Below are 56,306 nucleotides of genomic sequence, written 5' to 3'. Positions count from 1 at the left end.
CGACGTCGTCAACACCGTCAGGCTTGCCGACCTTCGGCGCCCGACACCCTGTGCCGCTTGGGATTTGGCCGACCTTCTTGCTCACATGACGGTCCAGCACCGCGGGTTCGCCGCCGCCGCGCGTCGGGGTGGCCAGGACCTCGCGCTATGGAATCCGGCTTCTTGTCGCGACACGCACGACCCGGTAGGCGACTACGCCGCAGCCGCCCATGATGTGGTGGATGCGTTCGCCGCCGCGGACCCCGACAGTCAGTTCGCCCTGCCGGAACTCGGCACGTCGGTACCGGCGGAGATGGGGATCGGCTTCCACCTGATCGATTACGTCGTGCATGGCTGGGACGTCGCCGCCAGTCTGGGCGTCCCCTTCGCGCTGCCCGACGACGTCATTGCCACTGCGCTCCCTCTGGCTCTGGCCGTGCCCGACGGGGACTTCCGCAGCATGCCCGATGCGCCGTTCGGTCCGGCCCAAGCAGGTGACAGCGCAACGGATTTCGACCGGCTGCTGCGTCATCTCGGGCGCGACCCGCAGTGGGGCGATGCGGTCGGCCACGAGCCACTCCGTCCCATCCAGTAACAGATTGGGGACTTCCGGCCCTGTTATCAGTAACTTTCGGCCACTGAGGTCAAGCGTTCCGTCATCGATACCGTCCGTTGTATGACTTACGTAATCGGACGAGAATGCGTTGATGTCACGGACATGTCGTGCGTGCAGGAGTGCCCGGCCGACTGCATCTACCAAGGCGATCGGGCGCTCTACATCAACCCGCGGGAATGTGTGGATTGCGGTGCCTGCAAGCTGGCTTGCCGAGTCGATGCGATCTATTACGACGCCGACCTGCCCGACGACCAGCTCGCGTACCTCGCCGACAATGCCGCATTCTTCGATGAGGTACTCCCCGGACGCGACGCGCCCCTGGGCTCGCCCGGCGGCGCCAGTGCGATCGGTCGTGTCGGAGTGGACACCCCGCTGGTGTCGGCTCTACCCCTTCGGAGCTGAGCCCGCCACACCATCGTCGATATCGCGGTTGCACCCCGATCGGCGTGTCGCCGCTTCCTGGGACGTGTGCGATCTGAACCTGTCAGCATCGGCTGACACAGTCAGCACATGGTGACAATGTCAGCCGAAGCTGACGACTCCGGGCGCGGACTGTTGCAGGAGGCCGGTCACCGAACCGGCCGCAAGATCAGCTGTACTCGACCGTCACCGGCGCGTGGTCCGACCAGCGCAGCGCATACGCCGCGGCCCGTTCCACCCGCGCCGCAACGGCTTTGGGCGCCAGTTTTGCGTTGGCCAGGTGGTAGTCGATGCGCCACCCGGCGTCGTTGTCGAACGCCTTGCCGCGCCATGACCACCAGCTGTACGGCCCGGCGACGTCCGGGTGCAGCTCGCGCACCACGTCCGTCCAGCCGGAGGCCATCAATTCGGCCAGCCACTGCCGCTCACTCGGTAGGAACCCGGACTTCTTGACGTTGGCCTTCCACGCCTTCAGGTCCAGCTCCGTCGCGCAGATGTTCCAGTCGCCGCAGATCACCACATCGCGGCGCTTGCGGGTCAGCTCGGCCATGCGGCCGGCGAGCGCCACCATGAAGCGCTCCTTCTCCACCTGCTTGTCGGTCTCGGCCTCACCGGTGGGCACATACACACTGGCGACCGTCACACCGTCGGTGTCGACCTCCACATACCGCCCGTGCGCGACGAACTCGCAGTCCGGACTCAGCCCCACCCGCACCGCGGTGATCGGCGCCCGCGACAACACCGCCACTCCGTTGCGGCCCTTGGCGGACGGTTCGGCCGACGCCAGCTGCCATCCCGCGTCGAGAGCCGGCGCCAGGGCCTGCGTCAGCTGCGTGTCGTCGGCCCGGGTCTCCTGCAGGCAGATGACGTCGGACTTGGTGTCCTTCAGCCACGGCAGCAGCCCGAGGTTCTCCGCCGAGCGCTCTTTGACCGCGGCGCGGATGCCATTGACGTTGATGGTGGTGACGATCACGAAGCAGAACCTTAACGTCGGGGTACGACAGGCCGGAAACGACGAACGTGAGCTTGGGTGCCAAAAATCGACACCCAAGCTCACGTTCGAGGTGAATTACTCCTGGGCGGAAGCCAGCGCGGCGTTGAAGGTGGCGCTCGGCCGCATCACCGCCGAGGTCTTCTCCGGGTCCGGGTAGTAGTAGCCACCGATGTCGGCCGGGCTGCCCTGTGCCGCAGCCAGTTCCGCGACGATCTTCTCCTCGTTCGCGGCCAGCGTCTTGGCCAGCGGAGCGAACTTGGCGGCCAGCTCGGCGTCCTCGGTCTGCTCGGCCAGGGCCTGCGCCCAGTACATGGCGAGGTAGAACTGGCTGCCGCGGTTGTCCAGCTCACCGGTGCGCCGCGACGGACTCTTGTTCTCGTCCAGCAGCTTTCCGGTGGCGGCATCCAGCGTCTTGGCCAGCAACAGAGCCTTGGCGTCGTCGGTCTTGTTGCCCAGGTCCTCGAGGCTCGCGCCCAGGGCCAGGAACTCACCCAGCGAATCCCAGCGCAGGTGGTTCTCCTCGACCAGCTGCTGCACGTGCTTCGGCGCCGAACCGCCGGCGCCGGTCTCGTACAGGCCGCCGCCGGCCATCAGCGGCACGATCGACAGCATCTTGGCGCTGGTGCCCAGTTCCAGGATCGGGAACAGGTCGGTGAGGTAGTCGCGCAGGATGTTGCCGGTCGCGGCAATGGTGTCCTGACCGCGCATGGCCCGCTCGATGGTGTGCCGCATGGCGCGTTCCTGCGACATCACCTGGATGTCGAGGCCCTCGGTGTCGTGATCCTTGAGGTAGGTCGCGACCTTCTTGCGCAGCTCGGCCTCGTGCGGACGCTCCTGGTCCAGCCAGAACACCACGGGCATGCCGGAGAGCCGGGCGCGGGTGACGGCCAGCTTGACCCAGTCGCGGATCGGCGCGTCCTTCACGACGGGCATGCGCCAGATGTCGCCTTCTTCGACGTTCGTGGTGAACAGCACCTCACCGGTGTCGATGTCGACGATGTTGGCGGCGCCGTCCTCCGGAATTTCGAAGGTCTTGTCGTGGCTGCCGTACTCCTCGGCCTTCTGCGCCATGAGACCGACGTTCGGCACGGTGCCCATGGTCCGCGGGTCGAACTGGCCGTGCGTCTTACAGAAGTTGATGATCTCCTGGTACATCCGGGAGAACGTCGACTCGGGGTTGACGGCCTTGGTGTCCTTGAGCTTTCCGTCGGCGCCGTACATCTTGCCGCCGAGCCGGATCATGGCCGGCATCGAGGCGTCGACGATGACGTCGGACGGCGAGTGGAAGTTCGTGATACCGCGGGCCGAGTCGACCATGGCCAGCTCGGGACGGTGCTCGTGGCACTTGTGCAGGTCGTCGACGATCTCGTCGTGCAGCGACTTGGGCAGCGTCGAAATCTTGTCGTACAGGTCCGAGAGACCGTTGTTGACGTTGACGCCCAGCTCGTCGAAGAGCTTCTGGTGCTTGGCGAATGCGTCCTTGTAAAAGATGCGTACGGCGTGGCCGAACACGATCGGGTGGCTGACCTTCATCATGGTCGCCTTGACGTGCAGGGAGAACATGACGCCCGTCTTGTAGGCGTCCTCCATCTGCTCCTCGTAGAACTGGATGAGCGCCTTCTTGCTCATGTACATCGAGTCGATGATGTCGCCGGCGTCGAGCTTGACCTCGGGCTTGAGCTCAATTGTCTTGCCGGACTTGGTCTTCAGGACCATCTTCACGCGGCGGTCCTTGTCGAGCGTCATGGACTGCTCGCCGTGGTAGAAGTCGCCGGTCTTCATGGTGGCGACGTGCGTGCGGGAGGCCTGCGACCACTCGCCCATGCTGTGCGGGTGCTTGCGGGCGTACTCCTTGACCGCCTTCGGGGCACGACGGTCCGAGTTGCCTTCGCGCAGAACGGGGTTCACCGCGCTGCCGAGACACTTGCCGTAGCGATCCTTGATCGCCTTTTCTTCGTCGGTCTTCGGGTCGCCCGGGTAGTCGGGCAGGTTGTAGCCCTTCTCCTTGAGCTCCTTGATCGCGGCGACGAGCTGCGGCACCGAGGCACTGATGTTGGGCAGCTTGATGATGTTGGTGTCGGGCTCCTGCGTCAGCCGGCCCAGCTCACCCAGGTTGTCGGGGACCTTCTGCTCATCGGTCAGGTAGTCGCTGAACTCGGCGAGGATGCGGGCCGCCACCGAGATGTCACTGGTCTGGACGTCGATACCGGCGGCGCCGGCGAAGGTGCGGACGACCGGCAGGAAGGCGTACGTCGCGAGCAGCGGCGCCTCGTCGGTCAACGTGTAGATGATGGATGGTTTCTCGCCACTCATGGTCACTCTCCCGGCGTCACGGACGGTACGTACGAAAATCTATGTCGAGTCCGGCGTCTGCACATGACTACCCCGTCGCACGACGGTTACGAAACTACCGTGACCGGCGGGGCGAGTTTCCGGTGGTCCGGTCTGTCATGCACAGATCTGGATCGATACCGACAGGCTGCGCGAAGCGGACCGACGACGACACGCCGTGTCCCGCCCACCGGACGGCACCAGCTAGCAGTTGCCCGGCCTCGTGAGTTACCCTCGAGTCCGGTCATGAGTGCCAGCGTCAAGCCCCGGCTTGCTGGCCGGCAACCCTCCATCCGCGGTGGGGTGCCCCGGGAGACGACCAGGTTGAGCAGCCGTACATCGGCTGCGAGGCAAGCGCGGGTCCGCCACCACGGACCCGGATGACTGGGTGAGTGGAGGCTTCCTATGCGTCGCTGTCTGTGATTCGTGCGAGTTCGCGCACCCCTTCGTCGTACCTAAAAACTCACAGGAGACACCCCTAACATGACCACTGAGGCCATCGACCCCACCGCGCGCTGGAGCTTCGAGACGAAGCAGATCCACGCAGGTCAGAGCCCCGATAGCGCGACCAATGCCCGGGCGCTGCCGATCTACCAGACGACGTCGTACACGTTCCGCGACACCGACCACGCCGCCGCCCTGTTCGGGCTGGCCGAGCCGGGCAACATCTACACCCGCATCATGAACCCGACCACCGATGTGGTCGAGCAGCGCGTCGCCGCTCTCGAGGGTGGCGTGGCCGCGCTGTTCCTGTCGTCCGGGCAGGCTGCCGCGACCTTCGCGATCCTCAACATCGCCGGCACCGGCGACCACGTGGTGGCCTCGCCGCGGCTGTACGGCGGCACCTACAACCTGCTGCACTACACGCTGCCCAAGCTCGGCGTCGAGGTCAGCTTCGTGGCGGACCCCGACGACCTCGACTCGTGGCGCGCCGCCGTCCGGCCGAACACCAAGGCGTTCTTCGCGGAGACCATCTCCAACCCGAAGATCGACATCCTGGACATCCCGGGTGTCTCGGGCGTCGCCCACGACAACGGCGTGCCACTGATCGTCGACAACACCGTCGCCACCCCGTACCTGATCCAGCCGCTGGCCCACGGCGCCGACATCGTCGTGCACTCGGCCACCAAGTACCTGGGCGGGCACGGCTCGGCGATCGCCGGCGTCATCGTCGACGGTGGCACCTTCGACTGGACCAACGGCAAGTTCCCCGGGTTCACCGAGCCCGACCCGAGCTACCACGGTGTGGTGTTCGCCGACCTGGGCGCACCGGCCTACGCGCTCAAGGCGCGCGTGCAGTTGCTGCGTGATCTGGGCAGCGCCGCCGCCCCCTTCAACTCCTTCCTCATCGCGCAGGGATTGGAAACGCTGTCTCTGCGCGTTGAACGCCATGTGTCCAACGCGCAGAAGGTCGCCGAGTACCTCGAGGGCCGCCCGGACGTGCTCTCGGTGAACTACGCCGGCCTGCCGTCGTCCCCGTGGTACGAGCTGGGCCGCAAGCTGGCCCCCAAGGGCACCGGTGCGGTGCTGTCGTTCGAACTGACCGGCGGTGTCGAGGCGGGCAAGGCGTTCGTGAACGCGCTGACCCTGCACAGCCACGTCGCCAACATCGGTGATGTCCGCTCGCTGGTGATCCACCCCGCGTCGACCACGCACCAGCAGCTGACCGCCGACGAGCAGCTGGCCTCCGGAGTCACCCCGGGCCTGGTGCGGCTGGCTGTCGGCATCGAGGGCATCGAAGACATCCTCGCCGACCTGGAGCAGGGCTTCGCTGCTGCTGGATCGGTGGGGGGTGCCGACCGAAAGGCGGCCTTGGTGTGACGATTATCGACGTGCCCGTGTCTGACATCTCCGCAGCGCCGCTGCTGCCTGCCGAAGGCGAGACCGGTGTGGTGAACATCGGCTCGCTGACGCTGGAGAGCGGCATCGTGCTGCCCGACGTGTCCATCGCGGTGCAGCGCTGGGGTGAGCTGTCCCCCGCCGCCGACAACGTCGTGATGGTGCTGCACGCGCTGACCGGTGACTCCCACGTCACCGGGCCGGCCGGGCCGGACCATCCGACGGGCGGCTGGTGGGACGGCGTCGCCGGTCCCGGTGCCCCGATCGACACGGACCGCTGGTGCGCCATCGCCACCAACGTGCTCGGCGGCTGCCGCGGCTCGACGGGTCCCAGCTCGCTCGCTCCCGATGGAAAGCCCTGGGGCTCAAGGTTTCCCACCATCACCGTGCGCGACCAGGTGAACGCCGACCTGGCGGCGCTGGCCGCCCTCGGCATCACCCAGGTGGCCGCGGTCGTCGGTGGCTCGATGGGCGGCGCGCGGGCGCTGGAATGGCTTGTGGGACACCCCGACACGGTGCGGGCCGGGCTGGTGCTGGCGGTCGGCGCCCGGGCCACCGCCGACCAGATCGGCACGCAGTGCGCGCAGGTCGCGGCCATCAAGGCCGACCCGAACTGGGCCGGCGGCGACTACTACCTGACGGGACTCACCCCGGACGACGGCATCCAGATCGCCCGCCGGTTCGCGCACCTGACGTACCGCGGCGAGAAGGAACTCGACGACCGGTTCCGCAACACCGCGCAGAACCACGAAAAGAGTTCCAGCGACGGCCTTTACGCGGTCGAGAGCTACCTGGAGTACCAGGGCCGCAAGCTGGCCGCACGGTTCGATGCGGGCACGTATGTGGCACTGACGGATGCGCTGAGCAGTCACGATGTCGGGCGCGGACGCGGCGGGGTCGCGGCGGCCCTGCGGTCCTGTCCGGTGCCGGTGATCGTCGGCGGCATCACGTCCGACCGGCTGTATCCCATTCGGCTGCAGGAGGAACTGGCCACGCTGTTGCCGGGTTGCCCGGGCCTCGAGGTCATCGAGTCCGACTACGGCCACGACGGTTTCCTGGTCGAGACCGACAAGGTGGGCCTGCTGATCCGCCAGACCCTGGACTTGGCGTCCCGGTGACGGGCGAACGCTCGCTGTCCTTCGGGGAGCAGGCCGCCGCGTACGAACGCGGACGGCCGTCCTATCCGCCGGAGTCCATCAATTGGTTGCTGCCCGCGGGGTCCGTCGATGTCCTCGACCTCGGCGCCGGTACCGGCAAGCTGACCGTCCGGCTGGCCGAGCGCGGCCTGGCGGTCACTGCCGTCGACCCGATCCCCGAGATGCTCGAGGTACTCAGCGGGTCGTTGCCGTCGGTGCCGGCGCTGCTCGGCACGGCCGAGGAAATCCCGTTGCCGGACAACAGTGTCGACGCGGTCCTGGTGGCGCAGGCCTGGCACTGGTTCGACCCGGAACGGGCCGCGGCTGAAGTGGCACGGGTGCTGCGACCGGGCGGCCGGCTGGGTCTGGTCTGGAACATCCGCGACGAGCGGCTGGGCTGGGTCAAGGAGTTGAACCGCATCATCGGCTGCGAGCACGACCCGTCTGCCGACTCCCTGTGCGGCGACTTCACCGACATCGAGACCCACCGCTTCGAGTGGACGAGTTACCTTACGCCGCAAGCGCTTCTGGACCTCGTCGCGTCCCGGAGCTACTGCATCACCTCGCCCGCCGACGTACGCCGCAAGGTGCTGGGCGAGGTACGCGAGCTGCTCAGCACGCATCCGGCGCTGGCCAGCAGCACCGGATTGGCGTTGCCGTACGTCACGCACTGCGTGCGGGCGACGCTGGCCTAGGCGCCCGGTTCACCGGGAGCCAGAAAACCTCCGATCACCGCGGTGCCCGGGCCGACGCGCGCACCAGGCCCGGGTACCGCGGTCGTCGACAGCGCCCCGAGTTCCCCGCCGCATTCGGCACAGACGGCCTTTGCCGTTGTGACACAGCCGCATTCATCGTGAACCAGCAGCGCCGGGGGCCCGCCCTCGCCGGCCGTCCACTTGTCACCCCACGCGAGCAGGGTCGCGATCACCGGATAGAGGTCGCGTCCCTTGTCGGTGAGGACGTACTCGAAACGCGGAGGCGCACTTTGGTATTGGCGCCGTGTCACGATCGCGTGGCGCTCCAGGTCCTCCAACCGCGCGGCCAGCACGTTCGATGCGATGCCGAGATCACGACGGATGTCTTCGAACCGGGCCATCCCCGCGAACAGGTCCCGCAGCACCAGGGCCGTCCACCGTGGGCCCACGATGTCGAGCGTCCGCGCGATCGAGCAGGAGATGTCGCCGAAGGACTGTTTGGACACTGCACAAGCGTAGTCCATTGCTTTCTGCAATGGACTCTGAATGAGTGGGTTGCAAATAACAAGTGACGCTCAGGGGGTCCTGATGACGACAAGCACAGATTCCGTCGCGACGTTGTGCGCGGCCACCCGCAGCGGTGACGTCGACCGGTTCATCGCCGCACTCGCACCCGACGCCGAGCTGATCTCCCCGCTGTCCGGGCGCATGGTGTTCCGCGGCCGCGACGACCTCCGGGTGCTCCTGACCGCGGTATATGCCGGGATGCGAAACCTGGAGTGGGAGAACGTCATCGGTGACGGACCCACGCGCGTCGCGGTGAGTCGCGGGCGCATCGCGAGACTGACCATCACCGATGCCCTGGTGTTCGAACTCGACGATGCGGGGTTGATCCGGCGGCTGCGACCGCACCTGCGGCCGTGGCTTGCGGTGACGGTCTTCGCCCTGCTGCTCGGCCCCAGGCTCGCCGCCCACCCCGGCGTCGCACGCCGGGCGCTCAGGCGCTGATCTCGGCCGGACCGAACCAGCGCGCCAGTGCGGCCCGCAGGTGCTCCGCGTCTTCGGCCCCGAAAGTGTCTGCCGCCCAAGCGACATAACCGTCGGGCCGGATCAGCATGGCGGCAGGCCCGTCCGCCATGGCGGCTTCCACCGTGTCGACACGGCGCTCCCACGGTGCGACGACGGCGGCCACCGCACCGCCGGACAGGTCGAGGACCACGCCCCGTCCGCTGTGCAGCAGGTCGGTGAGCCGGCGCCCGTCGTCCAGCGTCTCGTCCGGCACCATGAATCCGGTGAGGCGGTGGGTGGTGCCGCCCATCTCGTAGCGCACGTCGGCCCCCGCCAGTAGTCCGGCCATATGTGCGGTGGCGTCGGGCAGCTGGAAGAGTTCACCGAGAAGCGTGCGCAGGGCGCGCACCTCGGGTCCGGGCGCGGTGAGCGCGATCTGCGCCAGAGAGTGCATCATGACGCGCTCGCCGACCGGATAACGCTCGGACTCATACGTGTCGATCAATTCCTCCGGTGCCCAGCCGTTGATGACGGCAGCCAGCTTCCAGCCCAGATTCAGGGTGTCCTGCAGACCGAGATTGAGCCCCGGACCACCCATCGCCGAATGCACGTGTGCGGCATCACCGATCAGCAGAATGCGGCCGGCCCGGTACGCATCTGCCTGCCGGGTGTTCTGGCCGTCGATGCGGCGCATCGCGAACGGACCCGGCCCGGCCGGCGGTTCGAACGGCACGTCGACCCCGAGTACCCGGTGCAGGCTCTGCCGGAGTTCGTCGTACGTCAACTCCCCCGGTGCGTCATCGGGCAGCGAACCGAACTCGAGGGTGCCCAGCATCGGCGGATCGCCGTGCGCCTCGAAGTACATCACCATGCCGGTGTCGTACCGGTTGTGTCCGAAGGGAATTCGCCCGAATCCGGGAACATCGAATTCGCCGTTCGGAGTACGGAACTCGTCGGCGACGTGCACATGTGCCAACCGGGCCACCGTCGGTGACGTGTGCCCGGGGAACCCGATACCCGACTGCTTGCGGACGACACTCCGGCCGCCGTCGGCTCCCACCAGCCAATCGGCGTGCAGCACATAGGCGCCGTCAGGCCCGGCCACATCAACGGTGACGCCGTCAGGTCCAGCCGACAGCGCCGTCACGGTATGCCCCCACCGCACCTCGACGCCGAGAACCTGGGCCCGCTCATACAGCAGTTGGACCAACCGGGGCTGCTTCATCAGGACTGCGTGCATCGGGTTGTCCTCGACGCCAACGAAGTTCAGCGGCAGGCCGGCGAAAATCCAGCCGTAGGCAGGTCCGGGCGGGTTGGGATCGCCCGTGAAGGCCTGGTAGAGACCGCGCATGTCGAGCTGCCGGATCACTTGCCCGACAAGGCCGTTCGCCTTGGGCTCGTCGCCAGGGCCGGGCAGTGCATCGAGGATGACCGGTTTGATCCCGGCGAGGGCGAGTTCGCAGGCCATCATCAGGCCGTTGGGTCCGGCGCCGGAGATCACGACGTCAGCGGGCATGGTCACTCCTTCGTTCTGTTCGGTTCGGGCAGCCCGGCGATGACCGCATCGAAACCCGCGCGCATCAGGCCGGTGATGGCCACCGGCGGGTCGGCGTTCACGTACGCCTCCATCGCGGTGTCCCCGATGGCGCGCACCACGGCCGCCACCAGTCGCGGGTACATGTCGTCAGGACCGAGGCCGGTCCGCTCGGCGATGGCCGATACCCAGTCTTCGTAGAGATCGTGCGGTACCGCGTTACGAACCTCGGTGCGCATCAGGAGTTTTCGGACCTCGGCGAGCTCGCGGCGGTCGGGGACGACGTCGGCACCGGTGATGTCGGCCATCTCCTGCTCGAGCGTTCCCGTCACCGCCCCGACGATCGATGTCCACAGCGGTTCATCGGCGGGCCGCGATCGGAACACCGCGACGCTGCGTCGCATGCGCTCGGCGATGCGATAGGCCAGCGCCTCGTACTTGCCGGTGAAGTAGTTGTTGAACGTCCGCAACGACACGCCGGCCAGCGCGGCGATCTCCTCACGGGTGACGGCGTCGAGCCCACCACGATCGAACGCCAATTGCAGCGCGGCATCACTCAGCGCCCGGCGGGTGTCGAGCTTCTTGCGTTCGCGCAGACCAGATGCAGCTGATTCGGGCATGCCGCCAACCCTAACGATAATTTTGCACATTGGGCAAGATTGCCTAACGGGCAATTTCCTGTGAATATGACTGACTAACGTCATTGACTCAGGTCAGTAAACCGGGTACAACTTGAGCCACCATGACCCGCGCCACCGCCAAACCGTCGCTGCGAGAAGCCAAACGGCTCGAAACCCGCCAGCGCGTCCTCGATGCCGCGATCACCGAGTTCAAGCGCGCGGGCATGGCCGACGCCGACGTCGGCGCCATCATCCGCGCCGCCGGTGTCGCACACGGCACGTTCTACTTCCACTTCCCCACCAAGGAACACGTGCTGTTCGAGCTCGAGCGCCAGGCCGAGGAATCCGCCGGCCGGGAGCTCGCCAAGTTCCTGCAGAAGCCGCACACGCTCGAAGAGGCCCTGACCGAGGTGGTCCGGGTCATCGTGGCCGTCGAACAGCGGCTCGGCCGGCTGCTCTTCAAAGACGTACTGGCCCTGCACTTCTCCTCGAACCGCCCGCTCGACGACGAATGGACCGACCACCGGGTGATCGTGCTGGTCGTCCAGGAGATCGAACGGGCGCGGCAATCCGGCGAGGCGGACGCCGACGTCGACCCGTTCCACAGCGCGGTCTACTTCCTGCTCAGCCTCTATGCGCTGCTGACCACGAGCCGCGGCGCGGACCAGATCCGCACCGCACTGCTGGACAACTTCGTCAACACCGCGCTGCGGGGTATCGCAGCCCGATAACCGGAGGAGACACCATGTGGCAGGAGATCGCCCGTCTCGCCATCGCATGGGGCGCCATGGCCGCCCTGATCGCGTTCTGGTACTGGATGTTCTCGAACATCGGCACGTTCTGAATCGGCCGATCCGCCTGTGTCCCGATCGATCGCCGCCGCAGAGCTCGAACGCGCCTGCGCGTTGACCGCGGTGGCATTGTCCGGGCGACGACGGACCGGGGTGCGGCTGATCTCCGGCGACCTGCGCCACTTCGGTTTGAGCGCAAGCCGTTCCGTCGTCCACGTCCCCTACCCGGCACCGGCGCCCGACTGGTCGCTGCGGACCTACACATGTGGTGTTGCCCTGCAGTGCGCACCGTCGAAAGACCGCATCGCGCAGTACCCACTGCACCAGTTGTCCGAGCGCGAACTCGCTGCGCTCCGCCTGGTCGAGGGTGCGGTCGCACTGGGTTGGGTGGCCGGGCGTTGGCCCGGCCTACTTCCCGAAGCGCGCCGGGTGCTGCCCGAACTGGAGCCGGCCGATCCGGACCTCTGTGCAACCGAAATCCTCTCCCGCACAGACATCTTGGCGCAGTCCCGGGAACGATTGCCAGATCATCCGCTGCTCGGCGCACCGCCGCTGAGCGCGGCCGCCACCCGCACACTGGCGAGCGCGATCCGGCGCACCCTCGGCCGTATGCCGTGGTCGTCAACCCGCTCGGACACCCAACGGCTGATGTCGATCCCGGTCGGCGGCGAGGGCGGCGTGCGCAACGCCAACCTGCCACCGGCCAGCCGGCCCGAGGACGACGACCTCGACATCCGGCCCGATCAACGCGCGGGAATCCCCTACCCCGAATGGAATTCGTGGCGTGGCCAGTTCCTGCCCGATCACGTCGCGGTCCTGGAACGGCGACAGACCCGGCACGACCGCCGCGGTGGCGCGTCGCCCGGCATCCGGCGCTGGTTCGATGAGCCGACCCACCGCACGATGATCAACCGACTGGAGGACGGCAGCGACCTCGATGTCGACGCCTACGTCGCGGCCTACGCGGACGGGCGCGCCGGGTCCCAGCAGGAGGCGAAGGTGTTCCGCGCCTTACTGCCAAGTGCGCGCGACACCGTCACCGCCGTACTGATGGACGGCAGCTCGTCGCTGGGAATCCATCAGGGCCGGGTGTTCGACCTCGAATTGGCCTGTGCCGACGCGCTTTCCCGCGCCATGACCGTGGCCCGCGAGCGCCACGGCATCTTCGTCTTCAGCGGAAACACCCGCCACCGCGTCGAAGTTCGGTGCCTGAAAGACTTCAGCGACAACCACTTTGCGCTGCCCAGCCGGTCCGGCCTGGTGACCGGTGGATACACCCGACTCGGCGCACCCATCCGGCACGTGACCAGCCGCCTCCTGACCCAGCCCGCGCAGCGCCGGGTTCTCATCGTGATCGGCGACGGGCTCATCTCCGACGAAGGCTACGAAGGCCGGTACGCGTGGGCCGACGTCGCGCACGCCGTCGCCGAAGCCGACGAGGCCGGCGTCGGCGTCTACTACCTGGGCCTGGGACCGGTCCGGGTGGATCCGCTGCCCGAAGTGTTCGGCTCCCGTCGATCCCGGCGGATCCGCCGCATCGAGGAACTCCCCCGTGTTCTGGCGCACGTACACCGAGAGTTGGTATCCGCATGACTGATTCGCCATACCTGCCGGCCGGCGACGAGGTGACCACTTTCGGTCAGGCGTATCAGCGCCGGCTGCCGGTCATGCTCACCGGGCCGACGGGCTGCGGCAAGACGCGCTTCGTCGAGCACATGGGAAACCTGTTGGGGCGCCCCGTGGTCACCATCAGCTGTCATGACGACCTCACCAGTTCGGACCTGGTCGGCCGGTTCGTCGTCGCCGGCGGTGACGTGCTCTGGACCGACGGTCCACTGACCCGCGCCGTCAAAGATGGCGCCATCTGCTATCTCGACGAGGTGGTGGAGGCGCGCCATGACTCGCTGGCGATCCTGCATTCACTGACCGACCACCGCCGCACCCTCTATCTGGACCGCGCCGGCGAAGTGGTGCCGGCACCCGAGTCCTTCCTGCTCGTCTGCTCGTACAACCCGGCGTACCGGCATTCGCTCAAGGACCTCAAACCGTCGTTCCGGCAGCGGTTCGTCACCATCGCGATGACCTACCTGCCACCCGACCGTGAGGCCGAAGTCATCGTCGGCGAAACCGGTATCGAAGTCGGCGCCGCATCACGGCTCGTGCAGTGCGCCAACAGCATTCGCCAGGCCGACGATGCCTTCCATTTCGAGCCGCCGTCGACCCGAGTGCTGGTCTCGGCGGCGCATCTGGTCGCCGCGGGTGCCGACGAGATGTCGGCCGCCGAAGCCGCGGTCCTGGCCCCGCTGAGCAGCGATGGCGCCATCAGCGAAGGCCTGCGGGAGATCGCCGCCGCGTGCCTGCAGCCGGCGGGTATCCGCTGACCACGAATGTCACAGTCAGAAAAGGAGTTTCACGGCCATGAATGAGCAGGACCGCAAACGCAAACGGGCACTGATCGTCTTCCAGCTGTTCGCCTACGGCTGGCTATTGGCGATGTTCCTGATCCAGCTGCACATGTCGATCGTCCGTGGCTGGTGGTCGCTGTGAGTTCGACGACCATCCCCACGGTCGGTTACGACCAGCACCACGACGAATCCCGGCAAGCGCAACGGCAGGCCGACCGCTGGCTGATCACCGGCACGCTGTTGATGGGGTCGATGTTCATCGGGTTCGTCGGGCTGCCGTTCTTCCTGCGCGGCGTCTGGCTGCAGCGGCGCGCACAGAAGGCCGGACTGTCGGTGCGGCCGATCATCGTGACGCTCATCGGCTATCTGGTGATCCTCGACGCCGCGCTCAACAGCATCGGGTGGTCACTGGATCTGCTGGCCAATCACACGCTGCTGAACCGCACCATCATCACGGCGTGGGGCAACATGTTCGACGCCGGATACTTCTGGCACTACAACGAACTGTGGATCGGCGGGGCCGGCGCACCGGGCGAAAAAGCCTGGGAGGTGGCGCTGATCCTGACGGTGTTCACCATGCGCATCGCGGCCGGCATCGCGTTCCTGCAGATGAAGCGGTGGGGGCACCAGTGGCTCATCATCACCTGCTGGTTCGGCATCGTCATCTCGATCGGTTACACGTTCAACATGACGATGTTCGCCGACATCCGTTACGCCGGTGTGGTTTTCCCCGTCGTCGGCTGGTGGTTGTACGACATCTTCTACATCACGCCGTTCCTGGCCATCCCGTATCTGCACACCGTCAATCGCGAAATCTTCAGCGACTAAAGGAATTCCATGACCACCACCGAAGCCGAATCCACGCCGGCCCTCCCCCTCGGCACCACACCCGTCTACGCCAACATGCACAAGTGGCTCAAGCGGGGACTCTTCATCTGCCTGTTCGGCCTCGTGATCGAGGGGTCGTTCACCATGCCGGCACTGGCCGTCTGGTACGGCTGGCCGACGTTGTCGTTCCGAGAGATCTGCAGCGAGCTGATGAAGGTGCGCTACTCCGACGACACCGTGGAATGCAAGTTCCCCTATGACTTTTCAGGTGCGCCGTTCGGCGGACCCGCTGAGGCGACCGGGCAGAAAACCGCCCAGGACACCTGGGGCGTGCAGCCGGTGCCGCACTACCACCGGCTCGGCTTCCGGGAGCTGGTGCAGATCCACGAGGACCGGCTCGCCCGCACCGGCGGCCACTGACAGCGATTTGTGCACGGTTTTCCGCGGCTACCGCGGAAAACCGTGCACAAATCCCAGAGATCAGAAGGCGTAGGCGCCGAACCGGCCCCAGGCGACGAACAGGGCGAGACCCAGCAGCACCACGTTGACCGCCACGTTCGGGTACTCCTTGCGCCGGCCGTGCACGACGATGGCACCGACCATGACCACCGCCAGGCCGAGGGCGGCCAGCGGCGTGAGTACCGGGAGGATGTGCACCAGCGGCGGCACGATCAGGCCGATGGCGCCGGCCACTTCGGCCGCGCCGATACCGCGGATGGCGTTCGGGTCCACGTCGGCGAGTCCGCCGAGGCCTTGCGCGACCAGCTTCTCCTTGGGCAGGACCAGCTTCATGCTGCCGCTTCCGGCGAAGACGAATGCCAGTACGCCGGCGACGATCCACAGTGCCGTGTTCATGTTGAGCTCCTCAGGGCTGAGTTTCACGGTCGGGATGACCCGATCGAATTAAACGGACTTTAGTCCGATTCAATTCCCCGCGCGAGTGCGGGGTGAATGTGTCGCCGCTACAGCGGGGCGATACGGTCCGCCCAGGGCATCGCTTCCTCGAGTTGAGCGGCCAGCTGGATGAGTAGCGATTCACCTCCGAGCGGAGCCACGAACTGGACACCGAGCGGCAGCCCGTCGGCGGTCCAGTGCAACGGCAACGAGATGGCCGGGCGGCCGGTCAGATTCGCCAATTGCGTATACGGAACCCAGCCGAGGTTCTTCTCCACCATGTCGTCGACGATCTTCGTGTATCGCAGGAAGGATGCGGTGCGGGTCTTGAGCAACACGTCGACCGCGGGTCGCAGGGCCGCCGGCAGGTCGAACTCGCCGATCTTCGGGGGCGGCGTCGCCAGCGTCGGCGTCAGTAGCAGGTCGTACGACTCGAAGAACGTGGTGAGCCGGCGGGCATGGTCGTGGCGCCGTTGCACAGCGGCCACGTAGTCGACGCTGCTGGTCGCGCGCCCGAGCGCCGCCATGATCAACGTCTCGCGCTCGAACGCGTCGTCGCCCGCACCCGTCAGCCGCTTGGCATCGGCGACCTCCCAGGCCAGAAACACAAACCAGGTGAGCAGGAAGTCCCGCGCCAACTCACCGTCATCGAACGGCGCCTGCGGCAATTCCTCCACGTGGTGGCCGAGCTCGGTCAGGGTGCGCACCGTCGCCGCCACCGCCGCGAACGCCTCAGGGTGCGGCGCCGGCGTGATCGCTGCGGGCACCCGGACGCCGATCCGCAGTTTCGCCGGGCGCTCACCCACAGCCGACGCGAACGACGTCGTCGGTATCCCCGGAACATAGGGCCCGCTGGGCTCGCCGCCGCTGATGACGTCGAACATCGCGGCGGTGTCGCGCACCGTCCGCGATACCACTCCCTGCACCGCTGCGCCGTGCATCATCTCGCCGCTGCCGGGACCGAAGGGAGTCAGCCCGCGTCCGGGCTTCAACCCGACCAGTCCGCAGCAGGCCGCGGGGATGCGCGTTGATCCGCCACCGTCGTTGGCACCGGCGCAGGGCACGATTCCCGCGGCGACGGCGGCGGCCGAACCGCCCGACGAGCCGCCCGGCGTTCGCGTCAGATCCCATGGATTGCGCGCGGGACCCCACACCTCGGGTTCGGAAATGGCCTTCGCCCCGAACTCCGGCAGGTTGGTCTTGCCGAATATCACCAACCCGGCGTCGAGCCAGCGCTGCACGATCGTCGCGTGTTCCGTGGCCGGCAACGACTTCAGTGAACGGGATCCGTGTGAGCTCGGCAGGCCCGCGTAGTCCTGCCCGAGGTCCTTGATCAGGAACGGCACACCCGCGAAGGGACCACTGAGCTCGTCCGACGGCAACGCGGCGGGCACATCGCGGACGATGGCGTTGATCTTGGGATTCACCGCTGCGGCCCGGTCCCGGGCCAGTGTCAGCAATTCCGCGGGCGACACCTCTTTGTCGGCGACCAGCTTCGCCAGCCCGGTGGCGTCGTATGTGCGGTACTCATCGAAGTTCACCGTGTGATCTTCGGTGCGGCCGGGAAATCGCTCTTGACATATCGAGACACGGATTTCGACACTGACGAACGTGGACGAGTCGATCAGAGCTGGCGTGCTGCAGGACTTCGCCCCGTTCATCCGCGAACTCTCCGGCGACCCCGACCGGTTGTACCGGCAGAGCGGACTGGACCCGGATGCATTGCACGATGCCGAAACGATGGTCCCCCTCGACGCCGTCGCGCTCCTCCTCGAGAACGCCGCCCGGCAGCACCGGCTGCCCACGCTCGGCCTCCGGCTGGGCAGCCGTCAGGACCTGTCGATATTGGGCCTGCTCGCGGTGGTCGTGCAGAACAGCGACACGGTGTACGAGGCGACGGCCAACGCATCGCGGTATCTGTTCTTTCACAGCCCCTGCTACGAGTTGGTCATCGAGGACCCCAGCCCGCACCTGCCCGGCTGCATCACGGTGCGTTTCGACGTCAAACTCGAGCGCGCGGTCCCACAGCGGCAGTTGATCGATGCGTACCTGTCGTCGACATACCGGATGGCACAGAGTCTTTCGCCAATTCCACTGCGCCTGCAGGGCGTATGCCTCCCACACTCGCCGGTCGGAGCGCGCAGCGCCTACCGTTCCCATTTCGATGCACCTGTCGCTTTCGAACAGCCCTACGCGGCAATACATTTGGAGCGCGATCTGCTGCACGCCCGAATCCAGTCCATCAAGCCGCACCTCCGCAGCCAGGCGATCGCGTACATGGCCACCCGTTGTCCCGCAGCCGGACAAAGCCTTTCGGAACGCGTGCAGCGCACACTGAAGAGCACCATCGGAGCCAACCGGGGCACCAAGGCGGAGATCGCCGATCTGCTCAACATGCATCCGCGGACGTTGCAGCGGCGACTGTCAGACGAGCACGCCACGTTCGAGGACATCCGGGCCGACGTCTACCGGTCGGCGACGCGCCGGTTGCTGCTAGAAACCGAGCTGCCCCTGAGCCAGGTCGCGGCCGTCCTCGGCTACTCCGAACAGTCGTCCATGACGAGGTCGGTCAAGCGCTGGTTCGGGGTCACCCCGGCACAGCTACGCAAGGATGGCCCAGTGGCGCTGCTCCCGACGGCGTGAGGCACCGGCCTCGGGCCAAAAGCTAGGCAGTCCCCAACGGATTGATGGTCCACGCCACGTACAGCATGACGGCGCTGACCGACGCTGTTGTCGCGACGTCGATGATCCGGCTGCGCACCACGAGCAGGCCGGCACGGTCATCGGTCAGCAGCAGCCGCATGACCGCCGCGATCCCGACGCCGATCGCCATCACGAGCGCGCCGCGGCGCCAGTAGCCGCCGACCACCAACGCGAACGCCACCACGAAGAACACGCCCACCGACAGGATCGGCCATTGGCCGGCGAATACCTTCCGGGCGAATTCCTTTGCGGTCAAGACAGTTTCGCCTCTTCAGCCTCGACCACGTTGGCCAGCAGGAAGGCCCGGGTCAGCGGTCCGACACCACCGGGGTTGGGCGACACGTGACCGGCGACCTCCCACACGTCGGGGTGGACGTCGCCGGCGAGCTTGCCGTCGACCCGGCTGACCCCCACGTCGACGACGGCCGCGCCCGGCTTGACCATGTCGGCAGTCAACATGTGCGGCACACCGACCGCCGCGATGATGATGTCGGCCTGCCGGGTCAGCGCCGGCAGATCACGAGTTCCGGTGTGGCACAACGTCACTGTCGCGTTCTCCGAACGCCGCGTGAGCAGCAGGCCCATCGGCCGGCCCACGGTGACGCCGCGGCCGATCACCACGACATGTGCACCGGCGATCGGCACCTCGAAACGGCGCAGCAGGTGCACGATGCCGCGCGGCGTGCACGGCAGCGGTGCGGGCTCGTTCAGCACCAACCGACCCAGATTGGTCGGGTGCAGCCCGTCGGCGTCCTTGTCGGGGTCGATGCGCTCCAGCGCGGCGTTCTCGTCGAGGTGCTTGGGCAGCGGCAGCTGCACGATGTAGCCCGTGCACTCAGGGTTGGCGTTCAGCTCATCGATAACGGCGTTCAGCTCGGCCTGGCTGATGTCGGCGGGCAGGTCCCGGCGGATCGAGTTGATGCCGACCTTGGCGCAGTCGGCGTGCTTGCCGCGCACGTAGGCGTGTGAGCCCGGGTCGTCACCGACCAGCACCGTACCCAGACCCGGCGTCCGACCGGCAGCAGTCAAGGCCGCCACCCGCTTGGTCAGGTCAGTGAAGATCTCGTCGCGTGTGGCCTTGCCGTCCAGCGTGATTGCACCCACGACGAACATTGTGTCAGGCCCCCGGGAACCGCCGTTGACACCACCCAGGACGGCGTGGTCAGCTGCGGAAGTGAACACCCAGCCCAATGTGTCCACTGACGTCTTCAGTGCAGCCAAGCTCGGTCCGATCACGTTGCGGAACCGGGTGATCAAGGCGGCGACGTTCGAGGCGGCAACCCCGGATGCGCTGGTCACCGATGATCTGATCCGCTATCACCGGCTGCCGGCCGCCGGTGGGGTGGGGATGACGACGGTCGCCTATTGCGCGGTGTCCCCGGGCGGTCGCACTGATGGGTGGCAGTTGTGGATGCGCCCCGAGGCCGTGCCCGGGCTGCGCAGACTCACCGATGCGGTGCACGGCGAGGGGGCGGCGATCAGCGCGCAGATCGGGCACGCCGGCCCGGTCGCCAACCCCCGCACCAACAAAGCCACAGCGCTGGCCCCGGTGCGGTTCTTCAACCCGCTGTCGATGCGCTTGGCCAAAAAAGCCACCCGCGCCGACATCGACGCGGTGATGGCCGCGCACGCGAACGCCGCCCGGTTGGCGATCGAGGCCGGGTTCGACGCCGTGGAAGTCCACTTGGGACACAACTACTTCGCCTCCTCGTTCCTGTCGCCGTTGATCAACAAGCGCCGCGACGAGTTCGGCGGCTCCCTGTACAACCGGGCCAAGGTGGCCCGCGGCACCGTGGCCGCGGTACGTGAGGCCGTCGGGAATCAGATCGCGGTGATCGCCAAACTCACCATGACCGACGGCGTGCGCGGCGGCATCCCCCTCGACGAGTCGCTGCAGACCGCGAAATGGCTCGAGGAGGACGGCAACCTCGATGCCCTCGAGCTCACCGCGGGCAGCTCGCTCGTGAACCCGATGTACCTGTTCCGCGGCGATGCCCCGGTCAAAGAGTTCGCCGCCAACTTCAAGCCACCGCTGCGGTGGGGCATCCGGATGAGCGGACACAAGTTCTTCCGCGAATACCCGTACCGGGAGGCGTTCCTGCTCGAGCAGGCCCGCCAGTTCCGCGCCGAACTGTCGATGCCGCTGATCCTGCTGGGCGGCATCACCAACCGCGACACCATGGATTTGGCCATGGCCGAAGGGTTCGAATTCGTCGCGATGGGCCGGGCCCTGCTGGCCGAACCGGACCTGCTGAACCGCATCCAAGCCGACAACACCACGAAATCAGGCTGCACACACTGCAATCTGTGCATGCCCACCATCTACACCCGGACCCACTGCGTGGTCACCGGCAAGCCGTACTGACCCGGCTGGTCCCCAGGAAAGTCCCCGGCAACGGATAGAGTTGCCTTCGATGACTGGACCAGCCGCACTGCCAGCGCTAACCGTTCGCCATGACGCCACCACGCGCACGTTCGCCCCGGGAAACGACGTCGTCGTCGGCCGCGATCTGCGCGCCGACTTCCGCGTCGCCCACCCGCTGATCTCGCGCGCACACCTGATGCTGCGTTTCGATCACGGCCGCTGGGTCGCGGTCGACAACGGCAGCCTCAACGGCATGTACGTCAACGGGCAGCGTGTCCCGGCCGCCGATCTGCACAACGGCTCGGCGGTGAACATCGGTAACCCCGACGGACCGCTGCTGACCTTCGAGGTCGGCCAGCACCTGGGCCCGGCCGGCACGCCGCCGACGACGTCCATGCCCGTCGCCCCGACGCCGTCGACCAACCACCGGCCCAGCGCGACCTGGCCCAGCCAGCAGCCGTACACGCCGCCGTCGGCGGCACAGCAGCGCTACCCGAGCGGTCCGCAGACCTTCAGCCCGTCGGGTCCGCAGCCGCAGTATCCGAGTGGCCCGCAGCCGCAGTATGGCCAGCAACAGCCACCGCGCTACCCGACCGGCCCCCAGCAGTACGCGCCGCCGTCGGCGCCGATGTCGCGGCCGGCGCCGGCGCGCGTCGTTCCTGAAGAGTCGAGCTCGCCTGCCACCCAGTTCGGGCCGACCGCCGTCGCGCGGCCCAGCGAGAACAACCTCGGCACGACGATGCTCAAGATCCTGCGGCCCGGCCGCAACGCCGAGGTGCCGGCGGGGGCCATCAAGATCGGTCGCGGCACCGACAACGACATCGTCATCCCCGACGTCCTGGCATCGCGACACCACGCGACCTTGGTTCCGTCTGCGGGCGGCGGCGCCCAGATCATCGACAACCGCAGCATCAACGGCACCTTCGTCAACGGCCAGCGGGTCGAAGAGGCGATGCTCCGCGACGGCGACACCGTCACCATCGGTAACGTCGACCTCGTCTACAGCGGTGGCACCCTGGCCCGCCGCACCGTCACCACCGCGGACACCCGCACCGGTGGGCTCGAGGTCCACGGCCTGACGTGGACCATCGAGGGCAACAAGACCCTGCTGAACAACATCTCGCTGGACGCCCGCCCCGGCACGCTGACCGCGGTGATCGGCCCGTCGGGCGCCGGCAAGTCGACGTTCTCCAAGCAGGTCGCCGGCCTGACGCATCCGACCAGTGGCACCGTCACGTTCGAGGGCCACGACATCCATGCCGAGTACGCCTCGCTGCGGTCCCGAATCGGCATGGTGCCGCAGGACGATGTGGTGCACGGTTCGTTGACCGTCCGGCAGGCCCTGATGTACGCCGCCGAGCTGCGGCTGCCACCGGACACCACGAAGGAAGACCGCGAGCAGGTCGTCATGCAGGTGCTCGAAGAGCTCGAGATGACGAAGCATCTGGACACCCGGGTGGAGAAACTCTCCGGCGGTCAGCGCAAGCGTGCTTCGGTGGCGCTCGAGCTGCTGACCGGGCCGTCGTTGCTGATCCTGGATGAGCCGACGTCCGGTCTGGACCCGGCGCTGGACCGCCAGGTGATGACCATGCTGCGCCAGCTGGCCGATGCCGGTCGTGTGGTTCTGGTGGTCACGCACTCGCTGACCTACCTGGACGTCTGCGATCAGGTGCTGCTGTTGGCACCGGGCGGCATGACGGCCTTCTGCGGCCCGCCGAGCCAGATCGGTCCCGAACTGGGCACCACCAACTGGGCCGACATTTTCTCGTCGGTTGCCGGCGATCCGGAAGCGGCCCACCAACGATTCCTGGAACGCTCCGGCCCGCCGCCGCCGCAGCCACCCGCGGCAACACCGGCAGACCTGGGTGCGCCGGCGAAGACGTCGCTGCTGCGCCAGTTCTCCACCATCGCCCGACGACAGGTGAAGCTGGTCCTGGCCGACCGCGCCTACACCGCGTTCCTGCTGTTCTTGCCGTTCATCATGGGCGTGCTGTCACTGTCGGTGCCCGGCGGCGGCCCGAACAAGTCCAGCGTGGGCTTCGGCAAACCGCTCCCGGCCGGCCCGCCTGATTTCGGCGCCGCGCCGAGCGAGCCGGGCCAGATCCTGGTGATGATGAACGTCGGCGCCATCTTCATGGGCACCGCACTGACCATTCGCGCTCTGATCGGTGAGCGGGCGATCTTCCGGCGGGAACAGGCCGTCGGCCTGTCCACCACCGCGTACCTGGCGGCGAAGGTCGCGGTGTTCACTGCCTTCGCCGTCGTCCAGTCGTCCATCGTCGTGGCCATCACGATCATGGGCAAAGGCTGGGGCGCCGGAGCGGTCACGAACGGTTCGGTGATACCGAGCCGCAGCCTCGAGATGTTCGTCGACATCTCGATGACGTGTGTGGCCGCGGCCATGACGGGTCTGGCGTTGTCCGGTCTGGCCAAATCCGCCGAGCAGATCATGCCGCTGCTCGTGGTGGCCGTCATGAGCCAGTTGGTGTTCTCGGGCGGCTTGATTCCGGTCACCGGCCGCGTGGTGCTCGACCAGTTGTCCTGGCTCACGCCGGCACGGTGGGGTTTCGCATCGTCGGCCTCGACCATCGATCTGACCAGATTGGTCCCCGAGCCGGTGCTGCCCAATGACAAGTTCTGGCACCACACCACCGGCGCGTGGTGGACCGACATCGGTGCCCTGCTGCTGCTGTCGGCCTGCTATCTCGGCTTCGTGCGCTGGCGGATCCGTCTGAAGGCCGACTAGGGGCTAGCTGGACAGGTCCAGGCCGTGGGCGACGGCGTAGGCGATGGCCTGATCGACGTCGATGCGGGCGCCCCGCAACCCGGCGGTGGTCCAGAACGTCGCATCGGTGCGGGCCGCGCGGAGGTCCGCCTGTTCGAACTTCGCGTCCTGCACCCGCGCGCCGCGTAGATCGGCGGCGCGTAGCACGGCCTTGCGCAGGTCGGTGCCGACGAGCGAGGCCTCGGACAGCCGGCAGTCGGTCAGATCCACCGCACGGAGATCGCAACCGGCCAGCACCGCGAGCCGCAGGTCGACCTCGACCATGGTGATGGGCCGCATCGAGCACTCGGTGAACGTCGACCCCAGCAAGGTGCAGTGCCGGAACGTGCTGTGCGCCAGCCTTGTCCGCCGGAAGGTGCAGTTGCGGAACGCCGAGCCCGAATGCTCGGATTCGGTGAGGTCGACGCCGCTGAAGTCGCAGTCGGTGAAGACGACGCGCTCGGTGCGCAGCCGGCTCAGGTCACCGTCGTATTCGTCGCGAAAGACGACTCCGGTGAATTCCGTGTCTTGCCAGTGCTCGTCGGGAACCGTCACGTGTTCGTACGATAGCCCCCATGGCAGACATGGCACGCCCCGCTGACCGCCTGTCGAGACGTGGTTTTCTCACGCTGACCGCAGCCGGACTGGCCGCGTCACTGAGCACCCCGATTGCCTTGGCCGACAACGGCAAACCCGTCGGCTCCGCCGGCAACGGCAAACTGATCGACTTCACACATCTGCAGGTGCCCGTCGACCAGGTGGTCGCCGCCGGCTACACCGGTGTCATCGTCTACGTGTCGGAACTACGGCCGGGCGCCACCTTCGACTTCAAGCCCGTCAGCCGCGGCTACACCGACGCGCTGCGGGCCGCGGGCCTGCAGGTGGTGAGCGTCTACCAGTACGGCAAACCGGGCTGGGTCAACAGCCCGTCGGACTACACCCGCGGCTTCGACGGCGGCGTGGCCGACGCCCGCACCGCGCTGAGCCTGCATGGGGCAGCCGGTGGCCCGGACACCGCGCCGATCTTCTTCAGCGTCGACGAGGACATCTCCGCCGACACGTGGAAAAACGTTGCGCTGCAATGGTTCAAGGGCATCAATTCGGTGCTCGGGGTGCAGCGCACCGGAATCTACGGCGGCGCCCGTCAGGTCACCTGGGCGGCCGACGACGGCGTCATCGGCCGCTCCGCCACGCCCGGACATCGGTGGGCCTGGCAGACACGGGCGTGGTCCGGTGGCGCCCGCGCGCCGATGGCGGTGCTGTATCAGGCGACGGTCGTGACGGCGTCCGATCCGGGCACCATGATCGGCGACATCCACGTCGACGAGGACGACATCCTGGCTGCCGACTATGGTCAGTGGGACCTGGCCCGTTAGGCCGGGGCGCCCAGCCGCGTCAGCGCGTATTCGGTGACGGTGATGAGCGCGTCGCGCGCCGACTGCCGCTGCCGCGCGTCGACGGTGACTACCGGAATGTGGTCGGCCAATGCCAGCGCCTTACGGACCGCATGGCCGGGATGCCTTGGCGCGCCGTCGAATTCGTTGACGGCGATGATGAACGGCAGACCGCGCGCCTCGAAGAAGTCGACGGCGGCGAAGCTGTCCTGCAGCCGGCGGACGTCGACCAGGATGATCGCGCCGATGGCGCCGCGCACCAAGTCGTCCCACATGAACCAGAAGCGGCGCTGCCCCGGTGTGCCGAACAGGTAGAGCACCAGGTCGTCCGCCAGCGTGATGCGGCCGAAGTCCATGGCCACCGTGGTGGTGTTCTTGTCGGGGGTGCCGGCGAGGGCGTCGACGCCGACCGAGGCGTTGGTGACGATGGCCTCGGTGCGCAGCGGCATGATCTCGGAGACCGCGCCGACGAACGTCGTCTTACCGGCACCGAACCCACCCGAGATGACGATCTTCGTCGACGCGGGGGCGTGCCGATCAGAGTGCCCGTAGGCCACGCAGTGTCCTCCCGATCAAGTCACGCCGGTCGTCGATGCTCGCCGTGGTGCCGAGCGTGGCGTGTACTTGAAGATAACCCTGCGTGACGAGGTCGCCGATCAGCACACGCGCAACACCGAGTGGTATTGCTAACTTTGCCGCGACCTCGGCCACCGAGGGCCGGGTGGAACCGAGTTTGAGAATCTCGCCGCGCACGTCGTTGCCGGGCCAGTACGACGCCGGGGCGGCCGCCAGCGGGTAGATCGGCGCTTCCATGGGCAGCTCGATCTCGGTGGTGGTCCGGCCCGCGGTCAGCGTGTAGGGCCGCACCAGGCTGGGCTGCTCCGCGGTGAACGCGGACTCCCAGGCGTCAGATGTCGGCTCCATGGTTGTCCCCTATCGGGTCCTGCGGGCGGATTGCACGACGGTCCCGACGCGTTCGACGAGAATCGCCATCTCGTAGCCGATCTGGCCGATGTCGCACGACCGGGTCGCCAGCGTCGCGAGGTTCGAACCGTCGCCGACGCGCATCAGCAGCAGGTAGCCGTGCTCCATCTCGACCACGGACTGCAGCACGTGCCCGCCGTCGAACAGCTGCGAGGCGCCGGTGGCCAGACTGGCCAGCCCGGAGGCGACGGCGGCCAGCTGGTCGGCCCGCTCGGTGGGCATCCGCGAGCTCGCGGCCATCAGCAGTCCGTCGGCCGACACCAGGATGGCGTGCGCCACGCCGGACACCTCGTCGGCGAATTTCGTGACCAGCCAGTCCAGCGACTCGCGCTGGGTCGTGCGCGTCATCACCGGCCTCCCGTGTCCCGGGACTGCGACCGACCGGCGTGCACGCCGCCGAAGTGTCCGCTGATGCTGGCCCGCACCGCGGCGGGATCCCGCCGCGGTGCGCCCTCGTCGGTGGTTTCGGGGTGGACGCCCTCGTCGGGCGAACCGGGGATCAGCCGGGCACCGGGCTGACGGACCGGCAGGCCCGCCTCGGTGTGCTCGACGACCGCCGCGTCCTGTGCGGCGGCCGCCGCCGACCAACCCTGGTCCCACACCGTCTGCCAGTCGAGGTCGGTGCTGTTCGCCAACTGCGTGGGATCGTCGATCAGCCATTCCGAGAGCATCTTCTGGTAGATGGCGTCCTCACTTCCGGCGGTGGTGCTCGGCTGGGGCGTCGGGGCGGGGCGGACCGGCGGCGCGGGCTGGACAGCGGGGCGGACCGGCTCGCGCGCCGGACGCACCGGCTCGGGCGTCGCGTTCGGAGTCTGGGCCCGGGCCGCGAAGAACGACGACGTGTCGGTCGGCGCTTGTGCGGGTCGCTCGACGGGCGACTCGGTGCGGCCGGCGATGCCGCTGGCTCCGGGATTGCGCTGCGGCAGGTTGACGCCGCTGAGGTCGCCCGCGTCGGCGGGGCCGGCGCCGAACCCGTTACGGGCCGGGGGCGCCACGTACGCCGGCTCGACCGACGGAGCGGGCGGCGCCGGGGGCTGAGCGACGGGCTGGGCCACGGCGCCGAAGGTCGCGAACCCGCCGGTGTCGGGGCCGAGGCCCGGCAGTTCTGTCACGCCTGTCTCGGCGGTCGATGAGCCGTCCCAGTAGGTCCCGAAGTCCGGGATGGCGGGCAGCCCGGCCTGTAGCTCGACGGGAACGTAGATGCCCGCGGTGGTGCCCGAGTCGGGATCCCCTTCGACGGTGTCGCGCAGCCGGACGACCAGGCCGTGCTGAGTGGCCAGCCGGCCGACCACGAACAGGCCCATGTGCCGCGCGGTGTAGGTGTTGACCTCGCCGCCCGAGCGCAGACGGCTGTTGGCCATGCGCAGATCGGCTTCGGTCATGCCCAGGCCGCCGTCGCTGACCTCGATCACCAGGGCACCGTTGGGCGCGTGCACCGCGGAGACCTGCACCTCCGACGTCGGCGGCGAGTACCGCAGCGCGTTGTCGAGCAGCTCGGCCATCATGTGCACCAGATCGCCTGCGACCGAACCGTGGATCTCGGTGTCGGGGGCGGCGACGATGGCCACTCGCTTGTACTCCTCGACCTCGGACGCCGCGGCATTGATCACCGCGGTCACCGGCACCGGCTCGCCCTGTTCGTGCGGCACGTTGGTGCCGGCCAGCACCAGCAGGTTGGCGCCGTTGCGCCGCATCCGCGCGGCCAGATGGTCCAGCCGGAACAGCTTGGCCAGCCGCTGCGGGTCCTGTTCGTCACGCTCCAACTGATCGATGACGGTCAGCTGCTGGTCGATCAACGACCGGCTGCGCCGTGACAGCGTCTCGAACATGTCGCTGACCTGAAGCTGGAGCCGGGCCTGCTCACCGGCGAGCAGCACGGCCTGTTCGTGCAGCTCGTCGACCGCGTGCGCAACCTGCCCGATCTCCTCGGTGCTCTGCACCGGCAGCGGGCGGACGGTGACGTCGGCGCCGGACCGGACCTCGTCGAGCTCACGGACCAGGTCTTCGTGCGCGACCTTGAGGGCGCTGGTACGCAGTCGCCGCAGCGGCCGGATCAGCGTCCGCGCCATGTACAACACGATGAGCAGGGCCAGCACCATCACGGCGCCGACGATGGCCGAATCGCGGATGGCTTCGGTGCGCTTGGCGGTGGCCTGATCGTCGACCGCCGAGACGACGGTCGCGGACACGCTGTCGAGCAACTTGCCGGCGATGCCGCTGGTGGTCTGGATCGACTGGCTCAGGTCGGGATTGTTGACGAGCGGCACATTGGGGTCGGACATCATCGACATCCGCTTGACCATCTCCTGGGCCAGCTTCTGCGCTTCGGGCGAGCCGACACCCAGGACTTCACTCATGCCGAACAACGTCGACGGCTCCGTGCCCGCCAGGGTGGTCATCGAGCTGCGCAGTTCGTTGTCCGGCAGTTCGCCGCCGAGGGTGACGAGCAGCTGCTGCATCATCATCTGACCGCGGGCGCCGACGGCCCGGCTCAGACCCTGCGTCTCGGCGCGGATCTTCTCGTCGTCGATGCGTACCGAACCGGTGATCGTGTCCTCGGCGGTCAGCAGGAGCGGCGCGTACGACGTCACGCGCTCACGCAGTCCGATGCTGTTGGCCGCGACCTTGTTGAGCAGCCCCTGGCCGCCGTCGAGCAGGGTTTTGACGCCGGTACCGACGTCGGTGGCGACATCGGTCTCCGTCAGCCGGTGCTGCAGCCGCCGTTTGCTCTCGTCGTAGGCGCTGAGCGCCTGCTGCGCGTCTCCGCCGGTGGACGTGGCCAGTATCGCGGCGTCGAACGTCGCCATGTAGTTCTCGATGGCAGGCACCATTTCGGCGCGGTCCGCCGCGCGGCGCAAATCCGCGGCGTCCGTCCAGCCCGAATAGATACGCATTCCGCCGAACGTGCCGGCCAGCGCCAAAGGCACAAAGGCGATGGCGAAAACTTTCCAGGCGACCGGCCAATTCGACGGCGCGAAGCGCGACGGGCGTTTTGCAGGCGCGCGGGTGACCTGATCAGCTGCCGAAAACTGTTGCGCAGCAGTCATCGCGGCTCGGCTTTCCCGCCGGCCATCGGTCCGCAAACAGTTACAGGCGCTTGGTTCATATTGGTGTTCCCCGCCGGATTATCAGCCCACTCGGGCACGGGAAATCCGCCTGGCAATCTGTCGCAGTATGACAGCGATGAGCAGCCGTTTCCATGCTTCACATCCAACGAACAGCGTTCGTGACCTATGTGTTGCACAGTTGTGTGGTAAAAGCGCGCGGTATTGGTGATTTAGAGTGCCTAGATGGCACGGAGCCGGCTGACCCCCGAGCAACGTCGGGACCAGATCCTCGATCTCGGGATGGCGGCATTCTCTGTCCTGCCGTTCGAGCAGGTGGCGATGGAGGACATCGCGGCGCAGGCCGGAATCTCGCGGGCTTTGATCTACCACTACTTCCCCAGCAAGAAGGAACTGTTCGCGGCGCTCTGGGCGCGGGCGCACGAGAAGCTGGCTCACGACTCGCACTTCACCGCCGTCGACACCGTGCGGGCCCAGATCCGCAGTGCGCTCGTCGCGCACTTCACGTTCTACGAGCAGAACCTGACGCTGATGATGATCGCCAATCGCAGCGCCATAGCCGCCGATCCCGCGGTGCGCAGCCCGATCACCTTCGAACTCACCCGGCTGCGCGACCACGCACTGGACGCCCTGGACCTCGCGGGGTCCGGTCGCGATCTGGTGTCGGTGGCGCTGTCCGGATGGCTGGCGCTGGTGCGCGAAGTGGCATTGGAATGGCTTGAGCTGCAGAGCTTTTCTCGTGACGCCGCCGTCGACCTGTGCCTGACCGCACTCGACGCCCTGGTGTCACCGCATGCGGATCTGAACCAGGTGCCCCATGGCGCCGCCGATTCAGCGGCAGCACAGTAACCTACTTCGGCCCCACCTAGACCCAGACAGAGAGGCGCCACGGTGGCACTGAAGGTGCTGTTCTACTCACCCCGGATCGCGCCGAACACCGGCAATGCGATCCGGATGGTCGCCGCCACAGGCGCCGAGCTGCATCTGGTCGAGCCGCTCGGCTTCGACCTGTCCGAGCCGAAACTGCGTCGCGCGGGCCTGGACTACCACGATCTGGCATCGGTGACGGTGCACCCCGATCTGCCGACCGCCTGGCAGACACTCCTGCCGGCACGGGTGTTCGCCTTTACCGCGCACGCGAATTCGTCGTTCGCCGACGTGGCCTACCAGGGGAACGACGTGTTGATGTTCGGCCCCGAGCCCACCGGCCTGGACCCCGAGACCCTCGCCGACCCGCACATCACCCAGCAGGTCCGGATCCCGATGATCCCGGGCCGGCGGTCGCTGAACCTGTCCAATGCCGCGGCCGTCGCGGTGTACGAGGCGTGGCGTCAGCTCGGCTTCGCCGAGGGCATCTGACCGAGCCGACGCCTCAGCTCACCAGGTGTCCCAGTGGGCGAGCTGCTCGGCCGGCAGTCGCTGGGCCTTCTTGAAATCGGTGCCCTTGGTGTAGGCGATGGGGAACAGTCCGCCCTGCGTGTAGCGCTCGAACGGGATGCCCAGGAGCTCGGCCGCCTTCCGCTCACCGTCGCCGAGCAGGTGCAGTGTCGTCCACGCGGAGCCCAGTCCGCGCGAGCGCAGCGCGAGCATGAAGCTCCAGACCGCCGGCAGCAGCGAGCCCCAGTACGAGGCCTGCATGCCGGCCTCGGCGCGGTCGGGCCGGCCCTCCAGGCACGGGATCATCAGCACCGGCGCCTTCTCGAAGTTCTCGTTGAGGAACTCCGCCGAGCTCTTCACCGCGCCGGCCCGGTCGTCACGCATGTCGCCGCGCTGCGGTGCGTCCATCGCGAGGTACGGGGTGGCGTTGGTGCGGTAGATGTCGGCCAGCGCCTTCTTCTTGGCCTCGTCCTCGACGAAGACGAACTGCCAGCCCTGGTTGTTGGAGCCGGTCGGCGCCTGCAGCGCCAGATCGAGACACTCCATGATCACCTCGCGCGGCACGGGCTTCTCGAAGTCGAGTCGCTTACGCACCGATCGAGTCGAGGTCAGCACTTCGTCAGCGGTGAGGTTCAGCGTCATAGCCGCACATTACCGCCGGCCCGCCGGCACCCTGGTGGCGGCGGGCTCGGTGCCCGTCAGTGCCGGGGCAGTTTCGTCACTGCGCGCACGATCGGCACCAGCGACTTCTGCCAGAGCGACTTCGACAGGCCGAACGGCGGGTCGAGGTTGAGCACCTTGGACGTCGAAATGGTCTGGGATTCGGTGTATTTCAGCAGACCCTCGGCACCGTGCCGGCGGCCCACACCCGAGATGCCCATGCCGCCCATCGGTGCGCCGAGGCTGCCCCAGGCCAGGGCGTAACCCTCGTCGACGTTGACCGTGCCGGACCGCAGGCGCGACGCGATCTGCTCGCCCTCCTCGATGGAGGCGGCCCACACGCTGGCGTTGAGCCCGTACTCGGTGTCGTTGGCCTTGGCGATGGCCTCATCGACGTCGGCGACCGGGTAGATCGACACCAGCGGGCCGAAGGTCTCGTTGTTGGCGCACTCCATGTCGGAGGTGACGTCGGTGAGGACAGTCGGCTCGTAGAACAGCGGGCCGATGTCCGGGCGGGCGTTGCCACCGGCAATCACCTTGGCGCCCTTGACCTTCGCGTCGTCGACGTGACCGGAGACGGTCTTGAGCTGGCCCTCGGAGATGAGGCTGCCCATGTCCACGCTGAAGTCGTAGGCGGTGCCGAGCTGCATCTTGCGCACCTGGTCACCGAACTTGCGGGTGAACTCGTCGGCGATGTCGCGTTCGACGTAGATGCGCTCGATCGAGATGCAGAGCTGGCCGGCGTTCGAGAAGCAGGCCCGGGTGGCGGCCTTGGCCACCTTGTCGAGGTTGGCGCCCTGGGCGACGATCATCGCGTTCTTGCCGCCGAGTTCGGCGGAGAACCCGATGAGGCGACGACCGGCGTGCTCGGCGAGGTGGCTGCCGGTGGCCGAGGAGCCGGTGAACATCAGGTAGTCGCAGTTGTCGGCGATCGCGGTGCCGACAACCGAGCCCGGTCCGGGGACCACGGCGTAGAGCGCCCGCGGCAGACCGGCGCCGTACAGCAGCTCGGCGCAGGCCAGCGCGCAGTACGGGGTCTGGCTGTCCGGCTTGAGCACCACGGCGTTGCCCGCGAGCAGGGCGGGGACGGCGTCGGAGACCGTCAGCGTCATCGGGTAGTTCCACGGCGAGATGACGCCGACGACACCCTTGGGCTGGTAGGCGACGGTGGTCCGGTTCAGGCCCGGAAGCAGCGGCGCGACGCGGCGCGGCTTGAGCAGCTTGGCCGCGACCTTGGCGTAGTAGTCCGCGTTGGCGAACAGGTCGATGATCTCTTCCTGGGCCGCCCACCGCGCCTTGCCGGCTTCGGCCTGCAGCAGGTCCATGAGGAATTCCCGGTTCTCGAGAACCAGGTCGCGGTAGCGCGCGATCACCGCGGCCCGCTCGGCGACCGGGCGCTTGACCCAATCACGCTGGGCGGCACGCGCTTTGGCGAACGCCTTCTCGGCATCTTCGGCGGTCGCGACCGGGATGGTGGCCAGTGGCTTACCGGTGAAGACCTCGTCGATGGTGCGGGTCGGCCGGGCGTCGATGTTCTCAATGGCGGCCAGTTGACGCAGACGATCGAAAACCTGCGCTGACGGTGCGGGCATACTGGCTCTCCTGAGTCGATCACGGATTCGCGGTCAATTTTGCGGTACCGGCGGTCTCGGTAACACTACTCGACAGCGTGCCGCTGCCATAGATCCAGCTTTTTACAAATCGGGAATTATGTCAATGAAATTGGCAAAATTACCCACTTCGTCTGGTGGTCAGCCCGTCATCAGGGTGATCTCGGTCGGTCGATATGCGGTCGACGCTTGGGATTCCGCGTTGACCTTGCACCTACGGCGCATTAGTTCGAGTGGGATGTGCCCTCAGGTCAGGGTCAGTGGTTCTGAGCGCTGAAATCGAGTTGACCCTGCATCCTGGGCGGAGTTGCACGAGTACCTCTCAGCCAGGACGCACACTCAACCGCCAAAGCGCCGGCCTGCCGAATCTCCCTCAACGGAAGTCCCGGGATTTCGCCATCACCCGCAGGTCGAGCCGGCCCATCCGGTCCGCGATCACGGTGACCGCCCCACTGGCGTTCTGCACGATGCCGCGCACCAACAGCGCCGGCGCGGTCTGCGCCAGCTTGCGATGGCGGGACCACACCCCCGGTGCACACAGCACGTTGACCATGCCGGTCTCGTCCTCCAGGTTGATGAACGTCACCCCCTGCGCGGTGGCCGGACGTTGCCGGTGCGTCACCGCGCCGGCCACCACGATGCGGGTGCCGTCGGGCACCTCCAGCAGCTTGTTCGCGGGCACCACGTCCAGCGCGTCGAGGCCTTCCCGCAGGAACTGCGTCGGGTAGCTGTCCGGCGAGATACCCGTGGCCCACACATCGGCGGCCGCCAGTTCCAGTTCCGTCATGCCGGGCAGCGCCGGTACGCCGCCGGCCGACCCGACGCCAGGTAACCGGTCGGGGCGTTCGGCGGCCGCCGCTCCGGCCGCCCACAACCCCTCCCGCCTGGTGATGCCGAAACATCCCAGCGCGCCTGCCGTCGCCAGCGCCTCGGCCTGGGGTACCGACAGCTGCACCCGCCCGGTCAGGTCGAGCAGAGAAGTAAACGGCCCGTTGGCATTTCGTTCGTCGACGATGCGCTGGGCCAACTCATCCCCGATATGCCGGACCGTCCCCAGTCCCAGCCGCACCTCGGTGCCGCGGTTCTCGCACGTCGCGTACGCCAGGCTGGCGTTCACATCCGGCCCATGCACCAGCACCCCGTGCCGGCGGGCATCGGCCACCAGCGACTGCGGCGAGTAGAAGCCCATCGGCTGGGCCCGCAGCAATGCCGCACAGAACACCGCGGGGTGGTGCAGCTTGAACCACGACGAGGAGAACACCAGCGACGCGAAACTCAGCGCATGACTCTCCGGAAAACCGAAATTGGCGAAGGCTTCGAGCTTTTCGTAGATCCGCTCGGCTGTCGGCCCGGTGATGCCGTGCAGTTCCCGCATGCCGTCGTAGAACCGTCCGCGCAGCTGCCGCATCCGTTCGGTGGACCGTTTGGACCCCATGGCCCGCCGCAGCTGATCGGCCTCGGCCGGGGTGAACCCAGCACAGTCGACAGCCAGCTGCATGAGCTGCTCCTGGAACAGCGGCACCCCGAGCGTCCTGGTCAGTGCCGCTTCCATGGACTTGTGCTCGCAGGTCGCGTCCTCCAGTCCGTTGTGCCGCCGGATGTACGGGTGCACCGAGCCGCCCTGGATCGGGCCGGGCCGGATCAGTGCCACCTCGACCACCAGGTCATAGAACTTCTTGGGTTTCAGCCGCGGCAACGTGGCCATCTGGGCCCGGGACTCGACCTGGAACACCCCGACCGAGTCGGCGCGCTGCAGCATCTCGTACACCGCCGGCTCGGTCAGATCCAGCTTGGCCAGATCCACCTCGATACCCATGTGCTCCCGGGCCAGGTCGATCATGTAGTGCAGGGCCGAGAGCATGCCCAGCCCCAGCAGGTCGAACTTCACCAAACCTATTGCCGCACAGTCGTCCTTGTCCCACTGCAGCACACTGCGGTTCTCCATCCGCGCCCACTCCACCGGGCAGACGTCGGCGATCGGCCGGTCGCAGATCACCATGCCGCCGGAGTGAATTCCCATGTGCCGCGGCAGATTCCTGATCTGCAACGCCAGGTCGACCACCGCCGCGGGGATGTCCTCGACGTCCGGCGAGTCGGCCAGTCCGTTCCACCGGCTGATCTGCTTGCTCCAGGCATCCTGCTGCCCCTGTGAAAACCCCAGGGCCCGAGCCATGTCCCGTACCGCGCTACGACCGCGGTAGGTGATGACATTGGCCACCTGCGCGGCGTAGTCCCGGCCGTACTTCTGGTAGACGAACTGGATGACGTTCTCGCGCAGGTCCGATTCGATGTCGATGTCGATGTCCGGCGGGCCGTCGCGCGCCGGGGACAGGAACCGTTCGAACAGCAGCTCGTTGGCCACTGGGTCGACGTTCGTGATCCCCAGTGCGTAACAGACCGCCGAGTTGGCGGCCGACCCCCGGCCCTGACACAGGATGTCACTGTTCCGGCAGAACTCGGTGATGCTGTGCACCACCAGGAAATAGCCCGGAAACTCCAGCTGCTCAATGATTTTGAGCTCGTGTTCGATCTGCCGGTACGCCTTCTCCCGGTCCGCGTCCGGTTTCCAGCCGTAGCGACGGGCCGCCCCCTCCGCCACCAGCTCACGCAGCCAACTGATCTCGGTATGCCCTTCCGGCACGTCGAACGGCGGCAATTTCGGTGCGATCAAACGCAATTCGAATGCACACTGCTCCCCCAGTTCGGCAGCGTTCGTCACCGCACCCGGGTGGTGGGCGAACAGCCGGGCCATCTCCGCCCCGGACCGCAGGTGCGACCCGCCCAGCGGGGCCAGCCAGCCTTCGGCCTCATCCATCGAGTTGCGGGCCCGGATGGCGCCCATCGCCATCGCCAGCTTTCCCCGCGACGGCGCGGCGAAATGCGCGGCGGTGGTGGCGACGACGCCGATGCCGAACCGCGGCGCCAGCTCCGCCAGCGTCGCATTGCGTTCGTCGTCGAGCGGATGTCCGTGGTGGGTCAGTTCGATGGTCACCCGGTCCGCGCCGAACCGGTCCACCAGATCGGCCAGCGCCGTGTCCGCCGCTTCCACGCCACCTGACGACAAGGCCTGGCGCACATGGCCTTTACGGCAGCCGGTGAGGATCTGCCAGTGCCCGCCCGCAGCCTCGGTGAGGGTGTCCAGGTCATAACTCAGCACCCCCTTCTCGCCGCCGGCCAGATGCGCCCGGGCCAGTTCCCGCGACAGCCGCCGATACCCCTCGGGCCCGCGGGCCAGGACCAGCAGATGCGGACCGGGCGGGTCGGGCAACTCGGTGCGTGGAGTGTTGCTGAGCGACAGTTCGGCGCCGAAAACCGTCGCCATGTCGAGTTCTTTGGCGGCCTCGGCGAAACGCACGACACCGTAGAGCCCGTCGTGATCGGTCAGCGCGATGGCCCGCAGATCCAGCCGGACGGCCTCCTCCACCAGCTCCTCCGGCGTACTGGCGCCGTCGAGGAAGCTGTACGCGGAGTGGGCATGCAGCTCGGCATACGGCACCGATGTTCCCGGCCGCGCCGGGCGGTTGACCGGCCGATAGTCACCGCGCTTACGCGACCACGCCGGGCTGTCGCCGCCGTCGGCCGGCGACTCGGGGGAAGCACCGGCCACCCGAGGTTTACCCTCGAGCACCCGTTGCATCTCCGCCCAGCTCGGCGGACCGTTGTGCCAACCCACCACATCAGAGTATTCGAAACTTTGTTCGAACGCCAGAGGTGCTGGATCCGCGGGAACTCAGCGGCCTCCCGTGCGACTAGATCCCAAAGGGCGCCAGAGAGGGACGGACGATGGCCATGCTGAGGCACTTGGGCAATCTGGAACGCGAGGTGATGGATCACCTCTGGGACGCGGACGGGCCACAGACCGTTCGCGAGGTCCATCACGCCATCTGCGCCGAACGCAAACTCGCGTACACGACCGTCATGACGGTGCTGCGCAGACTCGCCGGCAAGGGCGTGGTCCGTCAACTCCGCGATGATCGGGCGCACCGTTACGTCGCGTCGCGCAGCCGTGATCAGCTGGTGGCCGGCCTCATGGTCGACGCGCTCGGACAAGCTGCCGAGCAGAGCGACCGGCACGCGGCCCTGGTCCACTTCGTCACGCAGGTCGGGGCTGACGAGGTCGATGTGCTGCGGCAGGCACTCGCCGCCGTGGATCCCGCGGTGCGCCTGGTATCCAGGCGCACCGCGTAATCGCTAGAAATCGTCGGGCACACCCGGAGCGATGGGCCAGCCGAATGCGACAGCGGCGCAGTGCACCGAACCCGGGGTGAGCTCACGAACGGATCCTGCATTCGCCAGCGCCTGCAGGCCAACCCCACCGAGGTATACGGCGCCGAGATCACGTACCGACATGGCGATATCCGCCGGCGCCGTGGTGCTTTCGCATTCGGCTCCATCAGGTCCACCACGTAGCTGCCACCGGCCGGTGTTCCACGGACAGAACTCATCGGCGATGTCCAGCACCACGTCGACCGCAGCGGCATAGCTGCGCAAACCCAGTGCCCGAGGCAGATCCACCAGGCGTACGTAGACGCCGTCCCTGACCTGGCAGGCGAGCGCGCGCCGGTCGGCCACCAGGCTGAGGATCGGCTCATCGACTGCGGCACCGTCGTATTCGACGGTCCTGACCAGATCGATATTCAGGAGATGACGCCAAATCTCAGCGTAGGCATGCGGATTGGTGGCCACCACTTCCTGGATCTGGATTTCGCTGTCGGGCTGGCCGCGGTCCGTCCAGTTGACCTTGGGCCGGTAGATGGCGAATCCGCTTGCGGTGCCGTCTGCCTCGTGGTGCAGGAGGAAGCGAAGCTTGCCGAACTCCTTGCGCCTCACCTCGTTGTCATGGATTCAGTTGTCCCACCACGGACCCGGCCGCTCCATCAGACCAGGCCGCTGCGCCAGCGCGCGCTGATGAATCTCGGGTCCGCTGGTCAGCAACGTCTCGGCGTCGACGTGCGTCACCGAGCCATCGCCCCGCTGGACGTCCGGGCGGAATCCGAGTTCACGCACATTGCCGGAGAGCTCCGCCACCGGCACCGCCATGCCGTAACCGAAGCGCCCGTAGATGGTGGCCTCAGATGCGTACAGCATGGCCAGCGCCTCGGTTCCGCGCGCTCGGACGTCCTCGAGTTGGTGGCGCATCATGGCGGTGAGCAGGCCGCGGCGTCGATGGCCGGGCGCCACCGTGACGGCGGTGACGGCAGCCACCGCCGTGGTCGCACCGCCGGGCAGCACCACCTGATTCCCGAAAGCTCCTGCGGTGGAAACCCAACGGGTGCCGTCGTGAAAACCGAACATGCGGTCGTACTCGGTGAAGGCGCGCATCAGGTCGATCTCGTCCTGCTGCGGATCCTGCAGGAACACGCCGTACGACGTAGCCATGAACGCATCGAAATCATCGCTGTCGCTGACACAGCGCAGCGTCAAATCAGTCATGTACCAACGGATATCACGGCGCCCCCGCTGGAGTCATCTGAATATTCGGGGCGGGCGAAAAGCCAATACCAGCAATGGTTTCGGTCATGCGGCCGGAGCAGATACCCTGTCGCCGAGCGTCATTGGCGTTCGCAATCCGCCGTCAGGCGTGGCGGGAGCGAAGTTGGCCACGACTCCGGTCAGCGGTCCGGTGACTGGTTGATCGGCACGTCTGGCGAACACCACAACAACCAGCGGCCAGGCCAGTTCGGTCACCGCCGTCAGCCGTTCGGCCAAGCCGAGAAAGACGCCGTGCCTGGCCTCGTAGTAGACCCATAGCACCAGGGCGCACAGCACCAGCGTCGCGGTCAGCGCACAGCGCGGACGACACACCAGCGGGGTTGTCGCCGCGCTGCTCATACCCAGAATCGGCACCAGCGCCAATGCGATGAGGCCGCCCCCGGCCGCCAGCAGATGGGTGCTTTCGTTGGCGCTCACCGTGACCGGAAAGGCCGCGACGGCAAGCCCGCAGCACCCGGCAACCGCCAGCGCGATGCGGGCGGACAGTCGCACCACGCGCAGTCCCATCGCGGTCGCGATCTGACAGGCCGCACTCACCACGAACCCAGCCGTCATGATCCCTTGGCCACTGCCTCGTCCCGCGAGAACGCTCAATGTTTCGGACCACGAGTCATAACTCGTCGTGAGGACGGTCCTGGCAAGAATCGCGGCCCCCACCAACACCACTGGCGCCGCCGCGGCAGTCACCAATGTCCACCCGGCCGTCCGGCATCCTTGCTCAATCACCATGAGAACGACTCGGCACTCGGTTGTACCGGCGCCACAGCCCGAGCCATGACACCAAAACGGCTGCGAACACGATGATTTCGGCCGCGACTCCCCACCCATGCGGATACAGCACGCCCGCGACGTGGTGGTCGATGAAGCCGGCGCGCGGCAACGGTGACATGCCCGCGCCGTCGCGGGCCCACCGCTCGATCGTGGTCAGCGGACACTCGACGACACCGGTGAGAATGATGACGGTCCAGCCGACGATGAGCGCGTGCGCCCAGATCGTCGCGGGCCACCGCCACGCCAGGAACCCGCCGCCGATAAGGTAGCCGAGAAAGGCGAAATGTGCGGCAACCGCCGCTACTGCGATCGCGGAATACGGCATCGTCCCGGCCTCTTCGAACTGGCGTAGCTGCTGGGACATGGATACCCGAGGTTGGAACCGGCAAACCGCCACAGCGCACCCCGCGCATCCGACCGTGCGCCCGCCGTCAACGGCGCGCGCCACCTACCCGATCGGGTAGGTACCAACCTGCCCATGCGCACATTGGTCCCGGCGGCGGCACGCCGTAGGCTGGGCGTGTTACCTGGATCACAGGATGAGGGATGGGTCTGGTGAGACTCGATGTGATGGCGCCCGCGCAGATCGCGGCCACGACGGCGGCGACGGCTGTGCCGACGCGGCTGTTGAAGTTCCATGCCCCTGAGATCGTGTTCGGCATCGACTCGATGGCGGAGGCCGCGCACGCCGCCGTCCGCCTGGGCGGGCTGCGGCCCATGCTCGTCACCGACCCCGGCCTGATCGAGGCCGGCTGGGTGGCCGAGCTGGTCGGGCACCTACGTGCCCAGTGCGTCGAGGCACACGTGTGGAGCGCTCTGACCCCGAACCCCAAGGACCACGAGGTGACCGCCGGCCACGAGTTCTACCGGTCGCACGGCTGCGATGTGCTCATCGCGTTGGGCGGCGGCTCGGTGATCGACGCCGCCAAAGGCATCGCGATCCTGGCGGCCAATGGCGGCCACATCCTCGACTACGCCGGCGTCGACAAGGCGACCGCGCCGATTCCGCCCTTGGTGGTGCTGCCGTCCACGTCGGGCACCGGCGCCGACGTCTCTCAGTTCTGCATCGTCACCGACACGACCCACAACACCAAGATCACCATTTTGGGGCGCGCCCTCGTCCCGGACATCACCGTCATCGACCCCCGACTGCTCACCACCATGCCCGAATGGCTCAATGCGGCAACGGGTCTGGATGCGCTGACGCACGGCATCGAGGCTTTCGTGTCGCTCGGGCACAACCAGCTGACCGACCACCACGCACTGCGGTCGGTCGTGATGGTCACCGAAAACCTGGTCACCACTATCGAACGGCCGCAGGACATGCCGGCGCGGGTGCTGATGGCCCAGGCCGCGTTGGAAGCGGGTCTCGCGTTCACCAACGCCATCCTGGGCGCCGCGCACGCCATGAGCCATCAGGTCGGCGGGCTCCTCGACTTGCCGCATGGCGTCATCAACGGCGTGCTGCTCCCCCACGTGGTGCGGTTCAACGCCGAGGCCGACCCGGCCCCCTTCGCCACCATCGCGACCTGCCTCGGGATCGCCGACAAGCGCGCTCCGGAGCTGGAATCGGCACTGGCACTTGCCGATCGACTCCAAGAGCTGGCCCGCCAGGTCGGCGTGCCGCGCGGGCTGGCAGAGCTCGGAGTACGCGACGCCGACGTTCCGGTGTTGGCACACAACGCCCTTCAGGACGCCTGCCTGACCACCAACCCGCGCCCCATCGACGATGCGCAGCTGCGCGCGCTGTTCCGGGCCGCGCTATGACGACCCTGCCCGGCAACCCGGTGGTGCCGCGCCGCGCGGCCGTGCCGGATCTGGACCAGCTCACGGGTGTGCGGTCCGGTAAAGGCACGTTCTATCCCGAGTTCCGGGTGGCCGCGCAACGCACTGAACGGGTGGTCGCAGCGCTCGACGCCATCTCGCGCGCTCTGGTGCAGACCGTCAACGGCCCCGAGAATCTGGTGCGGGCCGTCGCCGAGGCAGCCCGTACCCATCTCGGTGCCGAATGGGTGCTGTTGGCGCTCGCCGACGGCGCCCTGCCGGAGGCGCGGCCACGTCACCTCATCCTCGACGCCGACGGGCACGCATACTCGTTCGAGGGCCTGTCGGGTACCAAACATCCGGTACCGCACCTCCCGGACGCGGTCCTGAACCGGCTCAACGACGTCCTGCGCGGTCAGCTTGCCCAGTTCCGCGTGCCCGTCATCGAAAGCCACCATTCGCACGTGCCGATCGAACTCGACGGCGGGGTCGTCGGGGCGTTCGCGGCGTGGACGCCGCCGCACCGGCTGCTCGACGGTATCGACGAGGCGGTGATGCGCATCCTGGCCAGTCAGACCGCGGTGGCGCTACAGAACTGCGAACTGTTCCAGCGCTCGCAAACGCTGCTGGCCCAATCCGAGGCCCGCAATGCGCAGCTGCTGGCGACGCAACGCGAACTCGGTGCGGCACAACGCCACCAGGTACTGGACTCCGAGCGGCACCGCATCGCACGCGAGCTGCACGACAGCGTCACGCAGACCGTCCTGTCGGCGGGCATGCAGATCGAGGTGTGCCGAAGTGAGGTCGAATCACGCTCGGGTCCAACAGGTCTGGCCGAACGACTGGACACCGCCAAAGCGTTGACCCGATCGGCGATCGACCAATTGAGGTCGGCCATCTACGCGCTCAACCATTCCTCCGACGCTGACCGATCCAGCCTCCCCGAGCTCCTCGAACAGCTTGCCACCGTGCACATGCCGAAAGACCTGCGGGTGACACTGCGGGTCGACGGCGATGTCGCCGAACTACCCAGCGCCGTCGAACGGAGCCTGCTTCGCATCGCCGGTGAGGCCCTGTTCAACACCGCGATGCACGGCCGCGCCTCACGGGCCATCGTGCGCTTGAGCTATCGCGCCACCGGGGTCACCCTGTCGGTGTCCGACGACGGCATCGGTGACCCCGACAAACTCCGGCTCAGGCTCCAGCTGGCCGATGTCGCGGACCTGGACGGGCACCACCGCGGGCTGGCGAACATGCTGGCGCGGTGCCGCGAATACGGCGGCACCTTCACCGTCGGCCGGTCTCGCATCGGCGGCGTGCGGGTTGTCGCCACCATCCCACGGGACCCAGAAGAAGCTCCGCGCGAAGGAGTCGTGCCATGACCGTAGGAACCAGCACCGGGACCATCCGCCTTGCGCTGGTGGACGACCACGCCATCCTCCGCCAGGGCCTGCGGTCATTATTGGAACGCGAGGACGATCTCGTGGTCGTCGGCGAGGCCTCCAGCGAGCCCGAAGCCGTGGCCATGGTCGCGGCGACGCTGCCCGATGTGGTGCTGGTCGACCTCAAACTGTCAGCGGGTTCGGATTTCGAGGGACTGTCCTTGTGCACCAAGCTTTCTGGTGCCCACCCGGACCTCGGCCTGCTCGTGCTGACCACGTTCCTCGATGAGGACCTCGTGGTGCGTGCGGTGCATGCCGGTGCCCGCGGCTACGTGGTCAAGGATGTCGACACCACAGAACTGGTGCGGGCGATCCGGGCCATCTCCGCCGGGCAGAGCGCATTCGACTCGCGCAGCGCGGCCGCGGTGGTCCGCTCACTCAGTGGACGCGGCGATCAACGCGACAAGCTCACCGACCGCGAGATCGAAGTGCTGCGGCTGCTCGCCGCGGGCCTGTCCAACCACAAGATCGGTGAGCAGCTGTACATCTCGGCGACCACCGCCAAGTTCCACGTCAGCAACATCATGCGCAAGCTCGACGTCAGCCGCCGCGCCGAGGCCGTGTACGCGGCCAGTAAACGCGGACTGATCTAGGCCGACGATAAATCGTCGGCCTAGATCAGCTGGGCGGTTTCCGCTATGTGCCGCTAGGCATTCCGGTAGTCGATGACGATGCGGCCGTCGATCTGTCCGTGTTCCATCCGCTCGAAGACATCGTTGATGTCATCGAGGCGCGCGCTGGTGACGGTTGGCTTGATCAGGCCGCGTGCGTAGAAGTCCAGCGCCTCGGCCATGTCTTGCCGCGTTCCGACGATCGACCCCCGGATGGTGAGTCCCTTGAGCACGATGTCGAAGATCGGTGCCGGGAAGTCGCCCGGCGGAAGTCCGTTGAACACGATGGTGCCACCGCGACGGGCGAGGCCAATTGCCTGACCGAACGCCTGCGGGTGCACGGCGGTGACCAGGACACCGTGCACTCCGCCGGTGGCCTGCTGCACCGACTCGACGACGTCGGCGGTACGGGCATTGATGGCGACCTCGGCGCCGAGGCGGGTGGCGAGTGCGAGTTTGGCGTCGTCGACATCGATGGCCACGACACGCAGACCCATCGCGCGGGCGTATTGCACTGCGATATGTCCCAGTCCGCCGATGCCCGAGATCGCCACCCACTGGCCGGGCCGGGTGTCGGTGACCTTGAGACCCTTGTAGACGGTGACGCCGGCGCACAGGATCGGCGCGATCTCCAGCGGGTCCGCGCCGGCCGGGATCCTCGCAGCGTAGTCCGCATTGACCAGCATGTAGGTACCGAAGCTGCCGTTGACGGAATATCCACCGTTGCGCTGACTTTCGCACAGGGTCTCCCAGCCCGTCCGGCAGTATTCGCACCGGCCACACGCCGACCACAGCCAGGCGTTACCGACCTTGTCGCCGACGGCCAGGTCGACCACGCCCTCGCCGAGCGCTACGACCGTGCCGTAGCCCTCATGCCCCGGCACGAACGGCGGCTGCGGCTTGACCGGCCAATCACCATGCGCGGCATGCAGATCCGTGTGACAGACGCCGGACGTCTCGAGCTTGACCAGGGCTTCGCCGTAACCCGGTGTCGGCAGTTGCATGTCGTGCACCTGCAGCGGCATGCCGAAGTCGGTGACGACGGCGGCCCGCATGGTGTCGGTGTGTCCCGCCACGGTTTCAGTGGCCAGTGTCTGTGTCATTGATTCGCTCCATTCGTGAGATTTGGTCCAGGAAAATGTCTTTGAGGTTCGCGGTGGCGTAAAGCTGATAGCACACAACGCTATTGCCGGCGACGTGGCCGGCGCATGCCCCGATCGGTCCGAGTACCGGACCCGCCCGGGTGGTTCCGGTACTACCCATTCGGACAGGGCCGTCGGGCGATGACCGCCCGGACCGAGGGAACCGTTGCGCAAAGGCGCCACCCTGGCGTCACTCACCCGCCATGATGAGTGCCGTAACCAGACATTGCGAAGGTGGATCACGTGGCAACGAGCGAACATCCGAAGGGCACCAGCGCGGACACCAAGCCCGAACGCCGCGGCGTCATGCAGTCCCTCACGGCCCTGTGTGTCCGCTACGTCGAACGCCTGATGCCCGACCCGTACCTGTTCGCCGTCATCCTGACTGTTCTGGTCGCCGGGATGGTCGCCCTCCTGGTGCACGGCGCCACCCCCAGCGGCATGCTCAAGGCCTGGTACAGCGGCGTGTGGGGTTCGCAGAACATCTTCACGTTCGCCTTCCAGATGGTGCTGATCCTCGTGACCGGTTACACGCTCGCCGAGGCGCCCGTTCTGAAGCGGGCCATCGTCCACATCGCCGGCAAGCCGAACAACCAGGTGCAGGGCGCGCTGCTGTGTTTCACCGTCAGCGCCGTGCTGTCCCTGCTGAACTGGGGACTGGGACTGGTCTCCGGTGCACTGGTCGCCCGGCAGGTCGCAAAACGCTTCGCCGACGCGCATTTCGGGTACCTGATCGCGGCCGCGTTCATGGGGTTCATCGTCTGGACGCAAGGACTGTCGTCATCGATCGCCCTGGCCAACACCGACAGCAGCAGTCCCATCAACGTGATCCACAAGCTCACCGGCATGACTGTTCCGTTGAGCCAGACCATCTTCCAGCCGTACAGCTGGCTGTCGGCGATTGCCGTGCTGGCACTGCTCGCACTCGCGGTCTGGCGCATGGCCCCGGCGCAGAGTCTGACACCGGACCCCGCGGTGTTCGAGGACGAAGACCTGTCGGACCCTGCAGCCGAAGCCGGATTGCCGGCTTCGCCGGCGGACAGCAAGAAGACCTTCGCCGAGTGGCTTGAGAACCTCTGGATCCTCAACGTCCTCGTATTCGCTGCCGGCATGGCCTATTTCGCGCTCAGCGGATTCGCCCTGAACATCTCGTCGATGATCATGCTGTTCACGATCACCAGCGCGCTGCTGCACCGCACGCCGATCCGCTTCATCCGGGCGTTCACCGGCGCCGCCAAGGTGTCCGGCCCGCTGCTCCTGCAGTACCCGCTGTACGGCGGCCTGGTGGGTCTGCTCGGCTATCAGGCGACGAAGGCCGACAAGCCGCTGCAGACGTTGCTTGCCGAGGCCGTCGTCAACGGCGCGACGGAGCACACGCTGCCGTTCCTGACCTTCGTCGGGTCGTTGATCATCAGCCTGTTCGTCCCGTCGGGCGGCGGGCACTGGGCGGTGCAGGGTCCCATCGCGGTCGACTCGGCGCTGGCCATCGGCCAGCGGTCGCCGGAGTATCTGGGGCTGATCTCCATGGCGGTCGCCGTCGGCGAGGGCGTCGCCAACATGATTCAGCCGTTCTGGCTGCTGCCCCTGCTGGCCATCGCGAAACTGAACGTCCGCCAGGTCATGGGCTTCACCGTCGTCGCATTCTTGATCGGTGTGGTGGTGTTGGGCGCCACCACACTCATCGCGCCGTACGTGCTCTGAGGGCCAACACGCCGCGCGGGCGGTGAGAAGAATGGGCCGCGCTTTTAGTGCCGGAAACAAAACTTCGACCGATTGGTCCCGGCATCTTCCGCCACCGCGTTGTGATGGATCACAATCGGCACGTGCCGTCCCCGTCCGAGCTGCCGCCGATCCCGGCGGACGCACCGTTGCGGAAGGTGATCGAGGACCGGATCGACGAGATCGCCACGACGCTTCTCCATGAGGCCGTCGAATCCATCGAATGGCCCACACCCATGCCGATCGAACATTTCGACGGCGAGGTCACGCCGTACATCATCGGCGGGTTTCTGTACGGGCTCGACCTGATCACCGAAGGACGCCGGGTGACCCGTGCCGAGGCGGCGACGTTCGTCCTGCCGGTCGCGGAGCGACATGCCGAGGACGGTATCCCGTTGCCGTTCCTGTTCACCGCGCTGCATGCCGGCATCCGGAAACTGTGGGAGATTGTGCTCGAGTCGGCCTCCGAGGGCGACTCGGAAACGATCGCCGCACTGGGCATGTACCTCGCCGACCTCACCGGGACCATCAGCGTGCTGATGACCGAGGTCTACCAGGACTCCGATTTCGTCCTCCGAGCCACCACGCGCCGGCAGCTGAGCGCCCTGTGCGCCCACCTCGTCGACGGCGAGCCCGGCAGCGACATCATCGCCAAGCAAATCGGTGTCAAGCTCAGCGACCGCTATGACGTGTTGGCGATCCGGGTGGACGGCGACGAACCGCGCACCACCCATGAGACGTTGGCCGCGCGCCGACGGTTACGGCTCGCCAACCAAGTGTTCTACGGGCGCGGCGCCGGCGAAATCCTCAACACGTTCGATGGACACACGGGCGTGATCTTGCTGCCCGCACAGGTCGTGGAACCACGGGACGACACCGTCATGGCCGCACACCTGGGCGCCCTGATCGACGCGCTCAGCGAGCGACTCGAGGTCGCGATCTATGCCGCATACCATCCCGGCGCCACGCTGGCGGCCATTCCGGCCGCGGCTGCGGAGTCCGCCGAAATCACCTGCCTGGCAAGACAACTGAACAGAGAGCCGGGTATCTACCAACTGTCCGATGTCCTTTTCGAGTACCAGTCGACGCGTCCCGGGCCCGCCCGTGACCTGCTCGCGCGGCACATCGCGCCGCTGCGCGACCACCCGGGGTTACTCCAGGCGCTCCGATCGCATCTGCAGCACGGCGCCGACCGGAAGGCCGCGGCGGCAGAGCTTTTCATCCATCCGAACACCCTGACCTACCGCCTACGGCGCATTCAGGAGATCACCGGCTATGACCCCACCGACCCCTACCAGTCCCGATTGCTGGCCGCGGCCATGACCGTCCACACCATCGACCAGGCAGGTGCGCCAGTCGACGACATAGATCCGGGCAATCCCGGCTAGCTCGAGCAGCCTCGGTCATCGAACGCGAGTTTTTCGTATCCCTACGGCACGAGATGTGAATCCAGTGGTGAACTATCAAGAGTTGCTGTCCGACGAAATTCGCAGCGCCGCACGGCAGTTGCGGCATGCGGCCACGCAGAGCACCTGCCCGATCGAGCGCATCCTGTCGTACACCGCGACGATGATCGACTACGTCTACCCGGTAGAGCGGTGCGGACGAGCCTCAGCGCTGGCGGCCGTCTGGCTCGAGCGTTCCGGACGCCACGCCGACCAGAACGATGCGCTCGTCGACGAATTGATCGAGCCGTTGCGTGACGCGATCCGCGTCGGGTGCCGGAGCGGGGAGATGTCGTCACAGTGTCCTGACGACGATGCGCAGTCGATCTTTCATCTGGTCACGGGCATGATCATCACCCAGGCGGCCCTCGGCAGGCGCGCCTCTCCGGAGTACCTCAAGGAGACGACGAGAACCGCGGTTGCGCACGCCCTCAAATTCGCCGCGCCATGAGCACCTAAGCGGACTGCTCCTGCGCCCCGTTCCGGGCGAACGCCGACTCGATGAACTGCGTCACCTCGCGAAGCGCACGGGCCGCTTCCGGGACGATCGAGGCCGCGGCCTGGAAGACGTGGACCTGGTCCCGCCACACCTGCAGTTGGTGCGGCACACCGGCCTTCGTCAGCGCAACGGCCAACTCCTCGGCGTCGGGGTTGAGAAGTTCGGTCGAGCTCACCTGGATCAACGACGGCGGCAGCCCACTCAGATCCGCATCGAGCAGGCGATGTTCGTCGGCTGGCGGGCTGTGCCGCATGACGAATTGATGGAACGCGCGGGCGAAGGCCTTCGAGAACAGCACATCGGTCGATCCTGACGGCGCATCGATCTTGGCCTGCACGTCGAAGTCGGCCAGCGGTGCCATCGAGACGATCGCGCCGGGCATCGGCAGTCCACGCCGGGCCGCGAAGATCGCCGTGATGAACACCAGGTAGGCACCGGCCGAGTCGCCGATGAATGCGATGTTCTCCGGCGCGACACCGCGCCCGAGGGCGAATCGGTAAGCATCGATGCAGTCCTCGATACCGTCGGCGATGGTGTGCTGGGGCAGCTTGCGGTAGTCCACCGCCACGACCTCGCTCTGCAGCGACGCGGCAATCCGCGAAATCATCTGGCGGTGCAGGTGACGGCCACCGACGAGAAAGGCGCCGCCGTGCAGGTACACCACGTAGCGGTCCCCGCGTATCGCCGCCGGCCGGGTTGTCTCGGCGGAACAGCGCGCAAGGCTCACGGGCTTTCTGCTGGTACCCGCGACCGACCGCAGCACTCGACCCACGTGATCGACTGCCCGGTACGGCCAGGGCAGGCCGGGCGCCATCGCCCAGACCGTCAACACCGGTTTGACCGAGGCCTTCAACGCCAGCGCGAGGAGGCGCGACTGGATGCTGCCGCCCTCGAACTCGACGCGACGGGAGTCACCCCGGTCCAGCGGAATCAGAATCTCGGGTGCGGCAACCACGTTGTAGCCCTCCTGTATCAACGAGCCCCGTGCGGTGGCTGCGGCAGCGCCGATGCTGCCCCGTTGTCCGAACCAGTATCGACGCCCGGGTGGCCACCGTCTCTACACCGAGGGCAGAAGTATCAGACCCGGCGTTTGTGACGAGTCACAAACGCCGAGGTAGCTGCGGTCCGCACCACTATCCTTGCGCCCCAGGTGTTCTCGCTGCGGCTCGGCAGCTCATTCGTATTCGACCGGCAGTGCCCCACGTTCGACGGCACTGAGCAGCCCCGCGTGGTCGGCCTCGGTTTGATCGGCGTAACGCCGGGCGAATCCGGCCAGCGCTTCGCTCACGCGGCCGGAATGGCCGAGATAACCGGCGATCATCGAGGCCCCACTGGTTCTGGCATGCCCCTTCGCCAGCAGTTGACCGACCACGCTGGCGTAGCCCGTCAGCATCTTGGCATCCAACTCGTCAAGAGGTATGCGGCCCTTCATGTTTCGCAGCTGTCGCACATAGAACTGGCGGCCGTCCACCGTGGTCCAGCCCAGCAGCGGGTCACTGACCGTCTGCAGACACTGCTGGTATTCGACGACGCGTTGCCCCTGGTGGGCATGTAACGGCGACTCACCATGGACGTAGCGCGCCAGGACGGATCGCCGGGCCTGCTTGAGCTGCAAGAAGATGACGTCCTTGGGCGACGAGCCCTCCAGCAGCGCCACGTAGGCGCGCAACCCGACACTGCCGACCCCGACGACCTTCTGCGCCACGTCCAAGAGCGTGTAGCCACCGACCAGTCGGCGCCAGTACAGCGGCAGGGTCTCGAGATAGTCGTCCATCGCTTTGGTCAGCAGCTTCTCTTCCAGCGCCGGTAGCGGGGTGATCAAGGGCGGTTCATCGACGATCTTTCGCACCCCATCGACCTCATGGGTGAAGCGCGGCAGCGCGCGATCACCGGTACGGCGTCGTGCCCGCTTCGCCGAGCGGGTGACGAGCCGCTCCAGCGGCCCGTCGGCTTCGGTGGTCAGGCGATCGACGCTGAGCCTGTTGAAGGCCCTGACGAGCAGCGGCAGATCAGCGAGCCGCCTGACCTCCTTCTGGTAGGCCGTGACGCACGCTTGCACGGCGTCGCCACAGGCGCTTTCCGAGGCGTCGTTCTCCCGTCCGGCCACCCAGATGCTCGCCACCAACCTCCGCAGGTCCCATTCCCAGCCGCCCGGGTGCGCTTCGTCGAAGTCATTAAGGTCGATGACCAGGTCCCGTTCGGGTGAGGCGTAGAACCCGAAGTTGCCCAGATGCGCGTCGCCGCAGACCACCGGCATGATTCCGGTCGTCGGCAGTCGCGAGACGTCACAGGCCATGACGACCGCGGCGCCGCGCAGGAAGCCATACGGCGACGCCGCCATCCGCCCGACCCTGATCGGGATGAGCCGCTCGATCCGCCCCTCATGACTGGCCTTGATCAGATCGACCGGGTCGGGTCGCCCCGCACCATCCGGCCACCTCGACAATGTCCGCCGCGGCACCTTCTTACGCAACGCCTTCCCCAACGCGTACCGCTCGTCGCGCGTGGCCGGCGTTCGCAGCAACGACCGGTACGTCTCGGTCTCGGTGCCGGTCACGACGGTGTGCCGGTCGGGAATCGTCGTGTCGGCAAGTGGCGGCGGGTCGTTCACCATCGGCGTATACCCGTTGATGCGCAGGTCAAGCATGGCAGGGACTTGCGGAGCCGCCAATTGGGCCTAGTGTCGTCTTGTGCCTCATTTGCGCGCTGCGCGGGCCGGAGAACGGGCCCTGGAACTGGCCCGATTACGCACCCGGCTCCTTGCCGGCCGGCCGGTCACCGCCGAGGATCTCGAGCTGGCCGGGCGGCGGGCGCAGCAGTCTCGGCAGTGGGCGCTGGAAGCTTGCCTGCGGGCAGCTGAACGTCACGAAGCGGCGGCGAGTGCGCATGACCGGGCCGCCCGTGTGCACGAGAACCTTCGTTCCGAAGGTCACGATGCGGCGGCCCATCAGGTGGCCGCCGAGGACCACCGATGCGCGGCGCGCCTGGATCGGGACGCCGCGCTGCAGGATCGCCGCCGGGCTGCCGAACTCGCCGTCGTCGAATTGCCTGCAACGTAGGTGCCGCCGCTCGTGAACACGCCGATCGCGCTGGGAATCATCAACGCGCAGCCCCACGGGACGGCGACCCAGAACGGCCAGAAGTAACCGGCGCCGGTGGCGAGCCAGATGGCGAGGCACAGCAGGTTCACCGCGACCCACGGCATCCACATGATGACGACCCATGCCGGAATCGACTGCTTCCGTTGTTGTTTCGGTTCCCCCCGCGCATCGGATCGCGGTAGGTCCGAAACGATGTCGGCGAGGTCGCCGCGGGTTTCGGCCCGGTAGAGCCGCTGCAGACGGGTGTCGTACTCCGTCAGGGTCAGCCGGCCCTCGGCAACGGCGCGGCTGAGTCGGTGAGAAACCGTTTCGCGGTCGGCATCGCCGACCCGGATGTGCGTGTCGAGCGCGCCGGGCGCGGCACTGCGGTGCGACGGCTCGGGAAACGGGAGGTTCTCATGGTGGTCCACGGTGCAACTCCATTCGCCATAACGGTGTTATGGACATTCATAACACCGTTATGGACTGATGGCAAGGACCTTCCGCGGTGCTTCATCGTGCCGACGCCGACGAGGAAGCAGTCGGACAGGTCGACGCCGGCGGCGTAGTACATGTCGACGCAGCGGCGATAATCGTCAGGCGTCCAGCCCTGCAGAACCGGGACGTAGGGCACATCCCAGTCGGGGCCGGGCCAGAGGTCCTGCAATTCTTGGAAGTTGTCGATGGTGCGGCGCTGGTGTTCACGCACGCTCAGTCCGGTGCGGGCGATCTGTTCGGGCTCGCACATCCAGTCGCCGGGCGAGGCCCATTGGAGGTTGCCGATCTCCTGGTCGTAGCGCCAGACCGCGGCGTTGTAGTCGCGGGCGGTGGTGCGCCATTGCCCGTACATCGATAGTTCGGTGAATCCGCCGGAGTCCAGCGCCCATCCGGTGAGCGCACGCGGGAAGCTCTTGCGGGGTGCCAGGCGGCGGTGGGAGATGAACAGCGGGACGTTGGCTTGGCCGAGCCAGCGCACCTCGCTGGTTCCGAGATAGAAGTACTTCATGGCGGCGGTCCTTCGTTTCTGCGGTGGCTGGGCTGTGGGGTCGGCGCCCGGTGGGGGGTGGGGGGAGCACCCCACCGGGTGGCTTCTCAGGCGGTGGGTTGGAGCGTTTCGCCGGTGACGGTTTCGACGACCAGACCCACCAGGTCACGGGCGGCTGGCGGCGTGACGGCGTTCCCTGCCAGCCGCACCTGCTCGCGCCTGGTGCCGACCATCCGGTAGCCGGTCGGGAAGTCCATCGCGGCGGTGATCTCGCGGGGCTCCAGCATCCGGAAGTAGACATCGTTGATGTCGCGCGCGTACCGTCGACACCATGACCCAGGCACCTGCCTCACCTCCGCTGCACATGCAGCGTGTCGACTTCGACCCCATCCCCACCCTCGGCGAGATCCGCGAGAACGAGGGGGTGCGCACCGTCATCAACGCCTTCGGCATGCCGGTGTACCTGGTGACCCGCCACGACGACATCAAGACGGTGCTCTCCGATCCGGAACGGTTCTCCAACGAGCGCCCGCCAGGGTTCTTCGTCCCCGGGGCACCCGAGATGTCCGAGGAAGAGCAACGCGCAGCCCAGTCCGGCAACCTGCTGGGCCTGGACCCACCCAGGCACACCCGGTTACGCCGCATGCTCACCGGCGAATTCACCGGCCGCCGGATGAAGCGCCTGGAGCCGCGGATCACCGACATCGTGACCCAGCATCTGGACGCCATGGAAAAAGCCGGTCCACCGAGTGATCTCGTGACCGATTTCGCTTTACCCATCCCGTCACTGGTGATCTGCGAGTTGCTGGGCGTGCCGTATGACGACCGCGACGATTTCCAGCACCGCACCAGCCGCCAGCTCGACCTGTCGATCCCGATCGAGGAACGCTTCGAACTCCAGCGCGCCGGGCGTGCTTACATGCACGCACTGGTGGGCGGCGCACGGCGTTCCCCCGGCGACGACATGCTCGGAATGCTGGTGCGCGAGCACGGGTCCGAGCTCACCGATGACGAGCTGGTGGGCATCTGCAACCTGCTACTGGTGGCCGGCCATGAGACAACCTCCAACATGCTCAGCCTCGGCACCTTGGCGTTGCTGCAGCACCCGGATCAGCTGGCCCTGGTGCGTGATGACCCCGATGCGGTGAGTCCGGCGGTGGAGGAGCTGCTGCGCTGGCTGTCGATCGTGCACTCCGGCATCCCCCGCATCACCACCAGCGAGGTGGAGATCGCCGGGGTGCAGATTCCCGCGCACCAGCTGGTGGTCGTCTCGCTACCGTCGGGCAACCGCGATCCGAGTTTCATCGACAATCCGGAGGTGTTCGACGTCCGCCGCGGCGCCATGGGGCATCTGGCGTTCGGCCACGGCGTCCATCACTGCCTGGGCGCACCGCTGGCCCGGATGGAGATGAAGATCGCGTTTCCGGCTCTGTTGCAACGCTTTCCGACCCTGCGCCTCGACGAACCTTTCGACGACGTGGCGTTCCGCTCTTTCCACTTCATCTATGGGCTGCAGTCGCTGCAGGTGGCCTGGTGAGGGTACAGGCCGACCGCGACGTCTGCATCGGCGCCGGGGTCTGTGTGATGAACAGCGAGGCGGTCTTCGACCAGGACGACGACGGCATCGTGGTGCTGCTGGTCGATGACGTGCCCTCGGCCGAGCAGGACAACGCACGGAAAGCCGTGCAGCTCTGCCCCTCCGGAGCGCTGAGCGTCGTCGAGTGAACGAGCGTTGACACTGCACCCACCGCGAAGAAGTGTGAGTAGAGATCGCGCTGGTCGCAGTGTGAACGAGGTCCGCCGGGTCAATCGCCGTCGCGGTGCAGGTCGATCAGCCCGGCCTTGCTCAGCGCGAGCACGCTGACGATCAGCACCCAGACCGGGAACGCGAGCGTCAGCCAGACCGACACGTCACTGGCCACCAACAGCGTCAGCGCCACCACATAGGTGAAGATCACCAGCCCCCGCGACACCAGGCCGGTCTTGAGCCAGATGGTGGCCAGCGACATCATGAACACCGCTGCCATTCGCAGGGCGTAGGTCTTCGACAGCGCGATCAGCAGTCAGCAGCCCACTGCCCAGGAAGACCGAGGCATGCCGCCGCCAGGCCAGCGCCGAGATCGACGTGATCCTGTCCACCATCCAGCGCCACGACCCCGACATCCCACTCCACGCGTACGGCTTGAAGCTTTCGGGCCTCAAGCGCTACGGCCACAGAGTCCTCAGCGCCGACTCAATGGCGTGGAGTTGGGCAGCGCGAATGAGCGAGCCGCTTCCCGGGCACACGCACGCCGCGTGCAACAACTGCCTGCCCTACGCCCTGGCCTGGCGCGAACGCGTCCTGGACATCACGCCCTCCGGACAGATGAGCCTGTTCGACGCCGCCTGAACCACCACCGAATCGGAAGGAACCCTCCCATGACCATCCCGCCTGCGACCGCCGCCAACGCGGCCGATGAACCCGCACGGCACACCCGAGAGAACGACACGAGCAGTGTCAAGCTGGCAGCATTCGTCGCCAAAGGCGACGTACTCGCCGACGGGCGGGTCGTCCGGCGCCGCTGGAGTATGCCAGTCCCGGATGCCACGTACTCGACAGATTTGAGCTTCACCGACGGCACTCACCAGTGGTATGACCACGGCGCGACTGTCACGGTGGTGGACCACATCAACGAGTGGCGCATCCGATAATTGCCGATCCACCACCGTCGCCTCCGCGCCGCGAACCGCTGTCACTCGCACAACTCCGATGACCCCCTGCCGGTGACTCTCACCATGCAAACGCCGACGGGTGCAGAGTCTGACCCTGCACCCGTCGAATGCTTGAAACCCGTTCCCGGTCACCACAACCGTGGCTGACCTCCGAGCATGGCCGCCTCCACTGCGGCCGAGTCCCACCCTGACCGCACCGCCTCCCGCAGCGCCAGCGCACGCTCGCGTCGGGCCCGCAGACCCGCGCCCCGCGCGATCACGCGCGGCCGGCCACCGCCGCGGCCCCGCGCCGCCATCTGTTCCATGTTCTCCTGCTGGGTGCCCGCGGTCACGTGCGCACGCACCCCGGCCGCGATCTCCTCGGCGCCCACCACTCGCACACACAGGGTGACGTCGCATTCGTGCAGTGCCCGCACATCCCCCTGTAGCGGTTGCCCCGCCCGTGCGACCGCCAGCGCATAGCGCGGCGGCCGCACCATCATCACGTGCCGCCAGCCGCCACGCCGCAATGCGAAGCGCCCGTACCCATCTGATCCGATGGCGCCCGTCCATAGCCAGCAGTCCTGTCGCCCCGGACCACGCACCACGTGTGCGAAGAACCGTGCGATCTCACTGCCATGACGTATCGGGTCGACCACCAAGTCGCGGCCCTGTCGCCGCCGACTGGGGGTACTCACGCGACTGCCCGTCAGGCGCTCAGCGCCTCGGTCGCCGGATCATCCACCGCCGCGACCCCCTCACTCATCTGCGCCGCTTCGCTGAGCGACGCCGGGGTATCGGCGCCCCCATTGGGGACCGTCGCCGAATTCTCGGCGTGCGCGTCCTGCGGTGTCTGTTCGCCGGCGTCGTGCTGCTCAGTGTCGGCCAGGCGCAACAGTTCTCGCACCTGCGTCTGCGTCTGACCACTCTGTGCGGCGATGCTGGCGATTGTTTCGCCGTTGGTGCGCATCACCTGTGCTGCCGCGCCGGCCGTCCGCCGAATCGTCGTCGCCTTCTCCTGCGCGCTCTGCCGGATCCGCTCCAGCCGTTCGTTCAACTCACTTTCGATCCGGGCGATCTGTTCCTCGGCCCTGGTCCGCGCCGCCGCCTCATCTTTAGCTGCGGACTGCTCGGCGTGCTCCAGCTTGTCCAGCTCGTCGAGGAACTCCTTGAGCGATTGCACGATCGCGCGCTCCCGCGCCTCCCTCTCAGCATTCGCGCGACGCCGCGCCTCCAAAGCCCGTTGCAGATTCCCTGATTTCGTCGTTGCTTTGCGGGGTGGTGCGCGACGGATTGGGCAGGTACGAGGACAAGTTCTTTTGATCCGACGAAGGGATCGGCAACGACGACCCTGAAGACGAGCCGGTCGGCCGAAGAGCACGCCGATTGCCACTCCCCTTCGCAATCAATGTGCGGCACAATCGGATCGAAAACTGGCCGGCAGTGAGACGGCTCCGACGCGGCACCGGTCCCGCAAAATCGGCGCATATACGTACCCCCGTCCTGACGCGCCGAAACATGTTATTTGCCACACCGACGAACAGGCTGTGTCCTACTAGGTTTGGTGCAGCGGGCTGAACCGTCCCGGGTTTCATGCACCCTCAGGTTTCTGTGATCCGGCCGGTCTACCGGTCACGAGTTGGGAATAGTAG

Annotated in this window: 56 protein-coding genes, 2 pseudogenes and 1 riboswitch (1 of these 59 running past the window's edge); of the genes and pseudogenes, 29 read left to right on the top strand and 29 right to left on the bottom strand. The window is 67.1% G+C overall.

Features of this window, described 5'->3' with window-relative positions; all coding sequences use genetic code 11:
* Together ACJH7A_RS18815 and fdxA are read left to right on the top strand one after the other, a co-directional pair.
* On the top strand, positions 1-574 hold the 3' portion of the coding sequence (locus ACJH7A_RS18815) for a TIGR03086 family metal-binding protein (RefSeq protein ID WP_406802518.1). Its footprint begins 59 nt before the window's first position; the window shows 574 of its 633 coding nt (coding positions 60-633); the start codon falls outside the window, past its left edge; its stop codon occupies positions 572-574.
* Positions 575-655: 81 nt separating this feature from the next.
* Complete coding sequence (gene fdxA / locus ACJH7A_RS18810; RefSeq protein ID WP_406802517.1) at positions 656-997, top strand: ferredoxin; 342 nt, start codon at positions 656-658, stop codon at positions 995-997.
* A gap of 187 nt (positions 998-1,184) precedes the next feature.
* Here fdxA and ACJH7A_RS18805 read toward each other — a convergent pair whose 3' ends face one another.
* Both ACJH7A_RS18805 and ACJH7A_RS18800 read right to left on the bottom strand, forming a co-directional pair.
* A complete protein-coding gene (locus ACJH7A_RS18805) occupies positions 1,185-1,988 on the bottom strand; it encodes an exodeoxyribonuclease III (protein ID WP_406802516.1) in 804 nt (267 codons plus the stop codon).
* A gap of 96 nt (positions 1,989-2,084) precedes the next feature.
* The gene (locus tag ACJH7A_RS18800) at positions 2,085-4,322 is read right to left on the bottom strand and encodes an NADP-dependent isocitrate dehydrogenase (protein WP_212806709.1); all 2,238 of its coding nucleotides are present in this window, start codon (positions 4,320-4,322) and stop codon (positions 2,085-2,087) included.
* 260 nt (positions 4,323-4,582) lie between these two features.
* Positions 4,583-4,703, top strand: a riboswitch (SAM riboswitch).
* Positions 4,704-4,823: 120 nt separating this feature from the next.
* Between ACJH7A_RS18800 and ACJH7A_RS18795 the strand changes: the two genes are divergently transcribed.
* The 3 genes from ACJH7A_RS18795 to ACJH7A_RS18785 are packed head-to-tail and all read left to right on the top strand — an operon-like array spanning position 4,824 to position 8,010.
* Positions 4,824-6,161: a bifunctional o-acetylhomoserine/o-acetylserine sulfhydrylase gene (locus ACJH7A_RS18795; RefSeq protein WP_064857305.1), complete on the top strand. Its 1,338-nt coding sequence runs from the start codon at positions 4,824-4,826 to the stop codon at positions 6,159-6,161.
* On the top strand, positions 6,158-7,297 hold the full coding sequence (locus tag ACJH7A_RS18790; protein ID WP_061004893.1) for a homoserine O-acetyltransferase: 1,140 nt from the start codon (positions 6,158-6,160) through the stop codon (positions 7,295-7,297). The genes ACJH7A_RS18795 and ACJH7A_RS18790 overlap by 4 nt, the downstream gene beginning before the upstream one ends.
* Positions 7,294-8,010 carry a class I SAM-dependent methyltransferase gene (locus tag ACJH7A_RS18785; RefSeq protein ID WP_061004895.1) on the top strand — a complete coding sequence of 239 codons (717 nt, stop codon included), beginning with the start codon at positions 7,294-7,296 and terminating at the stop codon, positions 8,008-8,010. The genes ACJH7A_RS18790 and ACJH7A_RS18785 overlap by 4 nt, the downstream gene beginning before the upstream one ends.
* On the opposite strand, the gene ACJH7A_RS18780 is transcribed toward ACJH7A_RS18785, so the two are convergent.
* Positions 8,007-8,516 carry a helix-turn-helix domain-containing protein gene (locus tag ACJH7A_RS18780; RefSeq protein ID WP_133428142.1) on the bottom strand — a complete coding sequence of 170 codons (510 nt, stop codon included), beginning with the start codon at positions 8,514-8,516 and terminating at the stop codon, positions 8,007-8,009. The genes ACJH7A_RS18785 and ACJH7A_RS18780 overlap by 4 nt on opposite strands.
* 82 nt (positions 8,517-8,598) lie before the next feature.
* Between ACJH7A_RS18780 and ACJH7A_RS18775 the strand changes: the two genes are divergently transcribed.
* Positions 8,599-9,018, top strand: a complete 420-nt coding sequence (locus tag ACJH7A_RS18775) for a nuclear transport factor 2 family protein (RefSeq protein WP_212806710.1) — start codon at positions 8,599-8,601, stop codon at positions 9,016-9,018.
* Here ACJH7A_RS18775 and ACJH7A_RS18770 read toward each other — a convergent pair.
* Together ACJH7A_RS18770 and ACJH7A_RS18765 are read right to left on the bottom strand one after the other, a co-directional pair.
* Positions 9,008-10,534 carry an FAD-dependent monooxygenase gene (locus tag ACJH7A_RS18770; RefSeq protein ID WP_212806711.1) on the bottom strand — a complete coding sequence of 509 codons (1,527 nt, stop codon included), beginning with the start codon at positions 10,532-10,534 and terminating at the stop codon, positions 9,008-9,010. The two genes, ACJH7A_RS18775 and ACJH7A_RS18770, sit on opposite strands and share 11 nt — an antisense overlap.
* 2 nt (positions 10,535-10,536) lie before the next feature.
* Complete coding sequence (locus ACJH7A_RS18765) at positions 10,537-11,172, bottom strand: TetR family transcriptional regulator (RefSeq protein ID WP_212806712.1); 636 nt, start codon at positions 11,170-11,172, stop codon at positions 10,537-10,539.
* Positions 11,173-11,294: 122 nt separating this feature from the next.
* Between ACJH7A_RS18765 and ACJH7A_RS18760 the strand changes: the two genes are divergently transcribed.
* The 6 genes from ACJH7A_RS18760 to ACJH7A_RS18735 all read left to right on the top strand — a co-directional run bounded on the left by ACJH7A_RS18760 (position 11,295) and on the right by ACJH7A_RS18735 (position 15,616).
* Complete coding sequence (locus tag ACJH7A_RS18760) at positions 11,295-11,903, top strand: TetR/AcrR family transcriptional regulator (protein ID WP_212806713.1); 609 nt, start codon at positions 11,295-11,297, stop codon at positions 11,901-11,903.
* A gap of 129 nt (positions 11,904-12,032) precedes the next feature.
* Positions 12,033-13,556: a nitric oxide reductase activation protein NorD gene (locus ACJH7A_RS18755; RefSeq protein ID WP_212806714.1), complete on the top strand. Its 1,524-nt coding sequence runs from the start codon at positions 12,033-12,035 to the stop codon at positions 13,554-13,556.
* Entirely contained in the window at positions 13,553-14,344 is a 792-nt protein-coding gene (locus ACJH7A_RS18750; protein WP_267323809.1) for a CbbQ/NirQ/NorQ/GpvN family protein, read from the top strand. Before ACJH7A_RS18755 ends, ACJH7A_RS18750 begins: the two co-directional genes overlap by 4 nt.
* A 37-nt stretch (positions 14,345-14,381) precedes the next feature.
* Positions 14,382-14,510 carry a hypothetical protein gene (locus tag ACJH7A_RS18745; protein ID WP_256370088.1) on the top strand — a complete coding sequence of 43 codons (129 nt, stop codon included), beginning with the start codon at positions 14,382-14,384 and terminating at the stop codon, positions 14,508-14,510.
* Positions 14,498-15,196 carry a hypothetical protein gene (locus ACJH7A_RS18740; RefSeq protein WP_406802515.1) on the top strand — a complete coding sequence of 233 codons (699 nt, stop codon included), beginning with the start codon at positions 14,498-14,500 and terminating at the stop codon, positions 15,194-15,196. Before ACJH7A_RS18745 ends, ACJH7A_RS18740 begins: the two co-directional genes overlap by 13 nt.
* A gap of 9 nt (positions 15,197-15,205) precedes the next feature.
* Positions 15,206-15,616: a hypothetical protein gene (locus tag ACJH7A_RS18735; RefSeq protein WP_138250186.1), complete on the top strand. Its 411-nt coding sequence runs from the start codon at positions 15,206-15,208 to the stop codon at positions 15,614-15,616.
* A 60-nt stretch (positions 15,617-15,676) separates the two neighbouring features.
* Here the strand turns inward: ACJH7A_RS18735 and ACJH7A_RS18730 are convergent, their stop codons facing one another.
* Together ACJH7A_RS18730 and ACJH7A_RS18725 are read right to left on the bottom strand one after the other, a co-directional pair.
* Positions 15,677-16,051, bottom strand: coding sequence for a DoxX family protein (locus ACJH7A_RS18730; protein WP_267323811.1), 375 nt, complete (start codon positions 16,049-16,051; stop codon positions 15,677-15,679).
* A 107-nt stretch (positions 16,052-16,158) separates the two neighbouring features.
* Positions 16,159-17,631 carry an amidase gene (locus ACJH7A_RS18725; protein ID WP_267323812.1) on the bottom strand — a complete coding sequence of 491 codons (1,473 nt, stop codon included), beginning with the start codon at positions 17,629-17,631 and terminating at the stop codon, positions 16,159-16,161.
* Positions 17,632-17,701: 70 nt separating this feature from the next.
* Here ACJH7A_RS18725 and ACJH7A_RS18720 point away from each other — a divergent pair, with 70 nt between their 5' ends.
* Positions 17,702-18,733: an AraC family transcriptional regulator gene (locus ACJH7A_RS18720; protein WP_212806720.1), complete on the top strand. Its 1,032-nt coding sequence runs from the start codon at positions 17,702-17,704 to the stop codon at positions 18,731-18,733.
* A 22-nt stretch (positions 18,734-18,755) separates the two neighbouring features.
* Here the strand turns inward: ACJH7A_RS18720 and ACJH7A_RS18715 are convergent, their stop codons facing one another.
* Positions 18,756-19,049: a DUF3017 domain-containing protein gene (locus ACJH7A_RS18715; protein WP_020104182.1), complete on the bottom strand. Its 294-nt coding sequence runs from the start codon at positions 19,047-19,049 to the stop codon at positions 18,756-18,758.
* A complete protein-coding gene (locus ACJH7A_RS18710; RefSeq protein ID WP_029105851.1) occupies positions 19,046-19,897 on the bottom strand; it encodes a bifunctional methylenetetrahydrofolate dehydrogenase/methenyltetrahydrofolate cyclohydrolase in 852 nt (283 codons plus the stop codon). The genes ACJH7A_RS18715 and ACJH7A_RS18710 overlap by 4 nt, the downstream gene beginning before the upstream one ends.
* 70 nt (positions 19,898-19,967) lie before the next feature.
* Here ACJH7A_RS18710 and ACJH7A_RS18705 point away from each other — a divergent pair, with 70 nt between their 5' ends.
* Both ACJH7A_RS18705 and ACJH7A_RS18700 read left to right on the top strand, forming a co-directional pair.
* The gene (locus ACJH7A_RS18705; RefSeq protein ID WP_212806721.1) at positions 19,968-21,158 is read left to right on the top strand and encodes an NADH:flavin oxidoreductase; all 1,191 of its coding nucleotides are present in this window, start codon (positions 19,968-19,970) and stop codon (positions 21,156-21,158) included.
* Positions 21,159-21,207: 49 nt separating this feature from the next.
* Complete coding sequence (locus ACJH7A_RS18700; RefSeq protein WP_212806722.1) at positions 21,208-23,904, top strand: FHA domain-containing protein; 2,697 nt, start codon at positions 21,208-21,210, stop codon at positions 23,902-23,904.
* 3 nt (positions 23,905-23,907) lie between these two features.
* Here the strand turns inward: ACJH7A_RS18700 and ACJH7A_RS18695 are convergent, their stop codons facing one another.
* On the bottom strand, positions 23,908-24,477 hold the full coding sequence (locus ACJH7A_RS18695) for a pentapeptide repeat-containing protein (RefSeq protein ID WP_212806723.1): 570 nt from the start codon (positions 24,475-24,477) through the stop codon (positions 23,908-23,910).
* A 20-nt stretch (positions 24,478-24,497) separates the two neighbouring features.
* Here ACJH7A_RS18695 and ACJH7A_RS18690 point away from each other — a divergent pair, with 20 nt between their 5' ends.
* Positions 24,498-25,298 (top strand): DUF1906 domain-containing protein, encoded by an 801-nt coding sequence (locus ACJH7A_RS18690; protein ID WP_212806724.1) that lies wholly within the window; start codon positions 24,498-24,500, stop codon positions 25,296-25,298.
* On the opposite strand, the gene ACJH7A_RS18685 is transcribed toward ACJH7A_RS18690, so the two are convergent.
* The 4 genes from ACJH7A_RS18685 to ACJH7A_RS18670 are packed head-to-tail and all read right to left on the bottom strand — an operon-like array spanning position 25,295 to position 29,347.
* Entirely contained in the window at positions 25,295-25,873 is a 579-nt protein-coding gene (locus tag ACJH7A_RS18685; RefSeq protein ID WP_061001426.1) for an ATP/GTP-binding protein, read from the bottom strand. The genes ACJH7A_RS18690 and ACJH7A_RS18685 overlap by 4 nt on opposite strands.
* Complete coding sequence (locus ACJH7A_RS18680; protein ID WP_061001427.1) at positions 25,854-26,240, bottom strand: DUF742 domain-containing protein; 387 nt, start codon at positions 26,238-26,240, stop codon at positions 25,854-25,856. The genes ACJH7A_RS18685 and ACJH7A_RS18680 overlap by 20 nt, the downstream gene beginning before the upstream one ends.
* Before the next feature lie 9 nt (positions 26,241-26,249).
* Positions 26,250-26,648 carry a roadblock/LC7 domain-containing protein gene (locus ACJH7A_RS18675; protein WP_061001428.1) on the bottom strand — a complete coding sequence of 133 codons (399 nt, stop codon included), beginning with the start codon at positions 26,646-26,648 and terminating at the stop codon, positions 26,250-26,252.
* Complete coding sequence (locus tag ACJH7A_RS18670; protein WP_406802514.1) at positions 26,648-29,347, bottom strand: ATP-binding protein; 2,700 nt, start codon at positions 29,345-29,347, stop codon at positions 26,648-26,650. Before ACJH7A_RS18670 ends, ACJH7A_RS18675 begins: the two co-directional genes overlap by 1 nt.
* 243 nt (positions 29,348-29,590) lie before the next feature.
* Here ACJH7A_RS18670 and ACJH7A_RS18665 point away from each other — a divergent pair, with 243 nt between their 5' ends.
* Positions 29,591-30,214, top strand: coding sequence for a TetR/AcrR family transcriptional regulator (locus ACJH7A_RS18665; RefSeq protein ID WP_061007029.1), 624 nt, complete (start codon positions 29,591-29,593; stop codon positions 30,212-30,214).
* 48 nt (positions 30,215-30,262) lie between these two features.
* Entirely contained in the window at positions 30,263-30,724 is a 462-nt protein-coding gene (locus tag ACJH7A_RS18660; protein ID WP_133428149.1) for a tRNA (cytidine(34)-2'-O)-methyltransferase, read from the top strand.
* Between the two features lie 18 nt (positions 30,725-30,742).
* On the opposite strand, the gene ACJH7A_RS18655 is transcribed toward ACJH7A_RS18660, so the two are convergent.
* The 3 genes from ACJH7A_RS18655 to ACJH7A_RS18645 all read right to left on the bottom strand — a co-directional run bounded on the left by ACJH7A_RS18655 (position 30,743) and on the right by ACJH7A_RS18645 (position 36,685).
* On the bottom strand, positions 30,743-31,384 hold the full coding sequence (locus tag ACJH7A_RS18655) for a nitroreductase family protein (protein WP_061007030.1): 642 nt from the start codon (positions 31,382-31,384) through the stop codon (positions 30,743-30,745).
* A 56-nt stretch (positions 31,385-31,440) separates the two neighbouring features.
* Positions 31,441-32,994, bottom strand: a complete 1,554-nt coding sequence (locus ACJH7A_RS18650; RefSeq protein WP_267323817.1) for a succinic semialdehyde dehydrogenase — start codon at positions 32,992-32,994, stop codon at positions 31,441-31,443.
* Between the two features lie 391 nt (positions 32,995-33,385).
* A complete protein-coding gene (locus ACJH7A_RS18645; RefSeq protein ID WP_267323818.1) occupies positions 33,386-36,685 on the bottom strand; it encodes an error-prone DNA polymerase in 3,300 nt (1,099 codons plus the stop codon).
* Positions 36,686-36,795: 110 nt separating this feature from the next.
* On the opposite strand from ACJH7A_RS18645, the gene ACJH7A_RS18640 reads away from it, so the two are divergent.
* Positions 36,796-37,200, top strand: a complete 405-nt coding sequence (locus ACJH7A_RS18640) for a BlaI/MecI/CopY family transcriptional regulator (RefSeq protein WP_061007032.1) — start codon at positions 36,796-36,798, stop codon at positions 37,198-37,200.
* Between the two features lie 3 nt (positions 37,201-37,203).
* Here ACJH7A_RS18640 and ACJH7A_RS18635 read toward each other — a convergent pair.
* The 3 genes and pseudogenes from ACJH7A_RS18635 to ACJH7A_RS18625 all read right to left on the bottom strand — a co-directional run bounded on the left by ACJH7A_RS18635 (position 37,204) and on the right by ACJH7A_RS18625 (position 39,640).
* Positions 37,204-38,445 (bottom strand): annotated as a pseudogene (locus tag ACJH7A_RS18635) (GNAT family N-acetyltransferase).
* A gap of 84 nt (positions 38,446-38,529) precedes the next feature.
* Complete coding sequence (locus ACJH7A_RS18630) at positions 38,530-39,234, bottom strand: DUF998 domain-containing protein (RefSeq protein ID WP_406802513.1); 705 nt, start codon at positions 39,232-39,234, stop codon at positions 38,530-38,532.
* Positions 39,224-39,640 (bottom strand): DUF2784 domain-containing protein, encoded by a 417-nt coding sequence (locus tag ACJH7A_RS18625; RefSeq protein WP_406802512.1) that lies wholly within the window; start codon positions 39,638-39,640, stop codon positions 39,224-39,226. The genes ACJH7A_RS18630 and ACJH7A_RS18625 overlap by 11 nt, the downstream gene beginning before the upstream one ends.
* 206 nt (positions 39,641-39,846) lie before the next feature.
* Between ACJH7A_RS18625 and ACJH7A_RS18620 the strand changes: the two genes are divergently transcribed.
* Genes ACJH7A_RS18620 through ACJH7A_RS18610 form a run of 3 tightly spaced genes read left to right on the top strand, consistent with a single transcriptional unit; the run spans position 39,847 to position 43,075 of the window.
* A complete protein-coding gene (locus tag ACJH7A_RS18620; protein WP_061007035.1) occupies positions 39,847-41,043 on the top strand; it encodes an iron-containing alcohol dehydrogenase in 1,197 nt (398 codons plus the stop codon).
* Entirely contained in the window at positions 41,040-42,422 is a 1,383-nt protein-coding gene (locus ACJH7A_RS18615) for a MadS family sensor histidine kinase (protein ID WP_064860858.1), read from the top strand. Before ACJH7A_RS18620 ends, ACJH7A_RS18615 begins: the two co-directional genes overlap by 4 nt.
* Positions 42,419-43,075, top strand: a complete 657-nt coding sequence (locus ACJH7A_RS18610; protein ID WP_064860859.1) for a MadR family response regulator transcription factor — start codon at positions 42,419-42,421, stop codon at positions 43,073-43,075. The genes ACJH7A_RS18615 and ACJH7A_RS18610 overlap by 4 nt, the downstream gene beginning before the upstream one ends.
* Positions 43,076-43,128: 53 nt before the next feature.
* On the opposite strand, the gene adhP is transcribed toward ACJH7A_RS18610, so the two are convergent.
* On the bottom strand, positions 43,129-44,196 hold the full coding sequence (adhP, locus tag ACJH7A_RS18605; protein ID WP_064860860.1) for an alcohol dehydrogenase AdhP: 1,068 nt from the start codon (positions 44,194-44,196) through the stop codon (positions 43,129-43,131).
* Positions 44,197-44,541: 345 nt separating this feature from the next.
* Here adhP and ACJH7A_RS18600 point away from each other — a divergent pair, with 345 nt between their 5' ends.
* From ACJH7A_RS18600 to ACJH7A_RS18590, 3 genes are all read left to right on the top strand, one after another.
* Positions 44,542-45,936 carry a TIGR00366 family protein gene (locus tag ACJH7A_RS18600; protein WP_406802531.1) on the top strand — a complete coding sequence of 465 codons (1,395 nt, stop codon included), beginning with the start codon at positions 44,542-44,544 and terminating at the stop codon, positions 45,934-45,936.
* Positions 45,937-46,058: 122 nt separating this feature from the next.
* Positions 46,059-47,342, top strand: coding sequence for a PucR family transcriptional regulator (locus ACJH7A_RS18595; RefSeq protein WP_406802511.1), 1,284 nt, complete (start codon positions 46,059-46,061; stop codon positions 47,340-47,342).
* Positions 47,343-47,397: 55 nt separating this feature from the next.
* The gene (locus ACJH7A_RS18590; RefSeq protein ID WP_406802510.1) at positions 47,398-47,850 is read left to right on the top strand and encodes a hypothetical protein; all 453 of its coding nucleotides are present in this window, start codon (positions 47,398-47,400) and stop codon (positions 47,848-47,850) included.
* Positions 47,851-47,854: 4 nt separating this feature from the next.
* Here ACJH7A_RS18590 and ACJH7A_RS18585 read toward each other — a convergent pair whose 3' ends face one another.
* The 5 genes from ACJH7A_RS18585 to ACJH7A_RS18565 all read right to left on the bottom strand — a co-directional run bounded on the left by ACJH7A_RS18585 (position 47,855) and on the right by ACJH7A_RS18565 (position 52,307).
* Positions 47,855-48,853, bottom strand: coding sequence for an alpha/beta hydrolase (locus ACJH7A_RS18585; protein ID WP_406802509.1), 999 nt, complete (start codon positions 48,851-48,853; stop codon positions 47,855-47,857).
* Positions 48,854-49,072: 219 nt separating this feature from the next.
* The gene (locus ACJH7A_RS18580; protein WP_406802530.1) at positions 49,073-50,512 is read right to left on the bottom strand and encodes a DUF2252 domain-containing protein; all 1,440 of its coding nucleotides are present in this window, start codon (positions 50,510-50,512) and stop codon (positions 49,073-49,075) included.
* 130 nt (positions 50,513-50,642) lie between these two features.
* Entirely contained in the window at positions 50,643-51,014 is a 372-nt protein-coding gene (locus ACJH7A_RS18575) for a hypothetical protein (RefSeq protein WP_406802535.1), read from the bottom strand.
* A gap of 247 nt (positions 51,015-51,261) precedes the next feature.
* Positions 51,262-51,984 carry a hypothetical protein gene (locus ACJH7A_RS18570; RefSeq protein ID WP_406802508.1) on the bottom strand — a complete coding sequence of 241 codons (723 nt, stop codon included), beginning with the start codon at positions 51,982-51,984 and terminating at the stop codon, positions 51,262-51,264.
* An 86-nt stretch (positions 51,985-52,070) separates the two neighbouring features.
* Positions 52,071-52,307, bottom strand: a complete 237-nt coding sequence (locus ACJH7A_RS18565; protein ID WP_406802507.1) for a hypothetical protein — start codon at positions 52,305-52,307, stop codon at positions 52,071-52,073.
* Between ACJH7A_RS18565 and ACJH7A_RS18560 the strand changes: the two genes are divergently transcribed.
* Together ACJH7A_RS18560 and ACJH7A_RS18555 are read left to right on the top strand one after the other, a co-directional pair.
* Complete coding sequence (locus tag ACJH7A_RS18560; protein WP_029372483.1) at positions 52,295-53,500, top strand: cytochrome P450; 1,206 nt, start codon at positions 52,295-52,297, stop codon at positions 53,498-53,500. The genes ACJH7A_RS18565 and ACJH7A_RS18560 overlap by 13 nt on opposite strands.
* The gene (locus tag ACJH7A_RS18555; protein WP_024447868.1) at positions 53,497-53,688 is read left to right on the top strand and encodes a ferredoxin; all 192 of its coding nucleotides are present in this window, start codon (positions 53,497-53,499) and stop codon (positions 53,686-53,688) included. Before ACJH7A_RS18560 ends, ACJH7A_RS18555 begins: the two co-directional genes overlap by 4 nt.
* Positions 53,689-53,768: 80 nt before the next feature.
* Here ACJH7A_RS18555 and ACJH7A_RS18550 read toward each other — a convergent pair.
* Positions 53,769-54,026, bottom strand: a pseudogene (locus ACJH7A_RS18550) (hypothetical protein); the annotation flags it as partial.
* A 62-nt stretch (positions 54,027-54,088) separates the two neighbouring features.
* On the opposite strand from ACJH7A_RS18550, the gene ACJH7A_RS18545 reads away from it, so the two are divergent.
* Both ACJH7A_RS18545 and ACJH7A_RS18540 read left to right on the top strand, forming a co-directional pair.
* Positions 54,089-54,352 (top strand): hypothetical protein, encoded by a 264-nt coding sequence (locus tag ACJH7A_RS18545; RefSeq protein WP_406802506.1) that lies wholly within the window; start codon positions 54,089-54,091, stop codon positions 54,350-54,352.
* A gap of 29 nt (positions 54,353-54,381) precedes the next feature.
* A complete protein-coding gene (locus ACJH7A_RS18540) occupies positions 54,382-54,654 on the top strand; it encodes a hypothetical protein (protein ID WP_024447880.1) in 273 nt (90 codons plus the stop codon).
* A gap of 149 nt (positions 54,655-54,803) precedes the next feature.
* Here the strand turns inward: ACJH7A_RS18540 and ACJH7A_RS18535 are convergent, their stop codons facing one another.
* Complete coding sequence (locus tag ACJH7A_RS18535) at positions 54,804-55,352, bottom strand: hypothetical protein (RefSeq protein ID WP_081660076.1); 549 nt, start codon at positions 55,350-55,352, stop codon at positions 54,804-54,806.
* A gap of 11 nt (positions 55,353-55,363) precedes the next feature.
* Entirely contained in the window at positions 55,364-55,891 is a 528-nt protein-coding gene (locus ACJH7A_RS18530) for a hypothetical protein (RefSeq protein WP_024447882.1), read from the bottom strand.
* Positions 55,892-56,306 lie beyond the last annotated feature (415 nt).

The organism is Mycobacterium sp. SMC-17 (genome assembly GCF_045310915.1).
GTDB lineage: Bacteria > Actinomycetota > Actinomycetes > Mycobacteriales > Mycobacteriaceae > Mycobacterium.
This window is presented reverse-complemented; position numbering and strand designations above follow the sequence as displayed.

Coding starts and splice junctions, on each gene's coding strand:
- ACJH7A_RS18600 (WP_406802531.1), top strand. CDS start 44,542: ATGCAGTCCCTCACGGCCCTGTGTGTCCGCTACGTCGAACGCCTGATG.
- ACJH7A_RS18670 (WP_406802514.1), bottom strand. CDS start 29,347: ATGACTGCTGCGCAACAGTTTTCGGCAGCTGATCAGGTCACCCGCGCG.
- ACJH7A_RS18570 (WP_406802508.1), bottom strand. CDS start 51,984: ATGAAGTACTTCTATCTCGGAACCAGCGAGGTGCGCTGGCTCGGCCAA.
- ACJH7A_RS18730 (WP_267323811.1), bottom strand. CDS start 16,051: ATGAACACGGCACTGTGGATCGTCGCCGGCGTACTGGCATTCGTCTTC.
- ACJH7A_RS18800 (WP_212806709.1), bottom strand. CDS start 4,322: ATGAGTGGCGAGAAACCATCCATCATCTACACGTTGACCGACGAGGCG.
- ACJH7A_RS18560 (WP_029372483.1), top strand. CDS start 52,295: ATGACCCAGGCACCTGCCTCACCTCCGCTGCACATGCAGCGTGTCGAC.
- ACJH7A_RS18680 (WP_061001427.1), bottom strand. CDS start 26,240: ATGGAGCCGACATCTGACGCCTGGGAGTCCGCGTTCACCGCGGAGCAG.
- ACJH7A_RS18580 (WP_406802530.1), bottom strand. CDS start 50,512: ATGGTGAACGACCCGCCGCCACTTGCCGACACGACGATTCCCGACCGG.
- ACJH7A_RS18665 (WP_061007029.1), top strand. CDS start 29,591: ATGGCACGGAGCCGGCTGACCCCCGAGCAACGTCGGGACCAGATCCTC.
- ACJH7A_RS18655 (WP_061007030.1), bottom strand. CDS start 31,384: ATGACGCTGAACCTCACCGCTGACGAAGTGCTGACCTCGACTCGATCG.
- ACJH7A_RS18765 (WP_212806712.1), bottom strand. CDS start 11,172: ATGCCCGAATCAGCTGCATCTGGTCTGCGCGAACGCAAGAAGCTCGAC.
- ACJH7A_RS18640 (WP_061007032.1), top strand. CDS start 36,796: ATGGCCATGCTGAGGCACTTGGGCAATCTGGAACGCGAGGTGATGGAT.
- ACJH7A_RS18735 (WP_138250186.1), top strand. CDS start 15,206: ATGACCACCACCGAAGCCGAATCCACGCCGGCCCTCCCCCTCGGCACC.
- ACJH7A_RS18700 (WP_212806722.1), top strand. CDS start 21,208: ATGACTGGACCAGCCGCACTGCCAGCGCTAACCGTTCGCCATGACGCC.
- ACJH7A_RS18540 (WP_024447880.1), top strand. CDS start 54,382: ATGACCATCCCGCCTGCGACCGCCGCCAACGCGGCCGATGAACCCGCA.
- ACJH7A_RS18620 (WP_061007035.1), top strand. CDS start 39,847: ATGGCGCCCGCGCAGATCGCGGCCACGACGGCGGCGACGGCTGTGCCG.
- ACJH7A_RS18625 (WP_406802512.1), bottom strand. CDS start 39,640: ATGTCCCAGCAGCTACGCCAGTTCGAAGAGGCCGGGACGATGCCGTAT.
- ACJH7A_RS18750 (WP_267323809.1), top strand. CDS start 13,553: ATGACTGATTCGCCATACCTGCCGGCCGGCGACGAGGTGACCACTTTC.
- ACJH7A_RS18760 (WP_212806713.1), top strand. CDS start 11,295: ATGACCCGCGCCACCGCCAAACCGTCGCTGCGAGAAGCCAAACGGCTC.
- ACJH7A_RS18615 (WP_064860858.1), top strand. CDS start 41,040: ATGACGACCCTGCCCGGCAACCCGGTGGTGCCGCGCCGCGCGGCCGTG.
- ACJH7A_RS18650 (WP_267323817.1), bottom strand. CDS start 32,994: ATGCCCGCACCGTCAGCGCAGGTTTTCGATCGTCTGCGTCAACTGGCC.
- fdxA (WP_406802517.1), top strand. CDS start 656: ATGACTTACGTAATCGGACGAGAATGCGTTGATGTCACGGACATGTCG.
- ACJH7A_RS18795 (WP_064857305.1), top strand. CDS start 4,824: ATGACCACTGAGGCCATCGACCCCACCGCGCGCTGGAGCTTCGAGACG.
- adhP (WP_064860860.1), bottom strand. CDS start 44,196: ATGACACAGACACTGGCCACTGAAACCGTGGCGGGACACACCGACACC.
- ACJH7A_RS18690 (WP_212806724.1), top strand. CDS start 24,498: ATGGCAGACATGGCACGCCCCGCTGACCGCCTGTCGAGACGTGGTTTT.
- ACJH7A_RS18630 (WP_406802513.1), bottom strand. CDS start 39,234: ATGGTGATTGAGCAAGGATGCCGGACGGCCGGGTGGACATTGGTGACT.
- ACJH7A_RS18675 (WP_061001428.1), bottom strand. CDS start 26,648: ATGACGCGCACGACCCAGCGCGAGTCGCTGGACTGGCTGGTCACGAAA.
- ACJH7A_RS18610 (WP_064860859.1), top strand. CDS start 42,419: ATGACCGTAGGAACCAGCACCGGGACCATCCGCCTTGCGCTGGTGGAC.
- ACJH7A_RS18745 (WP_256370088.1), top strand. CDS start 14,382: ATGAATGAGCAGGACCGCAAACGCAAACGGGCACTGATCGTCTTCCAG.
- ACJH7A_RS18770 (WP_212806711.1), bottom strand. CDS start 10,534: ATGCCCGCTGACGTCGTGATCTCCGGCGCCGGACCCAACGGCCTGATG.
- ACJH7A_RS18775 (WP_212806710.1), top strand. CDS start 8,599: ATGACGACAAGCACAGATTCCGTCGCGACGTTGTGCGCGGCCACCCGC.